This is a genomic window from Sphaerisporangium melleum (assembly GCF_014646695.1).
GTDB classification, from domain to species: domain Bacteria; phylum Actinomycetota; class Actinomycetes; order Streptosporangiales; family Streptosporangiaceae; genus Sphaerisporangium; species Sphaerisporangium melleum.
In genome coordinates, this window is record NZ_BMNT01000009.1 from 43,826 (window position 1) to 101,496 (window position 57,671).

Sequence of the window (57,671 nt, forward strand, 5' to 3'; positions counted from 1 at the left end):
AGTTACCACCAGGCTGGTTGCCCGTCCGTGACCGGAGCAAGGGCCGATCACCTTCGGTGATCGACTAGTGATTCCGGCTCCCCCCGGAGGTGATTACGACATGCCCGCACCACGCAAGAGCATCGACCGGTACAAGTCGATGGCGCACTATTTCGGGTCGTTGGTTCGCGATCTCCGCGATTCGTACGAGCGACGGGTCGGCAAACCGCTCACCGTCGCTCAACTCGCCGCCAAGACCGGCTATTCGCCCAGCATGCTCGGCGCCATCGAGCGAGGTCGATGCCTGCCGGATTCGGGCGGACGCGTCCAGGCGATCGACGACGCGCTGTGCGCCGATGGGCAGTTGAAAACCCTGTGGCCCCTGGTACAACGCCTCGGAAATACCACCCTGGACGAACTCGCCACCGCGACAAATCTGACTATTTCCGGTTACCGTGAGAACGGCAGCGGCGGCATACTCCCCCAGGGAGACGATATGGAACGACGACACCTATTCCAGTTGGCCGGCCTGGGCGTCCTCGCCCAAAGTCCCCTCTTCGGCGCGGGAGAGCCCGCCCGTCAGATGTTCGAACGCGTCATGAAGGCGGCCGACTCCCGCACCGCCGAAGACTGGCACCTGACCTGCGCCGATTACCTGCACGCCGTGCTCACCCGGCCGCCTGTCAGCGTGCGCGACGATCTCGTCCTCGACCTCACGGCGCTGAACCACGCGATCGCCCGCGAGACCACCGGGCAGGTCACCGAACTCCAGCGAGCGGCGGCCTGGATGTCCGCCCTGCACGCCAACCTGCTCACCCGCCTCGGCGAGTACGGCGCCTCCCGCCGCTGGTGGACCTTGGCCCACCACGCGGCCGACGCCTCCGGCGACATAGACCTCGGAGTCTGGACCCGAGGCACCGAGGCCGTGTTCGGCCTGTTCGGCGCCCGCGCCCCCGAGACCGCGCTCACGCTGGCCCGCAATGCCCAAGCGCTCGCCGGAGGCCGGGTCACCTCCGGTCTGATGAAGGCCGTGGCCGCCGAGGCTCAGGTGCTGTCGCTGCTCGGCAGGGGGGAGGAGGCGCAAGGTCGCCTTCGCCATCTGCAGGAGCTGGCCGGTCGCGAGGTGCTGGGCGAGAAGTACGGGTGGCGGACGGAGGAGGTCTGGTTGACCGCCTCCTGGGTGCACTCGCACGTCGGTACGGCCGAGGCCGGTCGCGAGGCCCGCGACCAGGTCCTCGCGACCTCTTTCGCCTACCAGACCAGCACCAGTGTGCGGCTGCACGAAGCGATCAGCACCGCCAAGCAGGGCGGCCACAACGAAGCCCTGCGCCTCACCACTCAGATCGTCGCCGGGCTCGCCCCCGGCTACCGCTCGCAGATGATCCTGCACACCGCCGGGCTGGTGCTCGGCGCCGTTCCGATGGAGAAGCGCGCCGCCCTTCCCGCCCTCGGCGACTACCGGGTCGTGGTCAGCAGTAATTGAAGCTCACACGCTCCGCAGAGGCGTCAGGAAGCCCGGCCGGGAAGCGACCGGGCGGCCCGGCGGCCGGTCACGGTGACGACGCGGGCGTGCGGTCTCCGTGCCGGTCGCGGGCGAAGGTCGTCACCCGCGACCACCCGTCACGGACGGAAGCGGATCGCCATGCCCGGCGGCCGTCCCGGAACGGCAGCGGGTGGACGGTCGTCGCGCGGCCGCGCCAGACCTGCCGCCACTCGCTCCGGCCGAAGTGCACGGCGAGCGCCGGCAAGGTCGACAATCCGACGAGGACATAGCTCCCTGTCAGCAAGATCAGCCACATTCCGGCGCGGGATGGGTACCAGAGGAATGTCGCCAGGGTGACATATCCCGGCAGCAGGAAGACGAGCCACAGGAACCCTACGCCCACCTTCTCCAGCGTGGCGTTCACGCGATGGGCGCGCTGGGCCCAGAGCACCAGGAGCGGTACGCACCAGACCCAGTGGTGCGGCCAGGACACGGGTGACACGAGCAGCCCCACGATGGCGCAGACGGTGATCCCGGCGAGCTCGCCCGCCTTCTCCGTGGTCCGTGCGGCGACCAGGAGGCCACCCGTGCCCACCACCGCGCACAGGGCGAGCCAGGCAGGCACGGTGGGCCAGGTGCCGGGCATGAGCGCGAGCATGCCGCGAAGCGACTGATTCCAGAAATCCGCGTCCTGCCCGACCACCCGTTGCGCGTCGAGGAATGCACCACTCCAGTACGCGCGCGAATCGGCCGGCAGCAGCAGGAATCCCAGGCCCACGGTGCCGAGGAAACCCAGGCCGGCCAGCAGTGCGGCCCGGAATCGACGCGTGAGCAGCAGATAGGGGATGAAGATCAAAGGGGTGAGTTTGATGCCGGCGACGATGCCGGTCACCACGCCGCTCCACTTACCTTTGCCGCGCGTCAGATCCACGACGACCGCCAGGAGCAGGACGATGCCGATCTGCCCGTTCCACAGCGTCAGCGTCACCGGGTACAAGGGAAGTGCCGCGACGACGACCAGCAACGCGAGAGTCGCCCGGCGGCCACGGTGCCGCACCGCGGTACGGCCGACGAGAATCCATGCCACCGCCTCAAGGGCGAGGATGGAGATCAGCACCCAGAGGCCGGCGGCGACCTCCATGCCGACCAGGGCGAGCGGCGTGAACAGTAACGCCGCGAACGGCGAGTAGGTGAACTGGAGCGATTTGTCACCTACGACCAGGTCATAGACCGGGGTGCCCCGCAGGACGGCGGCTCCGCCTTCCCGGTAGACCTCCAGATCGATCCAGCCCTTCGCGTAGATCGCGTTGAAGCCGAAGGCCGCCAGTGCGCCGCCCAGCGCGATCAGCACTCCGCACGCGATCTGGAAAGAGCCGCCTTCTCTTCTGCCCGGACGAATTCGCGGACCGGCTGCCACTGAAGAAGACATAGCAACTCCCGACTTGGCTACGGTGCACGCTAACCACGCCGGCTTGTCCGAAGCTTGTCGTGCCGCCCGCACCATGAGGGGCCGCAGCAGCCGGGTGGCACGGCAGTGCGGCCCCGAGGCTCCTCGGGTCGCCGTCGAGGCGCCGGCCGAACCGGGCGGGGCGGTCATCGGGGCGCCCGCCTCGCCGACCTGCCCGGCGCGGCCGCCGTACGGGCGCAACCGTCCCAGTCGCCGGCGGCGTTCCGCGACGCACGCGGCCGTGGACGGCGGACGATTTCGCGGCGGAAATCCGCGGGCCGAACCGCCGGGCATTCCACGGGCCATTCAAACCCGCACTCACGTCAACGTACGCCCGAATTGTTTCGGGTGCATTTATTCAGCGTTAGGAATCCGCGCGCCGAGCAATTCCTGACACCAGCAAGCATTTATTGCAAACCCGCTCCGACCTGCGAACACAGGCGCGCACGCCTCGCGTTGATCTTCCGTGGGCCAGGGTTCCCCACGCGGCGGTCCAGCCCGATCGTGCCTGCGCACCGGCCAGGAGCGGCTTTCGGCCGGACCGCCGGACGGCCTCTTTTGGGCCCCCGGCCAAGGCGGCACGTACGCACAACATCTCACTGGACAAGACGCTTCCATTAAGAAACTCCTAAGAAATCTTTGCTGGCTAGCGTTCGCGATTGCAATACTTCTCCACTCCTTCTGGGAGAGCTTGTGAAAGCAGCAACACGGGGAAGCGCTCGCGTGCTTCTCCGGGTGATCGCCTCCTTGGCGGTCCCGGTGACACTGACCGCACTGGCCACGGCAGCCCCGGCCACGGCCGCCACGACGACTCCGGCCACCACGACCACCACGACGGCGCCCTCTGCGGTGACCTCGGCCGATCTGCCCGACCCGACGGCCCGCGGACCGTTCGGACAGCAGGTCATCCAGGAGGCCAAATTCGGCCTGGCGACCATCCAGGAACCGAACTCCGACGGAGCCGCCCCGACGGCCGGGACGGCGCAGGCGCCGGAGCAGGTCGAGATTCGCGGTCAGCTCTCCATGCCGGACTGGACCCGGCGCACCAAACCCTCACCACTGATCATCCTCGTGCACGGCAACCACGGCTCCTGCGACACCGGCCAGGACGGCCCGCGCCTGACCTGCGCGCAGTTCAAGCACAACGAGAGCGGCTACGCCTACCTGGCGGAGAACCTCGCGACCTGGGGATACACGACGTTCTCCGTCTCCCAGGACCAGCTGATGATGCGGCAGGACAACGCCAAGGGCAAGGGCATGCACAACCGGCGCATGCTCATCGCCGCCACCCTCGACGCGATCAGCGCGGCGAACCGGGCCAAGGGCCTGCCCGCCGACGAGCACACGACCATCGGCACCACGCTCTCCGGCCACCTCGACCTGACCCGCATCGGCCTGATGGGGCACTCGCGGGGCGGCGACGCGGTCACGAACTTCATCGACTACAACCGCATCCGCACTGATGGCCCGCGTTACCCGCTCCGCGGTGTCATCTCGCTGGCGCCGGTGGACTACGAACGCAAGGCCCCGTACGGCATGCCGTACATGTCGATCCTGCCGATGTGCGACGGCGACGTCTCCAACCTGCAGGGCGCGCGGCTGTTCGAGCGCAGCCAGTACGTCAACCCCGGCGACCCGTTCCCGCGGATCCAGGTGGAGCACCTGGGCGCGATCCACAACTGGTACAACACCGTCTGGTACGCCGACGGCGGCGCGGACGGCCAGGGCAACAACGACGCGGCGTGCGGGAACTCCGCGCCGTTCGCGACCACCAACATCCACCCGCACAACCTGCGGCTCAGCGGCGCGGCGAGCTACACCGACCCGGACCGGAACTACGCGATCGACAACTCCGACCAGCTCAACCCGGCCGTGAACACCAAGATCTCGGGTGACGCGGCGCGCATGGGCGACCAGGAGAAGCTCGGGCTGGCCACGATGGCCGCCTTCTTCCGCCGTTACATCGGCGGCGAGGGCGCGTTCCAGCCGTACATGACCGGCGAGCTCGCGAGCACCCCGACCAGGCTGCAGGTCCCGCCGGCGGCCTGCCCCACCAGCCCGTCCGGCACGGCCATCCCGTGCGACGAGCGGGTCAACACGGCCTACTTCGCCGCGCCGCAGGAGCGGGTCGACGTGATCCGTCCCGAGGTGCAGAACCCGCTCACGCTGAACGCCCTCGGCGGCTCGCTGACCGGCAGCGGTTTCGCCGACCCGTACGCCCAGGCCGCCGGGGTCCCGGTCAAGCCGGCCGCGACCGCGGGCGGGTACGACTGGTGCAACCCCGAGCCCCAGGACTTCGCGCCGTCGCAGCTCGGCAAGACCGGGCTGCCGGCCGCCGCCAAGCCCTGCCCGCTGCCCGCGGCGACCGCGCTCGGCGGGCAGAACGCCACCCGGGAGAACAGCCCGATCAACCACTCCTACGGCCGTCAGCTCACGCTCGCCTGGGACCAGGGGTCGGCCGCCACGCTCAGCGCCCAGATCCCGGCCGCGTCGAAGAACATGCGCGGCCTCAAGGCGCTGGCCCTGAACGCCGCCGTCAACTTCTTCGACACCCGCAACCCGGGCGCCGACCGGCGCGGCGACAACACCAGGGACACCACGGTGAACGGCACCCCGGCGAGCCCGGTGTGGCCGAACGAGGGGCCGACGTCGTACGACCCGGCCTCGACGACCCAGCATTTCGTGATCGCGCTGAGCGACACGGCCGACCACGAGGGCACCGTCGATGCCGGGGACCCGCGCTGGGGCAACGCCCTGCACATGTCGACCGGGACGAACACCCCGAACACCCACATCGTGCTGGACCAGATCCGCGTCCCGCTCGGTGAGTTCGCGGCACAGGGCGTGGACGTCGGCTCGCTGGCGAAGCTGGAGTTCCGCTTCGGCGGAGGTGACCTGCCGAAGTCCGGCTCGATCCAGCTGGCCGACGTGCGCTTCCAGGAGAACGAGGCCGGGGCGAGGCTGCTGTCGGACGGCGACAAGGCGAACGGCGCGGGCTTCGGCCGGTCGGCCCTCGGCGGCCCGGATCCGGCGGCCTACCTCGCCGCCTACGACAACACTCCGGGCAACGTCCGGCTCAACGACGTGGTCGCCGACCCGCAGGGCAACACCACCTGGACCGTCGACGACGACCGGAAGCAGTGCCCGAACGCCCAGTTCACCGCGATCCAGCCGGCCGTCGACCATGCGGCGCCCTGGGACACGATCGTGGTGTGCGAGGGCGTCTACCAGGAGTCGTCGACCCCGGTGCACAGCACCGCGAGCCCCGTCCAGACCGGCGCGCGGAACGGCCTGACCATCAACAAGCCCCTGAAGATCAAGGGTGCGGGGGCGGACAAGGTGCTCATCGAGCCGGACCAGTCGCTGACGACGCTGGCGGGCGACCAGCCGTACCTGCGGGACGGCGGCGGCAACGTGATCACGGTGTCCCGGCAGTCGCTCGGCTCGACCGACACCAACGAGCTGTTCGTCGACATCTCGGGCGTGACGGTGACCTCCGGCAAGGTCTGGGCCGAAGCGGGCATCGCGTACTTCGGCGCGGCCGGACGCGTCGCGAACAGCGTCGTCGGCCCGCTGAAGGTCGCGGCCGACGCGCAGGAACTGGCCGAACACCCGCACGGCTGGGGCGTGGTCAAGACCGGCGTGATCCAGGGGGCGGGCTCCGGCACGGTGGAGAGCGAGCTCACCGTCGCCGGCAGCGTGATCAGCGGCTACCAGTCGGGGGGCATCCTGTTCGACGGGGCCCGCGGCAAGGACGGCAGCCCGGACAACACCGTCCGGACCGGCATCCGGTACCACGGCTATGTGACCGGCTCGGTCGTCACCGGCACGCCGAACGGCCTGTACCCGCAGGCCGGCGTCACGTACACCAGCGGGGTGACCGGCTTCGTGAACAGCAGCCGGATCACCGGGAACCTCTACACTCCCGAGCCGTCGCGGTCGTACGGCATCCTGCTGACCGACGCCGGCACCGAGACGGCCGGCGCGCTCACCGCCTCGGGTGACGTCCTCACCGGGAACGGGCTCGCGGTGTCCAACGCCAACGGCGGCAACACCGGCGTACGCGAAGGCGCCCCCTTCACCGTCTCAGGCACCTACTTCGGCACGGGCGGCGCCCAGGCGGCGGCCGCGGCCGTCTCCGGTCCCGACGCCACGGGCGCGCCCTCGGTCGTGGTCACCGGTCCGCACCGGTCACCGCCCCGGGAGGTGCCGGCCGGTGTGGGACGCGTCGCCGACCAGGCGCCGACGGCCGAAGTGGCCGACCCGGGGCGTGGTACGGAGCTCCAGGTCGGCTCGCCGGTGAGTCCGCTGATCCGGGCCACCGACGACTTCGCCGTCCGGTCGGCGACCCTGCTCGTCAACGGTGAGAAGGCGGGCACCACGACCACCTCGCCGTACCGGCTCACCTGGACACCGACGTCGAAGCTCGCGGGCAGGCACGTCACCTTCCAGGCGCTGGTGGCCGACTCCTCCGGTCACGTGACGCGGTCCAAGCCGGTGACCTACGCCGTCGTCCCGGTCACCCCGCCGCCGGCGGCGGAGATCGGCAAGGTGGAGACCGACGCCCACACGGGCACGGCCACGATCACCGCCACGGTGAACTCCGCCGGCACGGTCACCCTGTCAGGTGACAAGGTGACCACGGCCACCTGCCAGGTGCGCGACGGGACCGCCGTGAGGCTGACCGTGACGGTCGCGCCCGCGTACCGCCAGACACTGATCAAGCAGGGCAGGCTCCCGGTCACCGTCACGATCACGTTCACGAACGCGACCGGTCAGACCGCGAGCAGGTCGGTCAGTGTGACGCTCATCAAGAAGAGCTGAGCCGGCGGTTCCGGCACCGCCCCGGAAGGGCCCTCGGAAACGGGGGCCCTTCCGCTGTGCCTGCCGGACCAGGAGTTCGCGGGGTGCCCCTGACGAAATACCGTAGTCTCCGTAAATCCACATCTATGGCTGCCATGCGGTCCGTGCATGACCCATAGTCGTAGGCGGGATCCCGGCCTCGGGGTCCGCCCACCGCGACGGCATCGGGTCCTTCGACGCCGGACCGGCATGACCACGGCAGCGAACGGCATCGCCGGCGGCCCGCCAAGGGGGAAGTACTGGCGAGCCGGCCGACGGCACCGGTCGGCGAAGCGGAAACGGAGACGGACGTGCGGCACTACGACCTTGTGGTCCTGGGGGCGGGCAGCGGCAACATGCTGCTGAACGACGAGCTCGCGCACCTGCGCACCGCCGTCGTCGAGCCGGACCGGTTCGGCGGGACCTGCCTCAACCGCGGCTGCATCCCGACCAAGATGCTGGTCGCCGCCGCCGACGCGGCCACCGGCGCCCGCGCGGCGGCCCGGCTCGGCGTCAACGCCACGGTCGAGAACATCGACTGGAAGGCCATCCGCGACCGGGTGTTCGACCGCATCGACCCGCTGCACGACAGCGCGCTGCAGTACCGCCGCCGGCACGGCGTCGACGTGTACACCGAGGAGGCCCGCTTCGTCGCGCCGAAGGTGCTCCAGGTCGGCTCCGAGCGGATCAGCGCGGACACGATCTTGGTCGCGGTCGGGTCGCGGCCGGTCGTCCCGGACATCGCCGGGCTGGACACCGTCCCGCACCACACCTCGGACACGATCATGCGGATCGACGAGGTGCCGGCCTCGATGGTCATCATCGGCGGCGGGTTCATCGCCGCGGAGTTCAGCCACATCTTCGGCGCCCTCGGCTCGGAGATCACCATCGTGCACCGCGGTCCGCGGCTGCTGACCGCCGAAGACGAGCAGGTGTCGGCCCGGTTCACCGAACTCGCCGCGGACCGGCACCGCGTCCTGCTGAACTCCACCGCCACCTCGGTGACGCGGCACGCCGACGGGGTCGCCGTCCACCTGACCGGCCCCGGCGGCGAGCAGGTCGTATCCGCCGCCGCGCTGCTGGTGTCGGTCGGCCGCCGGCCCAACACCGACCGGCTGGACTGCGCCGCCGGCGGGCTCGACCTCGACGAGCACGGCCACATCCGGATCGACGGCGCGTGCCGCACCTCGGTGCCCGGCGTCTGGGCGGTCGGCGACGTGGCCAACCACTACCAGCTCAAGCACATGGCCAACGCCGAAGTGCGGGTCATGCGGCACAACATGCTGCACCCGGACGACGTACGGAACCTGCGCACCACGATCGCGCCGCACGCGGTCTTCACCGACCCGCAGATCGCCTCCATCGGGCTGACCGAGCAGGACGCCCGCGCCGGCGGCATCCCCTACCTGGTGAGCGTCCGCGACTACGCCGACGCCGCGTACGGGTGGGCGCTGGAGGACACCACCAGCTTCGTCAAGATCCTCGCGGACCCGGCCGAGCGCACGCTCCTCGGCGCGCACATCATCGGCCCCCAGGCCGGCACGCTCATCCAGCCGCTGATCCAGGCGATGACGCTCGGGCAGACCGTGGACCAGATCGCGCGGGACGTGCTGTACATCCACCCCGCGGCCACCGAGGTCGTCGAACAGGCCCTCCTGGCCCTGTGACCCGCCCCGGCCCGAAGCCGGGAGCGGGACCGGCGTTCATCCCGGCAGGGCTCAGCGGGCCTGGTGCTCGGCGGCCTCCACGACGTTGGTGAGGAGCATCGCTCGGGTCATCGGGCCGACGCCGCCGGGGTTGGGCGCCACGAAGCCGGCCACCTCGCGGACGTCCGCCGCGACGTCCCCGGCGAGCTTGCCGTCCACCCGGGAGACGCCGACGTCCAGCACGGCCGCGCCGGGCTTGACCATGTCACCGGTGATCAGGCCGGGCACGCCCGCGGCGGCCACGACGATGTCGGCCTCCCGCACCCGCGCCGCGAGGTTCTGGGTGCCGGTGTGGCACAGCGTCACGGTGGCGTTCTCGGTGCGGCGGGTCAGCAGCAGGCCGAGCGGACGGCCCACGGTGATGCCACGGCCGATGATCGTGACATCGGCCCCCTTGATCGGCACGCCGTACTCCTGCAGCAGCACCACGATGCCGCGCGGCGTGCAGGGCAGCGGGGCGTCCACCATGTGGACGAGCCGGCCGAGGTTGACCGGGTGCAGGCCGTCGGCGTCCTTGGCAGGGTCCATGCGCTCGATCAGCGCCTGGGCGTCCAGGTGGCGGGGCAGCGGGAGCTGCACGATGTAGCCGGTGCAGGCGGGGTCGGCGTTCAGCTCGTCGATCGCCGCCTCCACCTCGGCCTGGGTGGCCGTCTCGGGGAGGTCGCGGCGGATCGAGGCGATGCCGACCTCGGCGCAGTCGCGGTGCTTGCCCGCGACGTAGATCTGGCTGCCCGGATCGTCGCCGACCAGGATCGTGCCCAGGCCGGGGGTGACCCCCTGGGCCGCCAGCCGGGTCACCCGTTCCTTCAGGTCGGCCTTGATCTTCGCCGCCGTCGCTTTGCCGTCGAGAATCTGCGCGCTCACAACTCGCCATCCTCCCACGCCACCCCGCCGGGCAGGGCAATGAGGGTGCCGCGCGTCCCTGCCCTGCCCCGGTGAACGTCAGTGGCAGCAGGCGCCCGCGCCGGTGTCGCCGTAGCGGTCGTGGTGCGGGAACTGGCTGACGTGCCGCTGCCGGCCGAGCGGGGTGAAGTCGAGGTAGTTGTAGGTGCCGAGCAGGACCTCCGGGCCGCGGCCGTAGGTCGAGTACGTGTGGAAGACCCGGTCGCCGTCCCGCAGGAACACGCTCAGGCCGTGCCCGTCCTGCCCGTTCTGCGCGAAGAAGTGCAGGCCCTTGGCCTCCAGGGTCGCCTTGTCCATGTAGTTGTACTCGACCGGGGCGACGGCCTCGTCGTTGCTGGCGTGGAAGTCGTAGTTGAAGTCACCGCCATCGGAGGAGTACCACGGCACCTGCCAGCCCATGCGGCGCCGGAACCGCTCGATGGAGGGAAGCGGCGCCCGGGACACCAGTGCCAGGGTGGTCTCGGAGTCGTTCAGGTGGCGCAGGTCGCCGACGTGGTCCACCAGGAACGAGCAGCTCGTGCAGCCCTCGTCGGACTCGCGCACCCACATGAAGTGGTAGACGATCAGCTGGCGCCGTCCCTCGAACAGATCGGCCAGGCCGGCCTCGCCGCCCGGGCCGTGGAAGACGTACGGCTTGGTGATCTCGACCATGGGTAACGCGCGGCGCTCGGCGCTCAGCGCGTCCCGGGCCCGGGTGAGCTCCTTCTCCTTGTCCAGCAGCTCTGTGCGAGCCTTCAGCCACTCCTCGCGCGACACGATCGCGGGTGTCTCCACGGGTCCTCCCTGAGATGCGACGACTGCCCTTGCCCAGCGCCGCCGCGCTCCCGTGCCACCTCGCGGGGCGCGGTACGGGCGGGGGCCCGGCGTCGCCGGACCCGTGTCCACGGTAGACCGGGCGTGCCCGGCGGTCGCCCCGATAGGGGTGCGTCAGGGGTGGTGGTGTGGTCGCGGCCCGGCGCGCTCGCCGGGCCGCCCCACGCGATCAGTGGCGATCAGTGGAAGAAGTGCCGGGTGCCGGTGAAGTACAGCGAGATGCCGGCCTTGGCGGCGGCCTCGATGACCTCCTCGTCCCGGACGGAGCCTCCGGGCTCGACCACGGCCTTCACCCCGGCGTCGATGAGCACCTGGAGCCCGTCGGCGAACGGGAAGAACGCGTCGGAGGCCGCCACCGACCCCTCGGCGCGGTCACCGGCCCGCGACACCGCCAGGCGCGCGGAGTCGACCCGGTTGACCTGCCCCATGCCGACGCCGACGGTCGCGCCGTCCGCGGCGAGCAGGATGGCGTTGGACTTGACCGAACGGCAGGCCTTCCAGGCGAACGCCAGGTCGGCGAGCACCTCGGGCGAGGCCGCCGGGCCGGTCTTCAGCTCCCAGGTGGCGGGGTCGTCGCCGGGGGCGTCCACCCGGTCGACGGTCTGCACGAGCAGGCCGCCGTCGATGCGGCGGAACTCGGCAGGGTTCGCCGGCCCGGCCGGGCAGCGCAGCAGCCGGAGGTTCTTCTTCCTGGTCAGCACGGCCAGCGCGGCGTCGCTGAACGACGGCGCGACCACGACCTCGGTGAAGATCGGCGCGATCTGCTCGGCGAGCTCCTCGGTCACCTCGCCGTTCACCGCGATCACCCCGCCGTACGCCGACACCGGGTCGCAGGCGTGCGCCTTGCGGTGCGCCTCGGCCACGTCGGCGCCGACGGCGAGGCCGCACGGGTTGGCGTGCTTGATGATCGCCACGGCCGGCTCGGCGAAGTCCCAGGCGGCACGCCAGGCGGCGTCGGCGTCCACGTAGTTGTTGTACGACATCTCCTTGCCGTGCAACTGCTCGGCGTTCGCCAGGCCGTCGTGCCCGCCGGAGTAGAGCGCGGCCCCCTGGTGGGGGTTCTCGCCGTACCTCAGCACGGCCCGGCGCTGCCAGGCCGCGCCCATGAAGGACGGCCAGGCGGTGTCCTCCTCGGGGGCGTAGGCACTGGCGAACCACGAGGCCACCGCTGTGTCGTACGCCGCGGTGTGCGCGTAGGCCACGGCGGCGAGGCGGCGGCGCTCGGGCTCGGTGAAGCCGCCCTCCTCGATGGCGCGCAGCACGTCGCCGTAACGCCGCGGGTCGGTGACCACCGACACCGTGCCGTGGTTCTTGGCCGCCCCGCGGATCATCGCCGGGCCGCCGATGTCGATCTGCTCCACGCACTCCTCCGGCGAGGCGCCCGAGGCGACCGTCTGCTGGAAGGGGTACAGGTTGACCACGACGAGCTGGAACGGCTCGATCTCCAGCTCTTCGAGCTGCTTGACGTGGGAGGGGTTGGCGCCGTCGGCCAGCAGGCCGGCGTGCACCCGCGGGTGCAGGGTCTTGACCCGGCCGCCCAGGCACTCGGGGAAGCCGGTCAGCGACTCCACCGGAGTGACCGGCACGCCGAACGAGGCGATCTTCGAGGCGGTGCCCCCCGTGGACACGATCTCGACGCCCGCGGCGTCCAGCGCCCGGGCCAGCTCCTCCAGCCCGGACTTGTCATAAACCGTGATCAGCGCGCGCCGGATGGCGATGCGGGTCACTTCGTGCTCCTCCCTGTGTCCAGGCGGTCCGGCGTTCCGGCGCCGCCCGGAGGTTGCGACTGGCTCGAACGTTCTGCGGCGCCGAGGCGCACGTGACGGCCGGTCACCGTCCAGCCCTCCCTGGCCATGCGGCCCACGACCTCCACGAGCAGGCGGCGCTCGACGGTCTTGATGCGCTCGTGCAGCGCGCCCTCGTCGTCCGCCTCGTACACGGGCACGGCCTCCTGCGCGATCACCGGGCCGGTGTCCACTCCCGCGTCGACCAGATGGACGGTGCAGCCGGTCACCCGGACGCCGTACGCGAGGGCGTCGGGGACGGCGTGCGCGCCGGGGAACGCGGGCAGCAGGGCCGGATGGGTGTTCACCACCGTGAACGCGCCGAGCACCTCGGGGCCGAGGATCTTCATGAAACCGGCCGAGACCACGAGATCGGGCCGGTGGTCCGCGATGGCCGCGCACAGCGCGTGATCCCACCCGGACCGGGCGGGGTGGTCGCCCACTTTGGCGACGAACGTGGGAAGCCCGGCGCGCCGGGCGCGGGCCAGCCCTTCGATGCCGTCGCGATCGGCGCCCACCGCGACGATACGGGCCCCGTATGCGTCATCAGCGGCGGCGTCCATGAGGGCCTGTAGGTTGGTCCCGGAACCGGAGACGAGGACCACGAGCCGAGCCGACAGGGCTGCACTCCTTCGGGGCGACGTTGACGATACTGCGTCAGCGTATCGGCCCGCCCGCTCCACGACGCAGAGGAGGTCAGGTGCAACCACCCGCAACGACATCCGGCGGTGAGATCGGACGCCGGGCGTTGCTGCTGTCCATCGGCGCGCTGGCGCTCACCTTCCTGGTGCCGGTGCTCGGCCTGGCCCTCGGCGTCTTCGCGGTCGCCGCGTGCGTCCGGGCGTGGCGGGCACTGTCGGCGCGGCAGCGCTCGATCGCGCTGCCCGTCATCGGCCTGCTGGTCTCGCTCGCGTCGCTGTGCCTGGCCGGCATGGTGCTGTGGGTGCAGACGTACTTCAGCGGAGAGCTGGGCGGTTACGCCGAGTGCATGAAGGGTGCGGGCACCTCGACCTCACAGCAGGCGTGCGTGGGACAGCTAGAACGCGCCATCCAGCACCGCCTCCCCTTCATGCCGGCGGGCAGCGTCAAGATCCCCTTCCCGCCGTGACCCGGCGGGTGCCCGCCGATTTCGGACCTCTCATATTGTGAGATGTCACACGCACACCCGGTCCGCGGACCGGGTACGGGGACGTCGGGTCCTCTCGATCATCGAGGAGAACTGTGAGCACCTGCGACCATCTCAGCACCGTCAACGACATCGAGCCCACCCCGCAGGACGGCTGCGAGGAGTGCCTGGCCACCGGCGGACGCTGGGTCCACCTGCGCACCTGCCTGACCTGCGGCCACGTCGGCTGCTGCGACTCCTCGCCGAGCCGGCACGCCAGCGCGCACTACGGGACCACCGGCCACGCGATCGCCGAGTCGTTCGAGCCCGGCGAAGACTGGGCCTGGTGCTACTCCGACGAGGTGCTCTTCGAGCCCTCGCCCAGCGGCAAGGGCGAGCGGGCCCACCCCACGCGCTACCGCCTCTGACCGCCGGCCGCCGCGGTCAGTTGTCGCGGTCCCAGGCGTAGGGGTCCACGTAGATGACGTGACCGCCGCGGTCGTCGGACTCGTCCACGATGTCGCGGCGGGGCGGACGCGGCGCGTCGCGGCCCGGGCGGACGCGACGGGCGCCGGCGGCGGTGTCCTCCGCGTCCTTGGCGGCTTTTGCGCCTGCCGCGCCCTCCGCGCCTTCCGTGCCCCGCGGGTCCTTCGTGTTCTTGACGTTCTTCGTGTTCTTCGTGTTCTTCGGGGTTGAGACGCCCTTACCGGCCGCGCCCATGCCGCCGGCGCGTCCCCGCCTGGCGGTGATCCCGCCCTTGCCCGCCTTCGGCGGCGGGCCGAAGGTCTCGACGCCCGCCGACGCGTGCTCGTCGGCCCAGTCGGCCCTGATCACCGGGATGGGCTGGGTGTCGTCCTCGGTGGCGTCCATCCAGTGGCCGGGCAGCTCGGCGGCGACCACCGGCGCGGCCAGCTTGGCCTTGCCGGCCGCCTTGACCAGCGCCTCCCCCGCTCTGCGGACCGGCCGCACCCGCACACGCGCGTCGTGGAACACCAGCCACCAGTTGGTCAGCCCGGCCGAGATCCCGGCCGCGACGCCGACCTCCAGCGTCACCGACAGTGCGACCTGCCACGCCGAGGGGCCGACGGCCGCCAGCCGGGCGCCGCCCAGCGGACCGCCCGCGAGCGCCGCGAGCAGCCCCGCCACCAGGCCGGTGGCCAGGCCGCAGGCGAACCCCCACAGCGGCGCCGACTCGAACTGCGGGGTCGGCGAGATGCGCGCCACCAGGACCCCGGCGAGCGCGCCGGCGATGAACGGGACCGCGAGCACGCCCATGAGCCACGGCGGCGTCGTACCCGAGTCGGGCAGGGCGCCCAGCACCGGCAGGGCGGGCACCGCGCCGAGCTGCACGCCCGTCGGCGCGACCAGCGTGCCGGCGCCGAGCGCGAACCCGGGGCCGCTGATGTAGGCCATGCCCCAGATGACGAAGTTGAACAGGTAGAGCACCTCGACCAGCAGCAGGAGCGCCCCGCCGACGAAACCCGGCGCGAGCAGCTCCGACAGCTGCTGGATCTGCCCGAAGTCCGCCACGACCGCGCCGAGCACCAGCGCGAGCCCCGCCGCCAGCATGATCGACAGCGCGACGGCCGTGCCGGCGACGACCGAGCGGGGCCGCTCGGGCAGCAGGCGCAGCATCGAGCGCCACGGGCCGATCGTCCGCGCGGTGGCCAGCGAGCCGGCGGCGAAGGCCAGCACCAGGTGGCTGAGCAGCGCCTCGCCGACGAACGGCTGCGTGACCTCGTTCTGGGCCGCGAGCGCGACCGCCCCGGCCAGCAGGGCGTACGGCGCGGCCAGCGAGATGCCGGCCTGGGCGATCAGGACGAGCTGGGCGCGGCGGCGGGCCTTGGCCAGGTCCTTGGTGCTGCCCTTCGGCAGCCGGGCCGGCAGCCGCAGCCGCAGGTCGGCGTCCCGCGCCATCCACAGGGCCGCGCGGTACAGCAGGGCGGCGGGCAGCACGGTCAGGCCGAGCGGCAGCAGCCCGACGCGGCCACCGGGGATGGCGAAGCCCGCGTGGTGGGCGGCCAGCCAGACCCCGCAGGCGACCCGGAACACCCCCGGAAGCCCCTGGGTGAACGCGCCGCGCGGCGCGGCGATCCACCCGATCAGGGTGAGGGTGGTCAGGACGGCGAGGCCGACGCCGAGGGTCCAGGCGGCGGCGAGCATCCCGGAGACGGGCAGCGGACGCCGCGCCTCGTCGTCCTCACCGCCGCTCCCCGCGCCGGGGATGCGGCTGAGCACGGTGCGGGGGGCCGCCCGGAGCTGGTCGAAAAGGGCCGTCACAGTATTCGATGTTCTCAGCAGTTCCGCCCGCCACGTGCCTACCGCCCCCGCGTGTCGCCCCCTTTGTCCACGCCCCGCCCGCCGAACCGCGCCCTACTTCCCATCCGTCCCGCACTTCCACGGACTCACCAGCCAGCGAGCCCTCGACACAACGCACACTCACCACCCGGCCAGCACCCGCACAGGCCCATCCGTTCGTCCCCCCTCACGGCACCTCGCCATCCGCCGCCGACGTTCCCGGGCCGGACCTTCGCAGCCGATCGCCGTGGGCCGTACACCGAGAGGCGCGGAGATCGACCGAACCGGCACCGGCACCGAGGAGGCAGGGGTCACTCACCTGCTCCGCGCGTTTTCGACGGTCGGTGGACGGGCTGACCGAGGACGACGGGGCCCGGGGCGACGCGGGCGGACATGACGAACGCCCGGCCGGTGGGCCGGGCGTTCGCTGGTGCGTGGTGTCGCGGTCAGGCGGTGCGGGAGCGCATGACCTCGCGCATGAGGCGGGCGGTCTCGCTGGGGGTCTTGCCGACCCGCACGCCGACCTTCTCCAGCGCTTCCTTCTTGGCCTGCGCGGTGCCGGCGGAGCCGCTGACGATGGCGCCGGCGTGGCCCATGGTCTTGCCCTCGGGGGCGGTGAACCCGGCCACGTACGCCACCACCGGCTTGGTCACGTGCTGCTCGATGTAGGCCGCGGCGCGCTCCTCTGCGTCCCCGCCGATCTCGCCGATCATCACGATCGCCTCGGTCTCGGGGTCGGCCTGGAAGGCCTCCAGCGCGTCGATGTGCGTCGTGCCGATCACCGGGTCGCCGCCGATGCCCACCGCCGTGGAGAAGCCGATGTCCCGCAGCTCGTACATGAGCTGGTAGGTCAGCGTGCCCGACTTGCTCACCAGGCCGATGCGGCCCTTGGAGGTGATGTCGGCCGGGATGATGCCGGCGTTGGACGCGCCGGGCGAGGCGATGCCGGGGCAGTTCGGCCCGATGATGCGGGTCTTGGCGCCCTTGGCGATGGCGTACGCCCAGAACTCGGTGGAGTCGTGGACCGGGACGCCCTCGGTGATCACGACGGCGAGCGGGATCTCGGCGTCGATGGCCTCCTTGACGGCCGCCTTGGTGCCGGCCGGCGGCACGAAGATGACGGTCACGTCGGCGCCGGTGGCGGCCATGGCCTCGGCGACGGTCGCGAAGACCGGCAGCTCGACGCCGTCGAAGTCGACCTTGGTGCCCGCCTTGCGCGGGTTGGTGCCGCCGACGACCTTGGCACCCGCCTTGAGCATCCGGCGGGTGTGCTTCGACCCCTCGGAGCCCGTGATGCCCTGAACGATGATCTTGCTGTTCTCGGTCAGCCAGATAGCCATTACGCACCTACCGCAGCGAGCTCGGCGGCGCGCTTGGCCGCTTCGTCCATCGTGTCAACGAGTTCGACGCGGGGCAGCCCGGCGTCGGAGAGGATCTGCCGCCCGAGGGTGGCGTTGTTGCCGTCCAGGCGGACGACCAGCGGGTGGGTGACCGCCTCACCGCGGTCGGAGAGCAGCTTGAACGCCGAGACGATGCCGTTGGCCACGGCGTCGCAGGCGGTGATGCCACCGAAGACGTTGACGAACACCGACTTCACGCTCGGGTCGGACAGCACGATCTCCAGGCCGTTGGCCATCACCTCGGCCGAGGCGCCGCCGCCGATGTCCAGGAAGTTCGCCGGACGCTGCCCGCCGAACTCCTCACCGGCGTAGGCGACGACGTCCAGGGTCGACATGACCAGGCCCGCGCCGTTGCCGATGATGCCGACCGAGCCGTCGAGCTTGACGTAGTTGAGGTCCTTCTCCTTGGCCCGGGCCTCCAGCGGGTCCTCGGCGGCCTTGTCGGCGTAGGACTCGTGCTCGGGCTGGCGGAAGGTGGCGTTGTCGTCCAGCGTGACCTTGCCGTCGAGCGCCTTGACCTGGCCGTCGGCGGTCAGGATCATCGGGTTGACCTCGACCAGCGTGGCGTCCTCGTCGACGAACACGGCCCACAGCTTCTCGATGATGTCGGCGGCGCCGTCCAGCGCGGCCTCGGGCAGCCCACCGGCCTGGGCGATCTCGCGGCCCCGCGCGCGGTCGACGCCGGTCAGCGGGGAGACCGGGATCTGCGCGACCTTCTCCGGCGCGGTGTGGGCGACCTCCTCGATCTCCATGCCGCCCGCGGCGGAGCAGATGGCGAGGAAGGTGCGGTTGGCGCGGTCGAGCAGGAAGGAGAAGTAGTACTCCTCGGCGATCGCGCTGGCCTCTTCGACCAGCACCTTGTGGACCGTGTGGCCCTTGATGTCCATGCCGAGGATCTCGGTGGCCTTCTGCTGGGCGTCGGCGGCGTCGGCCGCGAGCTTCACGCCGCCCGCCTTGCCGCGGCCCCCGGTCTTGACCTGGGCCTTGACCACCACACGGCCGGTCAGCTCAGCGGCTGCCGCGCGTGCCTCCTCCACGGTGTGCGCGACGATGCCACGCGGCACCGGGATGCCATACTCCGCGAAGAGCTCCTTCGCCTGATGTTCGAACAGGTCCACGAGGGTCCGTCCTTGCTTGTCCGGCTGTCTTCTTCTTCTCTACGTTGAGGAGCCAGACCTTTCGGGGCACCCACGATCCGCCGGAAGCCTGGCCAATGAAGCCTAGCCGCCGCCGGCACCCGGAGCGCTCGCCGGGGGGCCATTCCCATCGGCCTTCCGGTCATGAGATGCCGCACTTCGCCCCAAGGTTGAGCCGAATTCCCTGCTGTCCCGTGCGGCACCGCCTACCGGCGATCTCCGATATGTCGTGACTTCACCGTGATCTTGACTCACGAGAATGCCCGAACCCCTCGACGACGGGGCGAGGGAAACAACGGGAGAAACCACCCAGATGACACGACTTCTCGCCTTAGCCGCGACCGCCGCGGTCGCGCCCGCGCTGGCACTGGCCGTCCCGGCCGCCGCGCACTCGGGCCCCCAGGCCACCATGACGGCGACCCGCACCCCGCAGAAGGCCCCCGCGAACCCGGTCGAGGCCCTGCGCGCACAACTCGCCAAGAAGACCTCCGTCCACCTGGACGAGACCACCCGGCTGACCGTCGACCGGGAGGAGTTCTCCCGGTACCGGCAGGTGGGCACCCTGCGCCTCGGCACGTCCGGCGTGGAGGCCTACGACACCAAGACCAAGGTCGCGGACATCCTGTTCGGTACGCCCACCTCCTCCATCCGGGTCGTCGCGGTCGGCGGCAAGACGTACCTGAAGAGCCCGCTGTACGACGCGATGCTGCCCGCCGGCCGCACCTGGGTGCGCACCTCCGACGCCATTCCCTACACCAACATGGTGGACATCCTGCAGCCGAAGGTGCTCAGGACCACCCTGGCCGGCACGAAGCACAAGGGCCGCGGCGGGATGGTCGGCGGCGCCAGGACGACCCTGCTGACCGGAACGGTCCCGCTGTCGGCGCTGGCCAAGGTGTCCCCGGGCCTCGCCCCGCTCGCCAAGAGCATCAAGAGCGGCAAGCCGCTCGTGCTGCCGTGGAAGCTGTGGGTCGGCGCCGACCAGCTCCCCCGCCGCTTCCAGGTGACGCTCGAGCTGCCCAGCGAGTCGAAGTACCAGGCGGCCATCGGCGTCGACAGCCGCTACACCGCGTGGGGCGGCAAGGCGGTCATCACCGCGCCCCCGGCCACCTTGGTCGTGGACGAGGAAGACCTCACCAGCGACCTCCCCGAGGTCACTCCCGACTACACCACCAAGGTCGGCTCCCTGGCCGCCCGCGAGCACTGACCGGTCCATAGGCCCGGCCACGAGCCGCATGATCGTCCGCGCGCCATGACGCACGGACGATCATGCACCTCAGGGTGGCGAAGGGGCCGGCACGGGTCAGAGCTTTTCGAGGGGGGCGTAGGCGAGGAGGAGGGTCTTCTCACCGCCGGAGCCGAAGTCGACCTTGACCTTGGTCTTCTCGGCGACGCCGTCGACCGAGACCACGGTGCCGAGCCCGAACTGGTCGTGCGTGACGCGGTCACCGGGGCCAAGACTCGGCACCGCCCGACCGCCAGCGCGGCGCGGCGCGGCGGCGGCCGGGGCACGGCCCTCGCTGCGGGTGTCGCGCCGGGTGGCCGCGCTCCACGCGGTCTTGGCCGGGTCGCCGCGCCAGTCGACCAGGTCGGCCGGCACCTCGGCCAGGAACCGCGAGGCGGGGTTGAACGCCGGGGCGCCCCACGAGCTGCGCACGGCCGCCCGTGAGACGTAGAGCCGCTGCTGGGCGCGGGTGATGCCGACGTAGGCCAGGCGGCGCTCCTCCTCCAGCTCGCGGGGCTCGCCGAGCGAGCGGGTGTGCGGGAAGACGCCGTCCTCCAGGCCGGTGAGGAAGACCACCGGGAACTCCAGCCCCTTGGCGGTGTGCAGGGTCATCAGCGTGACCACGCCCTGGTGGTCGCCGCCCTCGGGGATCTGGTCGGCGTCGGCGACCAGCGACACCTGCTCCAGGAAGTCGACCAGGGTGCCGTCCGGGTTGGCCCCCTCGAACTCCTGCGCCACGGAGATCAGCTCGTTGAGGTTCTCCAGCCGGCTCTCGTCCTGCGGGTCTCCGGAGGTCTCCAGCTCGGTGCGGTAGCCGGTGGCGGTCAGGATCTCCTCGGCCAGCTCGGAGATCGGCAGTTCCTTGCCACGCAACTCTTCCAGCAGCGCGGCGAACTCCTTGATCGCGTTGAGCGACCGGGTGGCCAGGCCGGGCGCCTCGTCCGCCCGGCCCATCGCCTCGTAGAACGGAACGCGCTCGCGCAGGGCGAACGCCTCGATCATCGCCTCGGCCCGGTCGCCGATGCCCCGCTTGGGGACGTTCAGGATGCGGCGCAGCGAGACGGTGTCGGCGGGGTTGGCCAGCACCCGGAGGTAGGCGAGCAGGTCACGGACCTCTTTGCGCTCGTAGAACCGCACACCGCCGACGACCTTGTACGGCAGGCCGGTGCGGATGAAGATCTCCTCGAACACACGCGAGGCGGCGTTGGTGCGGTAGAAGACCGCGACCTGGCCGGGGGTGACCCCCTCGTCGTCGGCGAGCCGGTCGACCTCCTGGGCGACGAACATGGCCTCGTCGTGCTCGTTGTCGGCGACATACCCCACGATCTTGGGGCCGGCGCCCTGGTCGGACCAGAGGTTCTTGGGCTTGCGGCTCTCGTTGCGGGAGATCACGGCGTTCGCGGCCGACAGGATGGTCTGGGTGGAGCGGTAGTTCTGCTCCAGCAGGATCGTGCGCGCGTTCGGATAGTCGCGCTCGAACTCCAGGATGTTGCGGATGGTCGCGCCGCGGAAGGCGTAGATCGACTGGTCGGCGTCGCCCACCACGCACAGCTCGGCCGGCGGGACCGCCGCCCCCTCGCGCACCAGATCGCCGTCGGCGGTGCGCAGCTCGGGGTGGCCGACCAGCTCTCTGATCAAAATGTACTGCGCGTGGTTGGTGTCCTGGTACTCGTCGACCATCACGTGCCGGAAGCGGCGGCGGTAGTGCTCGGCGACGTCCGGGAAGAGCTGGAACAGGGTGACCGTCAGCATGATGATGTCGTCGAAGTCCATCGCGCCGGCCTCGGTGAGCCTGCGCTGGTAGGCGCCGTACGCCTCGGCGAGCGTGCGCTCGAGGTGGGTCTGGGCCTTGCCCGCCGCCGTCTCGTAGTCGATCAGCTCGTTCTTGAGGTTGCTCACCTGGGCCGAGAACGTGCGCGGCGGGTAACGCTTGGGGTCGAGGTCGAGCTCGCGGCACACCATGGCCATGAGCCGCTGGGAGTCGGCCTGGTCGTAGATCGAGAAGCTGGAGGTGAAGCCCAGCCGCTTGGCCTCGCGGCGCAGGATGCGGACGCAGGCGCTGTGGAAGGTCATCACCCACATGGCCCTGGACCTCGGCCCGATGAGCCGGTCGACCCGCTCCTTCATCTCCTTGGCGGCCTTGTTGGTGAAGGTGATCGCCAGGATCTCCTGCGGCTGCACGTCCCGCTCGGACAGCAGGTAGGCGATGCGGTGGGTCAGCACGCGCGTCTTGCCCGACCCCGCGCCCGCCACGATGAGCAAGGGAGTGCCCTCGTGGACGACGGCGTCCCGCTGCTGCGGGTTGAGCCCGTCGAGCAGCGGATGATCAACAGTGCGGTTCACGGCTCGGGTCGACACGCCCCTAGGTTATGACCGCCCACCGACAATGGGCGCCGCTTCCCCCTCACTCATGCCCCCGCGCACCGCGCCGTACGCCACTCCGCCGGGGCCGGCCTCGCGGCCGCTCCCTGTCCGGAAGTGGACCGATTTCCGCTGCGAGCCGCTGACCAGGCACGGAACCGATCAGGCCGGTCCTGGGGGCCGTTCAGCCCGCCGTATGCGGAAATATCACCACCACACCGCTTGTTCTGCGGCCAGAGACCCTAGGAGGACGATCGTGACCGTACTTGACGACGCCGAGATCGGCACCGTGCTCGCGGTGATGGCTCACCCCGACGATGTGGATTTCAGCTCGGCAGGCACCATCGCGACGTTCACCGAGAAGGGCATCCGCGTCGTGTACTGCCTGGTGACCGACGGCGACGCCGGAGGGTTCGACCGTGAGGTCGACAACGGCGGCATGGCGGCGCTGCGGCGCACCGAGCAGATCGAGGCCGCCAAGCAGGTCGGCGTCGACGACGTGCGCTTCCTGGGCTACAAGGACGGCACCGTGGAGCAGACCCTGGCCCTGCGCCGCGACATCGCCCGGGTGATCCGCCAGGTGCGCCCCGACCGGGTGATCACCTCAACCCCCGAGCGCAACTACGTGCGCCTCGGCCCCACCCACCCCGACCACCGGGCCGTCGGCGGCGCGACCCTCGACGCGGTCTACCCCGACGCGCGCAACCCGTACGCCTTCCCCGAGCTGCTCAGCGAGGAAGGGCTGGAGGCGTGGACCGTACGCGAGGTCTGGCTCAGCGGCGGGCAGGACGCCGACCACCACGTGGACATCACCTCCACGATCGACCGCAAGCTCGCCGCGCTGCGGGCCCACCAAAGCCAGGTCGGGCACATGGACGACAAGCTGGAGGAGTTCGTCAGGGGCTGGCTCGGCGCGAACGCCAAGACCGCCGGCCTCCCCGAAGGCTCCTACGCCGAAGCCTTCCAGGTCGTCTCCACCGCCTGACCACGGCGGCGGTCGAGGTGGCGGGTGGCGCGGGCGGCGGCGAAGCCGAGGGTGTTGGTGGCCAGGTGCAGCAGTGCCGGAGCCATTAGCCCGCCGCGCCGCCGCAGCTCGCAGAACAGCACGCCGGCCGCGCCGGTGACCGCCACCGACCCGGCGACCACTCCCGCGGCGCGCCCGGCCGCCGGCCCGGCCGGCGAACCGGACGCCGCCTCGCTCGCCACCACACCGCCGCCCGCCGGGGTCTCGTTCGCCGGGGCCTCCGGGCGGGGCGGGGTGTCGAGGTGCTGGACGAGGTCGCCGAGAGCGGGGTTGGCGGCCGCCATGTCGAGGGCGGGCAGGACATGCCAGAGCCCGAACAGCGCCGAGGAGCCCGCGACCGCGGCGACCGGCCCGTACGCGCGGCGCAGCGCGGCGGGCAGCACACCCCTGAACGCGACCTCCTCCAGCAGGACGGTACCTATGGGCACCTGCAGCAGGACCTCCTCCGCGAGCCGGGCCCGTGACAGGCCGAGCGCCCGCTGATCGCGGAAGTAGCGCCGCGTGGCGGGCGGCAGCACCCCGGCGGTGTACCCGGCGGCCACGGCCGCCGCGAGCGACCCGCCGATGATCGCGCCCCTGCGCCCACCGGTGAACCCCATCTCGGCGAAGGACAGCCCGGCGCGCCGGGCCAGCAGCACCAGCGCGCCCGCCGAGACGGCCGAGGTCAGCGGCGCGAGCCGCCGGGCGACCCGGTTGTTGAGCACGTTCGCCGCCACGAGCACCCCGGCCGCCGGCAGCAGCAGCCGCGCGGCGGGCACAGGAGCCACGGGAGCCGTGCGAGCCGCCGGGCGGTGGGCGGGCGACGGGGCGGGCGTCGGGACGTGGGGCATCAGCAGGCGTCGATGCCGTCGTTGTAGCCGCGGGCGAAGGCCTGCTGGCGTGCCACCGGAGTGCCGTGGGCGTCCGGGCGCCACCAGGCGTCGGTCGGGTCACCGGCTGCCGCGAGGTTGGTCAGCAGTTCCTCCTCGTCGCCGTCCTCGGCCTGCAGTTGCCCGGCGTCGATGATGCCCTTGAGCGCGACGCCGGCGTAGCAGTCCGCCTGCAGTTCGCGATCACGGTTGAGGGTGAAGTCGCTCATGAGCTGAGCCTGCACGGCGTGGCCGATCTCGTGGGGGATGATCACGTACACCGCGCCGTCCCCCTTCTCGTCGTACAGCGACTGCAGCCACTGCCGGTCGTAGGCGACGAAGTGGCCCACCGGGCAGTAGAAGGCGTTCTCCGGCACCGCCGGCTGGCCGCCGCAGTCGGGCCCGTCCGAGCCCGAGTACGCCTCGAACCTGGTCAGCGGCCGGTAGGTGCGCCCGGACGACTGGAACACCCCCTCCCAGTAGCGCTCGGCGAGCGTGCGCGCGAGCTCGACGTCCTCCTCCAGGGTCTGCCCCAGCGGCTGGGACGGCCCGGGGTCGGGCTCGGAGGTGGCGGACTCGGCGGCGTCGGGAGTGGACGAGACGGGGGGTTGTTCCGGGGAGTCCGGCTGCGAGGGGGCACAGCTTGCCGTGAGCAGCGCGGCGAGTACGAACGAAACGACTACGCGAGGTGTCACAAAACCATCCTTGCCGACCCGTCACCGGGTCGTGCACCGTTCCCGTCCATCAGCACCATGAGTGCGACAGACCTCACCGCCCGGCTGGACGATGCCCTGACCGAGCGGAAGCCTCGTGGGGGGTGACGCGTTCGGCCCGCCGACGCGAGCGGGCGACGACCGGCGATGCCAGGGGTGAGGGGGACTCGGAGGGGACTCGGAGGGGTCAGACGAGGCGGCGGGCGGTGGCCCAGCGGGACAGCTCGTGCCGGTTGGAGAGCTGGAGCTTGCGCAGGACAGAGGAGACGTGAGTCTCGACGGTCTTCACCGAGATGAACAGCTCCTTGGCGATCTCCTTGTAGGCGTAACCCCGCGCGATGAGCCGCAGCACCTCGCGCTCCCGCGTCGTCAGCGAGTCGAGCTCGGGGTCGATCGACGGCGCCTCGGTGGAGGCGAAGGCATCCAGCACGAAGCCGGCCAGGCGCGGGGAGAACACGGCGTCCCCCTCGGCCACCCGGACGATCGCGTCGGTCAGCTCCCGGCCGCTGATGGTCTTGGTGACGTACCCCCGGGCGCCCCCGCGGATCACGCCGATCACGTCCTCGGCCGCGTCGGACACCGACAGCGCCAGGAACCGGACCGGCGAGCCGGAGCCGAGCACCCGCCGCAGCACCTCCTGGCCGCCGCCGCCCGGCATGTGCACGTCGAGCAGGACGACGTCCGGCTTGAGCGCCTCGATGGCGGAGACCGCGGACTCGACGTCCTCGGCCTCGCCGATCACCTCGATCTGCGGGCCCAGCTCGGCGCGCACCCCCGACCGGAAGAGCCGGTGGTCGTCGACGATCAGGACCTTGACCATGTTCACGGCATTCACAGCTTTCTCCCCTTCGGGGGCAGATGGCGGATCACTGCTGCTCCCGCTTCATCGTCAGCATCACCTCGGTGCCCTCGCCCGGCTCGGTCTTGACCCGGGCGGAGCCGCCGTGGCGCTCCATGCGGCCGATGATCGACTGGCGGATGCCCATGCGATCGTCCGGCACGTCATCCATATTGAAACCCTTGCCGCGGTCTCTGACGAACACGGTCACCTCGCCCGCCTCGACCTCCGCGTAGACCGAGATCACCGTCGCCTCGGAGTACTTGGCGGCGTTCACCATGGACTGCCGCACGGCCTGCAGCATCGCGCGCAGCCGGTCGTCCAGGTCACAGTCGCCCACGCAGACGATCTCGATGGGCACTCCGTGCTCGTCCTCGATCTCCGCCGCCGCCCGGCGCACGGCCGCCGCCATGGTGGCGTCGGCGTCGGCCTTGGGCTGGTACAGCCAGTTGCGCAGCTCACGCTCCTGCGAACGGGCCAGCCGGGTCACCTCGAACGGGTCCTGCGCGTTGCGCTGGATCAGCGTGAGAGTGTGCAGCACCGAGTCGTGGACGTGCGCCGCCATCTCGGCGCGCTCCTCCTGCCGGATGCGCTCGCGGCGCTCCTTCTGCAACTCCTTCCACAGCCCGGCCAGCCACGGCGCGGCGATCAGCGCCAGGCCGCCGACCACGACGGCCGTGAAGATCAGGCCGGGACGCGCCTCGGCGAGCTTGCCCTGGGCGGCCAGGAACCCGGCGCCGCCGGCCACGACGAGCAGCAGGCCGATGCCGGTACGGATCCACGACCGGCGCACCTGCCGGACCGCGTCGGTCATCCACCGCTGGCGGCGTCCGGGGTCGGCCTGCTGCCAGAGGATCAGCGTGCCGATGCCGCCGAGCGCGATCGACCAGGTGCCGATGCCGCCGGTGGACGCGCCGGTGACCCAGCCGAACGCCGTGAGCGCCGTGCCGAGCACGGCGTAGGCGGCGATCTGGCCCCAGTCGCGGGCCGGCGGCTCACCTTCGCTCTGCTCCTGCGGGGTGAACATCCACAGCGCCGCGTACGCGAGGAGGCCGAGCCCGTCCAGGATGGTGAGCAGCACGAAGGCCAGCCTCAGCACGACCGGATCGAGCTTGAGCTGTGCGGCGGCGCCCTGGGCGACGCCCGCGACGAGCCGGCCGCGCTGCGGACGGACCAGGCGGGGGTAGGCCTCGGGGATGGTGGGGGTCTCAGACATCTCCCCTGCATCGTCACATGTCGCAGGGGGTGCGCGCATCAGGGCGTCCCCTGACTCCTGCCCTGACCGGTCGGGGACGAGTCAGGGGTCTCCCGGATGGTGAGGTGGTCGCGCGCGCCGCCAGGATGGTGCCATGACCGAAGTACGCGATGCCGGCACGCCGACGGAGCCGGACGGCTCCGCTCCCCCGAACGAGGAGCGCGTGCTCATGCGGAGCGAGGAAGGGCGCCTGCTCACCGGGGTGTGCGCCGGCCTCGGCCGCTACACCGGCATGGACCCCGTCCTGTTCCGGGTGGGCTTCGCCGCCCTGGTGGTCGGGTCCGGCATCGGCATCATGCTGTACATCGCGGCGTTCCTGCTCATGCGGCACCCGAGCGGCGGGCCCGGGTTCGTCGAGCAGTGGACCCGCAGGGTCTTCGACACCGACACCGTCATGGCCCTGCTCGCGGCGATCTTCGCGGTCGGGCTGATCATCAACCTGGCGGCGGACGGCATCAGCACCGCCTCGGTCGTGGTGGCCACGCTGCTGGCGGTCGCCCTGCTCGCGGCGCACGCCCGCGGCGTCGACCTGCTGACGCTCACCCGGAGCCTGCCGGAGCGGATCAGGGGCAGGCGCGGCACCCACCCGGCCCCCGAGCACTGGCTGGGACGGCCCTTCGGCGGCGAGCGCCCGTTCGCCCAGCCGGGCCCCGCGCCCTTCCCCGGCGCTCCCTCCGCCAGCGCGCCGTACCCGGGCGCGGCTTTCTCCGGCGCAGCTGGCTCTGGCGCACCCGCTCCCGGCGCACCTTTCTCCGGAGCTCCCGCCTCCGGCGCACCGGCCTTCGGATCTCCCGCCTTCGGCGCTTCCGGACCCACCTCCGCCGCCGCGCCGCCGCCCCCAGCGCCGGCCACCTCAGCGCTCCATGACACCAGCGCACCGCAGGACACGGCGGCGCCACCGGCGGCGGCGTCCGCCACGGCCTCGGACGCGCACACTGTTCCCGGTCGCACCCCGCAGGACGCCCCGCCGGCGACCGCCGCCTTCGCCTCTCCCGGCCCGGACCAGGCGACGATCGCCGACGCGCCCCCGGCCGCGGGCACCGGCGCCGAGAGCCCCACGTACACGGCGAGCCACCCCGCAGGCCATGGGAGCGGCCCCGGTACGACGGCGGCCGGGGCCGGGTGGGCCGGAGCCGCGGCGCCCGAGCCCGAGTACCGGCGGCTGGCCGACCTGGCCGGAGCCGCCGCGCGGCGGCCGGCGGGCGCGTACGACTCCTCGGGCGAGCCGTTCGCACCGCGCGGGCCCTACCGCCCGCACTACGACTCCCAACGCCAGTACGAGCCGCCCGCCTGGGTCTACGGCGGGGCGGCGGCACGCACCGGCAGACCGCGGCGGGAACGCGAGAAGTCCTACATCGGCGGCATCACGATGTTCGCCGCCCTGATGGTCGGAGGCATCATGGTCGCCACGCAGTCGCCCACCAGTCAGTTCAACGTGTCGGTGGTCGGCGGAGCGATCCTCATCACGATCGGCGCCGGACTGCTGATCGCGACCTGGTTCGGCCGGGGCGCGGGCCTGGTGGCCACCGGCACGATCTTGTCCCTGCTCCTGGTCGCCGGGTCGACGGTGAGCGGCATCCCCCGCAAGATCGGCAGCTACACCTGGGCGCCGGTCGAGACCTCCCAGATCATGCCGTCGTACGCGGTGGGCATCGGCGACGGCACGCTGGACCTGCGGCACACCAAGCTCCCCCCAGGGTCGCGCACCCGCTTCGATGCCTCGGTGTCCGTAGGTGAGCTCAAGGTCTTCGTGCCCCCCACGGCCCGCGTGGAGGTCTTCGGGTACACACGGCTCGGCGACGTCAAGATCGAGCACACCGTGCAGAGCGGCGCGGACGTACGGCACGTCAAGACCCTCGAACCCGACGTCACGCCCAAGGGCGGCGTCCCGATCATCGAGCTGCACGTCGAGGCCGGCGTCGGGGATGTGGAGGTGAGCCGTGAGGCGGCATAGGACCGACTGGCTGTCACTGCTGGCGGGGCTGCTGTTCGTCGGCGTCGGCGTCCGGTACGTGAGCGGCCCCGGGCCCGCGCCCGAGGCCATGATCCCCATCCTGATCATCGGCCTCGGCCTGGCCGGGTTCATCGGGGTGCTCACCAAGGCGTTCCGCAAGCGCTGACCCGCGGGGGCGGGCCCTGTTCTCCCGGCTTGCGAGAGTGGCGGTGGTCACGCGGGGGAAGGGGCCCGGGATGAGACCACCGACACCGCCGTTCGACGAAGACAGCGCCCGGGCGAAGGTCCAGGCCGCCGAGGACGCGTGGAACACCTGTGATCCCGAACGCGTGGCCCAGGCGTACACGCCGGACTCGGTCTGGCGCAACCGCGCGGAGTTCGTGACCGGCCGCGACGAGATCGTCGCGTTCCTCACCCGCAAATGGGCCAGGGAGCTGGACTACGCGCTGCGCAAGGAGCTGTGGGCCTTCACCGGCGACCGCATCGCCGTGCGCTTCCAGTACGAGTGCCACGACGCCGAGGGGCGGTGGTGGCGCAGCTACGGCAACGAGCTGTGGGAGTTCGACGGCGACGGCCTGATGCGGCGGCGCGAGGCGAGCATCAACGACCTGGCGATCACCGAGGCCGACCGCTGCCTCTTCGGCCCCCGCCCGGCAGAAGAGCACGGCCTCCCCTTCCCTCTGGCCTGATTACAGGCCGGCGCCTTCCAACGGCCCGAGAGCACGGCGAGCGCCTTCCGCCCCGGCCCGCGGGCTTCGGCTCGCCAGATGGCCCGCGCGTCCGCCCGTCCGCGCCGGCCGACGCCGGGCAGGACGCCAAGGTGCTCGTCCGGCGGACCGTCGTCCCCGAAGGGCCGAGGCGAGCATCGGCGCGGGGGGTTGACCGGCGAGATCAGCGGCGTAGTTTCGCATGTGTCGGATCAGTTCACTCACCTCCCTCATCGTCTGTGCGCTCGCCGCCGTACCTCCTCGCGGCTGGGGCGCCGCCCGGCTCCCGGGCCGGGGCACGGCACCTCCGGCGGGGTTCGCGCCGGGCTGCGCACGGCAATAGTTCAACCAGCCGGCGTGCGCTTGGAGGACCCATGGCCCGTATCACCGTCACCGTCGACGGCGTCACGTACGAGGAGGAGGTGGAGCCCCGCCTGCTCCTGGTCCACCTCCTGCGCGACCGGCTGGGCAAGACCGGCACGCCGATCGGCTGTGACACGAGCAACTGCGGGGCCTGCACGGTCATGCTCGACGGCACCAGCGTGAAGAGTTGCTCGGTGCTCGCCGTCCAGGCGGACGGCTGCGACGTGCTCACCATCGAGGGCCTCGCCGAGGGCGACCGGTGGCATCCGCTGCAGCGGGCCTTCCACGAGGAGCACGCCCTGCAGTGCGGCTACTGCACCCCCGGCATGATCATGGCCGCTCTCGACCTGCTCCGGGACGACCCCGACCCCTCCGACGAGGCCATCCGGCACGGCCTGGAGGGCAACCTGTGCCGGTGCACCGGCTACAGCAACATCGTCCGCGCCGTACGCCGCGGGGCGCAGACCATGAGCGGCGACGCGGAGGCGGTGCGCGGCCGATGACCGAGGAACTCGACGCGGGCCTGGTCGGCCGGCAGATCGCCGAGAGCGGCATGCTGGGCGAGCCCGCCCCCGACCGGCACGAGGTGGGCGCGGCGCGGCGGCGCAAGGAGGACGCCCGGCTGGTCACCGGGCGCACCCACTGGACCGACAACCACCAGCTTCCGGGCATGCTGCACGTGGCGTTCCTGCGCAGCCCGATGGCGCACGCCCGCATCGTCTCGGTGGACACCTCCGCGGCCCGCGGCCTGCCCGGCGTGGTCGCCGCGTTCAGCGGGCACGACCTCGCCGCCGAGCAGGGCGGCCTGCCGTGCGCCTGGCCGGTGACCGAGGACATCGTGCTGCCCGAGCACCCGCCGATGGCCGTGGACATGGTGCGCTACCCGGGCGAGGCGGTGGCCTGCGTCGTCGCCACCGACCGGTACAGAGCGGCCGACGCGCTGGAGGCCATCGAGATCGACTACGAGCCGCTGCCCGCCGTGCTCGACATGACGGCGGCGCTGCGCGAGGACTCGGCGAAGGTCCACGAGGCCGGCAACCGCGCCTACACCTGGAAGTACGCCGAGGGCGACATCGACGCGGCGTTCCGCGACGCCCCCGTGCTGATCGAACGCACCTACGTGCAGCAGCGGCTCATCCCCTCGGCCATGGAGCCGCGGGCCGTCGTCGCGCAGAGCGAAGGCGACCACTTCACCCTGTACTCCGCCACACAGATCCCGCACATCCTGCGGATCATGCTGGCTCAGGTGACCGGCATCCCCGAGCACCGGCTGCGCGTGGTCGCCCCGGACGTCGGCGGCGGCTTCGGCTCCAAGCTCCAGGTCACCGCCGAGGAGGTGCTGGTGCTGCTGCTCGCCCGGCGCCTCGGCAAACCGGTCAAATGGACCGAGTCGCGTTCAGAGGGCAACCTGACCGTCCACCACGGCCGCGACCAGCTCCAGCGCGTCGCGCTCGCCGCCGACGCCGACGGGCGGCTGCGCGGGCTGCGGGTGGACCTGCTGGCCGACATGGGCGCGTACCTCATGCTGGTCACGCCCGGCATCCCGATCCTCGGCGCGTTCATGTACAACGGCATCTACAAGATGGACGCCTACGACTTCACCTGCACAGGCGTGTTCACCACCAAGATGCCCACCGATGCCTACCGGGGCGCCGGCCGCCCGGAGGCCACGTTCGCCATCGAGCGGCTGATGGACGAGCTGGCCGCCGAACTGTCCCTGGACCCGATCGAGGTGCGCCGGCGCAACTGGATCACCCACGAGGAGTTCCCCTACACCACGATCGCCGGCCTGACCTACGACTCCGGCAACTACGAGGCGGCCACCGAGAAGGCCCTCGCGCTGTTCGGGTACGACAAGCTGCGCGCCGAACAGTCCGACCGGCGCGACCGGCGCGACCCGGTGCAGCTCGGCATCGGCGTGTCGACGTACACCGAGATGTGCGGCCTCGCCCCGAGCCGCGTGCTCGGCTCGCTGAGCTACGGCGCCGGCGGATGGGAGCACGCCTCCGTACGCATGCTGCCCACCGGCAAGGTCGAGGTCATCACCGGCGTCAGCCCGCACGGGCAGGGACACGAGACGGCCTGGAGCCAGATCGTCGCCGACGCGCTCGGCGTGCCGTTCGAGGACATCTCGGTGCTGCACGGCGACACCGCGATCTCGCACAAAGGCATGGACACCTACGGCTCGCGCTCGCTGGCCGTCGGCGGCATCGCCGTGGTGCGGGCGTGCGACAAGGTCAAGGAGAAGGCCCGGCACATCGCCGCCCACCTGCTGGAGGCGTCCGCCGACGACATCGAGTTCGACGGCGGCACATTCCGGGTGCGCGGCACCGACTCCGGCCGGACCATCCAGGAGGTCGCGCTGGCGGCGTTCGCCGCGCACGACCTGCCCGAAGGGGTCGAGGCGAGCCTGGACTCCGACGCGACCTTCGACCCGGAGAACTTCTCCTACCCGCACGGAACGCACCTGTGCGCCGTCGAGGTGGACACCGAGACCGGCGCCACGAAGATCAGGTCGTACGTGGCGGTGGACGACATCGGCAAGGTCGTCAACCCGCTGATCGTGGCAGGTCAGGTGCACGGCGGGCTGGCCCAGGGCATCGCGCAGGCGCTGTACGAGGAGGCCGTGTACGACGCCGAGGGCAACCTGCTCACCACCACCATGGCCGACTACCTGCTGCCGTCGGCGGCCGACCTGCCGGAGTTCGTCACCGACCGGACCGAGACACCGGCCACCTCCAACCCGCTGGGCGTCAAGGGCGTCGGCGAGGCGGGCACCATCGCCTCCACCCCGGCCGTCGTCAACGCCATCGTGGACGCCCTGCGCCCGTACGGAGTGCACGACGTCCCCATGCCCTGCACCCCCGAACGCATCTGGCGCGCCGTCCAAGGAGCGACCTCATGACCCCGCCGGCCCCCGGCCATAGGACGCCGCCGGTCGCTCCGTCCGCCGGTCCGACGGCCCGGGGCACCACCGTCCGTTGGGCATCCGGTTCGGCATCCGGTTCGGCATCTGGTTCGGCATCTGCAGGAGGCGTCCGATGATCCCCGCGCCGTTCGACTACGTCCGCCCGTCCTCGCTGGAGGAGGCGGTGTCCGCGCTGGCCGACGCCGGGGAGGACGCCAAGGTGCTGTCCGGTGGGCAGTCGCTGCTGCCGCTGCTGCGCCTGCGGCTCGCCTACCCGAGCGTGCTCGTCGACATCGGACGCCTTCCGGAGCTGCGCGGCATCCGGGACGAGGACGGCCACGTGCTGATCGGCGCGGCGACCACCCACGACGAGGTGCTCCGCTCACCGATCGTGCACGCCGAGTGCCCGCTGGTCGCGCTGGCCACGGCCACCGTGGCCGACCCTGCCGTACGGCACCGCGGCACCTTCGGCGGCTCGCTGGCCCACGGGGACCCGGCCGGTGACCTGCCCGCCGTGGCGGTCGCACTGGACATGGAGTTCGTGGTCCACTCGCCCTCCGGCGAGCGGGTGGTGGCGGCACGCGACTTCTTCCTCGACTACCTGGAGACCGCGCTCGGGCCGGGCGAGGTGCTGGCCGCGGTCCGGGTGCCCAAGCTGGGCGAGGGGTGGGGCTTCCACTACGAGAAGTTCCACCGCACCGCCCAGGCATGGGCCACCGTCGGCGTCGCGGCGGCCGTCCGCGTCTCCGGCGGCGCGGGCGGCGGGCCGCGTCGCGTCGAGGAGGCCCGGGTCGCGCTGACCAACATGGGCCCCACTCCCGTGCGCGCCACACAGGTCGAGGCCGCCTGTGCCGGGGTCGAGCTGAACGGCTCCGCCACCGGGTACGCCGCGGCGACCCCGAACGGCGCCGGGCCCGGGGCCGGGCTCGACACCCGCAACGGCTGCGGCCCAGGTGGCGGACACAGCGCGCTGCGCGAGGCGTCCGCCGCGGCGGCCGAGGGCACCTCTCCCCCGGCCGACCTGCACGGCAGCCCCGAGTACCGCAGGCACCTCGCCCGCGTCCTCACCCACCGCGCCCTACTGTCCGCCACCACCCCCGCCTGACCCCACCCGCCCACCCACTACCGCGACCCGACGCTCCGCCCCCGGCACCGCCAGGATCCTGCCGGGAGCCGGCGCGGTCCGGATCATCTCCTTCCACGGCCGGCTCGCCTACCTGGGGCACCTCATGCGGTGACCGCATACGTTCACCGGGCGCGGCTCCCCACTCCGGCCATGTGCTGGACGTGATCGGCAGCGGGTCGTGGTACGGCGATGCCGGCGCCGGCTACGGCGTCCGACCCGGGCAGCGTTCCTGGACAGCGCACTACCCAGGTGTCGGCGCGTGCTCTGCCGGACGGCGGCCCCAGGCCGAGATCAGCGGGGCGAGAGTGAGGTCGAGTTCGCCGGCGTGGATGGCGGCCAGGTGCGCGTCGATCTCGGCGTCGTCGGTCAGCCCTGCGGCGAGCAGCTCGCCGCGCACGTGCCGTATGGTCGCCGCCTCCAACCGGTCACAGGCCGGCCCGCCGACCGGGAACGAGCCCGCCGCCGCGACGTCCACCAAGCCCGCCTCGCGCAATGCCCGCGGCAGCGTCCGGCCGTAGCGCAGGTCCGCGCCGCGGCGCGCCAGCAACTCCCGGACCGCGTCGCGCAGCCGGTTGGCCCGCCGCTGCGCGGGGCCGCTGTCGTCCAGGCACGCCAGTGGCTGCAGAGCGGTATCGGCGTCCTCGACCAGCAGCCAGCCGCCGGGCCGTAGCGCCGCCACCATCGTGGCCAGGGCTCGCTCCCGGTCGGGTACATGGACCAGCACGAGCCTAGCGTGCACCAGATCGAACGTCCCCGGCTCCGGGGGCGGATCAGCGGCGACGTCGTGCCGACGCACCTCGTACCCCTCGCCTGCCTCCAGCCACGACGGGTCGATGTCCGTGGCCAGTACGTGCCCGGTCGGACCGACAGTCGCCGCGAGCGCCTCCGGGATGCTGCGGCCACCGGCCCCCACCTCCCAGCAGCGCGAGCCGGCCCGCACTCCGAGCCGATCGAAGTGCGCGCGTGTCACGCCGTCGAACAGCTCGGCCAGCCAGACGAACCGCTCACCCGCCTCGGCGCGCGCGTTGTCCAGCAGGTATCCGCGGGCGGGTGCGGACTCCCCACCGGGCTCGGCGGTCGGATCCGGTCGGCCACCGACGTCCGGCGGGTGAGGCGAGGAGGTCATCACCACATGGTCATCCTCCCCGGGCCACCACGCCATAACACCGGAAGAGGGATATGTCACACCGTCGGCGAACCCGCATGCCGTAACGCACCGTTCTGCACCGTGACCAGCCGGAAAGGTACGCCTCTCGCGCCGTCCCGCCTGATGGCATTGATCTCATATTCGAGGCGCGGGCGGATTGCTTTCATTCATCTCCGCACGACTCATTTGTATTTTCGGCACAGAATCGTGGTACCGGCTCCCAATATTTCCGGTGCACACCTCCATCCGATGGCCGGCTCCAGTGATAGCGTCGGTCACTGACAATCGGATTTACAAGGGGTGTAATGTCCAGCAAGCGACCATTCATCCGCTGTGCGATCACGGGAGTCGCCGTCGTCTCGGTGGCGTCGTTCACGGCGGCCGGCGCTCTCACCGCCTCCGCCGCCACCATCGCCTCCCGATCCCCGCACTCCGGCCGCGCCACCGCGGCGGACGTGACCCGGGAGAGCGTCATCGCCCGCGCGAAGACCTGGAATCCGGGCACTCCGCAGCGCGTGCCGTACAACCAGCACGCCTACCACAACGGCTACCGCACCGACTGCTCCGGCTACGCCTCCATGGCGCTCGGGCTGAAGCCTCCCGGCGTGAACACCGTGACGCTCGCCTCTCCGTCGGTGAGCAGCCCGATCGCCATGTCCGCCCTGCTGCCCGGTGACCTGGTCATCGACGCCATCGGCGACAGCAACACCCGGCACGCCGTCATCTTCGAGCAGTGGGCCAACCCTGGACACACGTCCTACTGGGCGTACGAGCAGCGCGGCGGGTACGGCACCGACCACCGCGTCCTCACCTACGGGTTGAAGGCCGGCAGCCAGTTCCACGCCTACCGGCCGCGGGTGCTCGGCGGCGGCGGCAACCCCAGCCCTGGCAAGTTCTGGGTGGACACCTTCTCCAACGCGACCGGTTACCGGGAGCCCAACACCAACGACCCCCAGGGCACCCTCAACAAGGGCACCAATTACGTTTACTGCCGCATGTGGGGCGCCGAGGTCCGGCACGGCGGCGACTTCAACCACTGGTGGTTGCGCACCGATCTGGACCGCACGAACCCCGGCAAGAACGGCAACGGCGCCTACGTTTCCGCGTACTATCTCGCGAAATGGGGCAACGACGAAGCCAAGGACAATTCTGGCCAAGATATCCCCAACTGCTGAACAATGAGAGGCGCCGTGTCCCTGCGCGGGGACACGGCGCCTCTCATCACGCTTAAAGCCCACTCGCTCGTACGGGGCTTATCAGGCCGGCACACATCTCCATGTTCACTCCCTTCGGCTCCCTGGTCAGCCGAAGCAGCCCACGGGCTGCCGTCGATCCGCCGCAAAGTCACAGGCAGGCGTAGGCCGCCTCGACGATCGGCGGCCAGCGGGGGTCGGGGCCGGCCGGGCTGATGATCGTGCGACTCGGGGTGTACGCCAGGCTGAGCCCGGACCCGGGGTCGGCGAAGGCGAGCGCGCCCCCGGCACCGGGGTGGCCGAACGCTCCGGCGGCCGGCGCGTACGGCCGCACCTCGTTCGGCAGCATGAACCCGAGGCCGAACCGCGTGCGCCCATGGAGCACCTCGTCCGGGCCGTCGCTGCGCACGGCCGTCGCCTCGGCGAGCGCCGCCGCTCCGATGAGCTCACCGCTGACAAGCCGCGCGTACAGGGTGTCCAGCGCCCGGGCGTGGGCGTGCCCGTTGGACGCGGGCACCTGCGCGGCCCGCCACCGGGCGGTGTTCACCAACCCTGGCGTCAGTTGGTCGGCCGGGTTGAAGAACGCCTTCGCGGTGATCGACTCGGGGTCCGCCATGGCGGCCAGCAGCGGCGAGCCATCGGGCAGTGGACCGGCCTGCGGCGCGGGGACGTACGCCGCCTTCACCGCGCGCCGAGCGGGCAACCCGATCGACAGGTCAGGGACGCGTAGTTCGTTCTCGACCAGGTCGCGGACGGTCCGGCCGGTCACCCGGCGCAGCACCTCTCCGGCCAGCCAGCCGAAGGTGACGGCGTGGTACCCGTGGCTGCTGCCCGGCACCCACCAGGGCTTCTCCCGGGCGAGTGCTCCCGTCATGACCTCCCAGTCGTACAGACTGCCCGGCGGCAGCGGTTCGCGTACCGCCGGCAGCCCAGCGCGGTGCGACAGCACGTCGGCCACGGTCGCGTCCGCCGCGAACTCCGGCCAGTACCGCCGGACCGGGGCGTGCAGGTCGAACAGACCGCGGCGCGCGACGAGATGCGCCAGCGCGGCGACGACGCCCTTGGTCGCCGAGAAGACGTTCACCACCGTGTCCGGCTCCCAGGGCCGCATGCCGGCCTCGTCGGCCGTGCCGCCCCAGACATCGACCACCCGGCGGCCGTGCACACTGACGGCCAGCGCACCCCCCGGCCCCGTGCCCACGGTTTCCCTGAACGCCCGCACCACGTCCTCGAAAGCCGGATCCCAGAACACGATGGCCCCTCTTCCCGCCCGCCGCCGGTTCGACGACCGGAGTTACTCAACCAGAGTTGTTCAACCCTAGTTGAGTATTGGACACTGGTACGTGTGCCGTCAACGCCTGAGGTCGCCGGAGACCTGACCCTGCTGTTCAGCGCACTCGCCGCCGCGAGCCAGGCCGAGGTGCGCGAGCGGATGGCCACCGCTGGTCACCCCGAAGTGCGCGAGGTTCACGGGTACGTGTTCCAGCACCTGCTCACCGGCCCGGTACGGATCACCGACCTGGCCGAACTGCTCGGCATGACCGCCCAGGGCGCGTCCAAGATCGTGGTGGAGATGGAGCGCATCGGCTACGTCACCCGCCGCGCCGACCCCGAGGACCGTCGCACCCGCTACGTCGAGCTGACCCCGCACGGCCGCGAGGCCATCGAGGCAGGCCGCGCGGCCCGCGCCGCCACCACCACCCGCCTCCTCGCCGCCCTCCCTCCGGCCGAGGCCGAACGCCTGCTCGCCGCCCTCAACCACCTCTCCGACGAGACCGGCGCCCTGAAACTCCTCCTCACCCGCCGCCTCCGCCCCCACTGACCAGGCGATTTCCCCGACGTCACTCCCCGGCTAGCTCCCGACCTTTTCGGCCCCGATCCGCCCCATGCGTTCGGTGCCCCATCTTCCGAGGGGAGCCAGTGCGGCGTTGAGCGAGACGCCGTGCTCCGTCAGGGAGTACTCCACCTTCGGCGGCACCTGGCGGTACACCTCGCGATGCACGAGCCCGTCTTCTTCCATCTCCCGCAGGTGTTGGATCAGCATCTTCTCGCTGACACCCGGCAGACCGCGTCGCAGCTCGGCGAACCGGCGGGTTCCATGGTGGTGCAGTTCCCACAGGATCAGCGACTTCCATTTGCCGGCGACGACGTCCATCGCCGCGTCGATGCCGCAGAAGTAGGGACCTCGCCGTGCCGACGTCGCCATCCGCCCCTCCAAGACGTACTTACCTATAGGTGAGTACCTGACCAAATAGTCGGTACTGGTCAAATTTACCGGCAGCGGAAAGGATCCAGCCGAACGGAGAACTTTGCGGGGAGCCACCAGAAATGACAAGCGACAACAACGTGCAGGTGAGCGTTCTCGGGCTGGGGGCGATGGGTGCTGCTCTGGCACACGCCCTGGTGACGGCCGGATACGCCACGACGGTCTGGAACCGCTCACCAGGCAAGGCGGACGGCCTCGTCGCACAGGGCGCGGAGGCCGCAGCCACGACCGTTGACGCGGTCCGGGCCGGCCGACTGGTGATCGTATGCCTGCTGGACCACGCATCGGTCCATGAGGTGCTCGACCCGATCGCCCATGAACTGTCCGGCCGAACCCTGATCAACGTGACCACGTCGTCACCGGCTCAGTCACGGGAGCTGGCCGCCTGGGCCGCCCAAGCCGGGGTCGCGTACCTGGACGGCGGCATCATGGCCGTACCTCAGATGATCGGCCGACCTGGGGCATCCGTCCTCTACAGCGGATCGGCCGATGTCTTCCACCAGTACCGGCCGCTGCTCGACCTGTGGGGAACCAGCACCTATTTCGGCGAGGACGCCGGGCTGGCGTCCCTGTACGATCTCGCCCTCCTCGCAGGCATGTACGTCATGTTCGCCGGGTTCATGCACGGCACCGCCATGGTCGCGCCGGCCGGCATGACGGCGCGCCAGTTCGCCGACATGGCCACACCGTGGCTGACCGCCATGACCGGCGCCTTCCAAGGGTTCGCCGCGGTCATCGACGGCGGAGACTACACCGTCAAAGGGCAGCAGAGCCTGGAGTTCTCCACCCTCGACACCCTTCTGGCCGCCAGTTCCGACCAGGGCATCAGCACCGAGGCGGTCGCCATGGTCCAGCGGCTCATCCAACGCCAGATCGACGCCGGCCACGGCAAGGAAGGCTTCGCCCGCATCATCGAAAGCATCAAGCACCCGCAGAACCCGCAGGACCTCGTCGAACACGATCCGATCACCGCATGACCGGCCATGCGAACGCCTGCTGCTCTTCCTCGGCGTCCACGGCCCGCTTCTCCCGTACGGCGAGGATCCACGTGAGGCTTTCCTGCACCACGTGGAGTCATACTGAGGACTCCCCGATGACGACTTCGTAGCCCTCGATCTCGGGGTTTCGAGCTCGGTGAATCACCCGTAATCGCCGCCATGGCCTCGGCGTCCGGACGTGCGGCCACCCTGGAAAACCGCTTGAGGTGCCCGGTGTGCGCTGGCACGGTGGGTCCTCGTGCCGACGGACGCGCCTGAAGATCAAGACCCTGTACCGTCTGGAAGCGACGCGTTACCCCGTACCGGCCTCGCGTCCGGACATCCGCTCCGCTCCGCTGCCTTCCGGTGGTTCCTGGTCGGCCAGTCGATCTCCATGGCCGGTGGTTTCATGTCGCCTGTCGCCCTGGCCTTCGGCGTCCTTGAGGTCACCGACAGCGCGGCCTGGCTGTCCGCGGTCACCACTGCGGCCCTGGTACCGATGCTCGCGATGCTCCTCGTCGGCGGCGGTATCGCCGACCGCTACCGGCGCGACACCGTACTGTTCCTCACCAGCCTGGGCGCCGGCCTCACTCAGATGGGTGTCGCGTTCGTCCTCCTGGCCCACCAGCACCCGGCGTTCCTGCTGCCGCTGTCCGCCCTCAACGGCGTGTTTCAGGGACTCACCAAACCGGCGCTGCGCGGCATCGTCGCGAATCTGGCGGCGGGACGCGGCATTCAGCGGGCCAGCTCCCTGCTGGCCTCCGTCCGGAACGCCACACGCATCATCGGACCTACGACAGCCGGGCTGCTGACCGTTTCCGTGGGCGGTGGCTGGGCGATCGGCGCGGACGCGGTGTCCTTTCTCCTGGCCGCCGCGTGCTTCGCCCGGATGTCGTTGCCGGCGCTGCCGCCGCGCGCTGAGGGTGGCCCGACGATGCTCGGCGCGCTGCGAGAGGGCTGGGGATATTTCAGCTCCCAACCGTGGATCTGGGCGGTGACGCTGGCCTTCGCCGTGTTCAACGCGTTCAATCGAGCCGTCTGGCAGATCCTCGGTCCGGTGATCGCCAAGGACACGATCGGCGCTGAGGGCTGGGGGTGGTGCTGAGCGTCCAGGGTGTCGGAGCGCTCCTGGCCAGTGTGGTGCTGGTGAGGTTGACGGTGCGGCGGCCGATGGGACCGGCACTGGCGTCGATGTCGCTGGCCGCGGTCCCGCTGATCCTGCTCGGCGCCGGCGCGAACACCCTCTGGCTGGCCGCGGCGGCGTTCGTGGCAGGCGTGGCCGTCGAGTTCTTCACCGTCGCGTGGGAGACCGTCAACAACACCCACATCCCGGAGCGCCTGCTCTCCCGAGTCGGCGCCCACGACGAGTTCTGGTCCTCCGTGTCCATCCCCATCGGCCAGTTGTCCGCTGCTTTCCTCTCCGTGGCGTTGGGAACGGCGGCCGTCGCGGTCACCGGCGGCGGAGTGGCCGCGGTGGCGATGCTGGCGCCATTACTGCTGCCGGCACTCCGGCGAATCGAGATCAACAGGGACGAAGGTTGAACCAGGCGGGTACGTATCCCTACACAGGGGGATGCCGGATGACGAACGGGATCCGGCCGGCCAGATCCCAACGCTTGTTCTCTCCGGCTCACCGCGCCGAAATCCGACGCTACGTCCAACTCTGAACGACCGCGTCGATATCCGCGATCATCCGCTTCCAACTGGAAAGCTGACAGACGGGCCCCATGTGATCAAGGCGTTCCAGAAGCTGCCGCCGATGATGGGTGAAGCGCTTCGCCGTTCTGTCATGCCGACGCCCAGACGAATCGGCCGCTACGAGCAGGCACTCCTGAAGCATCTTCTTCGGATCTGCGACACGCTCGACCTCGTGACTCTTGGGAAGTCTGAGGTCCTGCCGCCCACGCGGATTTCCGGCGACCTCCCGAATGGCCTACTCATCCAGAAGCAGCCACGCCTCGGTCATACGTACCGGGATGGCGGGGACCAGAGACGAGAAGACGCCGAGCGACCTGGTCGCTTTCTCAACCTCGGTTCGGCGGGTGTCGTAACCAGCGTTGTCGGAATCCCGATGCACCACCAGAAGATCGACCGGAGCATGCAACAATCTCATCCCCGCCTCCAGTCGTGACCTCACGTCCTTGGCCACGCCTCCCAAAGGCGCGAAGTCCGGCTTGCTCAAGCGCACCACAACACCTCTGTCGATGAACAGAGATTCGACGAGGTCCGCGAGTGGAAGGTCAGAGGTCCCTTCCGAGACGAAAAGACCGGTAAAAGCTCGCAACACTCACCCGACCATGTCCAGGGGAAGACGCAACTGGGCGCCAGGAGGCGCGACGAGATACGCGACTATATCGGCTTCCGAGAACGTCGGTTTCCCGGAAACCTTGCGCCATGATCCGGCATAGGGAACGAGAGAAAGCGCAGATCGGATCGATCCGTCAGGGGCCCGCCAAGGTCTCGCCTCGGCCAGCAGCAGGTCGTCAGGATCGCACAGTTGCACGACGCCGGGAGCATGGGTATTGATGATGACCTGCCGGAACGGATTAAGCGCGTCCGGCTTCTCCGTCGCATCGACCGCCAGGTCCCGGACCAACTCGACCATCGCCGGGAGGTTGACTGGATTTATTCCGTTCTCCGGCTCTTCCATGCAGATGAGTCCGGTCACCGTAGGGTCTTCCAGCAGCACACAAAGCGCCAAGAACCGCAGCGTTCCTTCCGAAAGCGCCCGGGCGGGCAACCGTAGCCCGCCACGTTCCTGCAGGAAGAGAGTGAACACTTCCCGCACCGGATCAGGCTCCACCCGAAGGCTCTTCACCCCTACCCCGGAAAGATCCGAAAGACGGTCAGACACATGCGCGTAAACCGAATCCTCATCCGGACTCCCGGCATCCCTTCCGCTTTCCGTTGCTATGCGATACAACGTTGCCGCCAGATGGCGACCATCAGTCTCAAGGGAACGTGCGGACGCGAAGCCGTCCGGGGCGCGCAGAGCCGAAGGCTCAAGCGCCAGTCGACGCCAGCTCTGCATCTCTCTGCGTGCGGCCAGAATGGTCGGATAGTCGTTGGTGGTGACCGTGCTGAGTACCGTCCTGCCGGCCCGAGTCGCGGCACGTGGAAGCGGTCTGCCGAAGCTTCCACCATCACCGTGTACATTGATGACCGTCCCGCTGCCCCTCTCCTCGGTGGACAGGAAGGCACCACCACGACGCTCGTTCATGACCACGGCGTTCCTGAAATTCTTCACACTGTGCGGGAAACGAAGGTGCTTCGCCGCGGCGCCTCGATTGATGTGCCGCAGTTCCTCCCGCACCAGGACCAAGCGGCCGACACTGCTCTCACCGTCAGGAGAGGCGTATTCCAGGTCGACCTCATAGCGCAGAAAGGTCGCGGTAGGACGAGCGACGGCTCCTAGATCATCTTCGACCTCCGTCGGCACGATCATCTCGACGGCCAGCGATATGTACCGCCGGTGATCGCGATAGCCGTCCCAGAAGAGGTCTCGCGGGTCCCCTCCGCGTACACCGGAGACTCCGCGGACGCGCTGCGATGCTTCCACCAGGGTGTCGGTCGCCAGGTACGACAAGAACTCGATGACGTCGAAGACGTTCGACTTGCCAACGCCGTTGGCACCCGCGATGCAGGTGAACGGACCGAAGTCCGCCACGACGTTCAACAGGTTCTTGAACCCTCGCACCTCTAGCCGGGTCAACATCAGATATCACCACAGATCAGTGCTGCGCGGTCATGAGCGGTCCGCCGGATCCTCCTCTGCTCTCCTCCCTTCGCACGTCTCCGCCTTGACGGTGAGCGCCTCGACCGCCACCCGAAGATGCTCGACGACTGCACGCGCGACGACCTGAGAGGCAGCGGACTGCCAGCGTCCTAAGACTACGGTCTTGGCACCAGGTGGGAATTTTCCAACACCATGAAGTCGCAGCAACAGCGTCACGCTGGACCTCCTGTTGGCACTCCGAGTGGGCGGAGTTTCTCGTCCAGGTCGCGGACGAAGGCGTTCCCCGCCCAGGGGGTCAGACGTTGTCTGGTCTTCTGGATGGCGTCGACGAGTCGGAGGGAGGTGTGCCGGGCCGTCAGCTCGGCAGCGTTGGCGATCTTCTCTGCCGCCGCGGCTATCTCGCGTTTCTGTACCAAGGCGGATGCGAGTTCCAGCGTGACGAAAGCCCGGGTCCTGGTGTACGCACTTCCCACCTCCGCGAGTGTTCTCGTGGAAATACTGAGCGCCTGGTCCGCACGCTTGAGGGCGACCAGGCAGTATCCGGCGTTCCGCTGCACGTGGGCGGGGGTGCACCAGTACAGATGCGGGGGATCCGCTTCGGTGCGAGAGGCGGCCGCGTCGTCGTAGGCGCGGTCGAGGGCACGCAGTCCGTCCTCGCCTCTGCCGGCGTCGGCCAGTGCCCGTGAGAGTGCCAACGAGGTCGCGGCCCGCTGGAGCCTGCTCGGTGACTCCTTCACCCAAGCCAGAGCGGCGTACGAGTGGTCGAGAGCGACGGTCGCCTTTCCCTGGTAGCCATAGGTGAGCGACAGGCAGTCGTGGGCATGGGCGAGCAGCGTCGGATCGCCCAGCTCGTACGCCGCCTCCAACCCTTGCCGGTACCAACTAATGGCTCCCGCGTAGTCGAGCAGGTCATATCGCAGCCAGCCGCCGAGATGGCTCACCGCCCAGCATGCGGCGAGAATCCGGTCCCTGAGTGCGGACGGCGGAGAACCGTGCCGTAGCAGCCGGACCAGTAGGTCACGCTGAGCATCGACCACGGGAAGCAGCCTGGTCGGCCCGTACATCTCGTCCAGTTGCCAGCAGTGGGCGATGAGTTTTTCGATGCTGGTCACGGTCTGGGAATCGACGCGGCTGACGCCTCTGATGACGTTCGCCAGGCGGGTCTCCTCGTCCGGGGTGAGGTGGCGGAGCAGGCGGAGGGCGGGGATGCCGCCCAGGACCACGGCCAGTTCGAAGAGCAGTTCGCGTCGCTGCACATCGGCCTCCTCGGCGGTGAGGGCACGGAACAGGGCGACGCAGTCCGATGGACCGGCCATGACCGAGGTCTCGGTCACGGCCGGAGTCTTCACCTCCACCGGGCCGCCTGCGCCGGTCGTTTCCATGCTGACACGCGAGGTTTCCGGCATGACGGACTTGAGGTGGATGAGCTGGCAGGGGTCGAGGTGACGGTAATCGATGGCGTCGAGCAGCTCGCGGTCGTACGGGCTGTAGGTGGCGTATGCCTGCTCGGTCACCAGGCGTCGAGCGGTGGTCTTGTAGATGCGGGCGAGCAGATCGAGGACACGTGGTGAGGGGCGGCGCCTGCTCTGCGGCCAGGCCTCCAGGTCGTACAGCCGGGCGGTGCGCATCGAGGCCGTTCCCGCCGGGTCGAGGTCGTTGAATGCGGCCACGACCTGGGCGGCGGTGAGCCCATGGGCGTACCGGTGAAGAAGCAGCGGACTGTCGTGCAGGTCGAGGGCCAGGACGTCGGCGATCTGCTCGTACGTGAAACCCTTGGCGCGCAGCTCGCGCCCGCGCTCGCCGCAGGAGAGCAGGACACGGTGCCCTTCGGTCACGATCGGCCTCCTCACATCGCCACCGGCCCGAGCGGCCGCATGGCGGTAGCCCCGCACGGACCCCCGAACAGGCGTTCGCCACACCCCATACTTTACTCACTCTTCGCACTCAGATGGTCACTGTGGATGACGTCTGTGGGGTCATGGCCATCCGGGTCTGATGGTCCTTCCGCGCGTCGCGGAACGCGGACGAGCAGGTGGCGGATGTCGCCGGAGGAGTCGTCAGGCGTGACGGCGTGGGGGGCGGCGGCCGAGGTCGGCAGGACGACAGTACTTCTCGGCGCGGGAGGAGCCCGCGATCGAACGGAAGGAGCCGACCGCCATGACCGATCCCTTCGCCGGCGTCACGACCGCTTCCCCCGCCGTGAAGGCGGTCGTGGAGCCGACGGATCGCGCACAGTCGACCAGGCCGGACGACCGGCTCGTACCGAGTCGCACGATGGCATGGCGCCGCGCGTTCACCGGGGTGACCGAGGACGCGCCCAAGGCGCGTGCGTTCGTCCGCTGCCTGCTGGCCGGTACGCGGTGGGTGGAGGAGGTCGAGTTCGCCACGGCCGAGCTGGTGAACAACGCCTTGTTGCACAGTCGCTCCGGCCGTCCCGGCGGCTATTTCGTCGTCGAGGTCACCCGGCGTCCGCGACGGGTGCGCGTCGGCGTGTACGACCTGGGCGGAAGCGGTGCGCCGCGCCTCCCGGTGGCGTCCGGTGGCGCGGAGTACGGAGACCGGCTCGCGTTCGGGGACGACGATGCGGCGGAGCCGGGGGCCGGGTGCGATCTGCTGGAAAACGGACGCGGCCTGCTCGCCCTGTCCCGCATGGCCACGAGGATCGGCTACCGGGGCGACCCGGTCACCGGGCACCACGTATGGGCGCTGTTCACCGACTCCCGGACATGACCTGGTGCCGCGACCGGAGAGGTTCGCCGGATCCGCGCCGTAAGGGGGCGCCGGCAATCGCCGTACACCGTCCCGCCGACGCGGCGCCGACGGGAGAGCCAACCAGACGGACGAGAAAAGGACCGCGCACAGGTAAGCCCCACAACACCAGGAGAACCCGGTGCGTGCCGGAGCCGGGTCCGCACCGTAAGGCGGCGCCGGGATTCGCCGTACCCCGTCCCGCCGACGCGGCGCCGACGGGAGAGCCAACCAGACGGACGAGGAAAGGACCAGGCGCAGGTAGGCACCACAACGCCAGGAGAACCCGCAGCGCCAGGAGAACCCGGCGCCTGCCGGAGCCAAGCCCGCGCCGTAAGAAGGGCGCCGGGATTCGCCGTACACCCTCCCCGCCGACGCGGCGGAGGTGGGAGGGGCGACCGGACGGATGAGCGCTAGCGGCGGGTGAGGGTGCGGCGGATGAGCCAGATGGTGACGATGACGGCGGCCAGGGCGGCGACCGCGGGGGCGACGCGCTTGAGCACCGGGACGCCGGCGATCTCCAGCAGGTCGAGGGCCTCCTCCTCGGCCGTGCGGGACGTACGGAAGGTCCCGGCCGGGTGCATCTCGCGGCCTTCGGCCTTCTCGGCGTACTCGCGATCGTAAGCGTCCGGCACCGCTGTCAGGTGCCGCGTACCCGACCGCCGCTCCGAATCCTGCGACTCCTCCGCGACTTCCGGCTTCCCAGTGACCCCGGGCTCCCCCGCAACATCGGGCTTCCCCGCGACTTCGGGCTTCCCCGCGACTTCGGGCTTCCCCGCGACCCCGGGCTCCTCGGCGACCGCCGGCTCCTGAGGGACGGCGCGCTGCTCCGGGACGGGCACCTGAGCGGGGACGGTTGTCCGCTCGGACGCGGCCGGCTGCCCTGCGGTTTCCGGTTCCCCGCCTTCCACGGGGACGATCAGTTCGGCCGGCTCTTCCGCATCCGACCCGGCCAGGGATGGCTCGGGCTGGTTGAACGGGGTCGGGGCGGGCTCCTCCGCCAGCTCCGCCGAAGCTTCGACCGAGGCCACCGGTTCGACGGCAGGGGTGTCCGCTGGTTCCGCTGAAAGGGTGCCCACCGGCTCGGTAGCGGGGGTTCCCGCGGGTCCGGGCGGAAGGGGGCTTGCGGGCTGAGGGGTGGGGGTGGTTTTGGAAGCTGTGGTGGCATCGGTCGCCGGTTCGGCGGGGGTGGCGGGGGGTTCATGGAGGAGGGTGGCGAGGTTGGCGGCGAAGCGGTCGAGGAGTTTGGCGCCGACCTCGGCCATCACCCCGCGCCCGAACTGCGCGGGCCGGCCGGTCACGTTGAAGGAGGTCTCGACCTTGACCCGCGTCTGGGCGCCTTCCCCGGTCAAGGTGGCGGCCACGGTGGCGCTCGCCGTGCCGGTACCACGCGCCTCCTTGCCGGACGCCTTGAGGGTGAGCGTGTGCGCGTCCTTGTCGACCGATTCGAAGCTCGCCCGGCCTCGGTAGGTCACCGTGATCGGTCCGACCTTCACCTTCATCCGGCCGGTGAAGGCGTCGCCCTCGGCGCTGTCGAGCGCGGCGCCGGGCAGGCAGGGCGCCACCCGCTCGACGTCGAGGAGCACCGTCCAGGCCTGTTCGAGGGGGACGGGAACCGTGAACTCGTGCTCGAACCGCATCGCCATCGACCCGCTCCTCTTCCAGATGCCGTCTAGCCTCCGGTGCCGGCGAGACGGCACTTTGTCGCTCTCGCGCCATTATGACCGCGCACACCCCCATGACTACCCCGGTGATTAACCATGCATCGCCCGGTCCCACCCCTGCCCGAATCTCGACATCCACTACATCCGGCCCGTCTCGGGCGGGATGTAGTGGCGCACCGGTCACCCGGTGTTCGAGGGACGGCGGTCCGGGCAGGCCGGACGCGGCTCAGGGGCGTGTCCCGGGAGTCGACCGCTCTGTTCCCTTGCGTACGGAGGGGGTGACGGTCGTGGTCGGCGTCGGGAACGCGGGGGCGTCCAGGTCGGCTCGGTCGTAGATTCCGATGGCCCACCGTCCTGGCCGTGGCCCCAGTTCGGCGGCCAGCTTCTCCAGATACCCCGGCTTCAGCAGCACCGCGGGGAGGTACTCGCCGTCGCAGCGGCCGGTGGATTCGTCCGCCACCACGCAGCCGTCGTAAGAGCTGCCTGCCCTGCCCCTCCGGCCTTCGGCGATCGGTGTGTCGGCGGGGAACACCCAGACGTGCATCCGCTGTGGCCGGGTCAGCCAGTCGTCGACGATGGACAGCCTGTCGAACATCGTGGTGAACCCGCCAGGGCTGCACCTGGTCAGGCCGGCTCCGCCGTTCGGCGAGGTGACCGCGACCCAGGCCCGCGGGTCCGCGCAGACGACCGTGAGCGAGGTGAACGGGCTGACCGGCCGGAACGTGATCGTGGCTCCGGTCACCATGGTGTCGAACACCGCCGTCTTGATCAACGGAGCGTCCACCTCGTTCCTCGGCGGAAGCCCGCCCGGCGGCGCGATGGTCGCGTGCGTCGCCTGCGTCACCGGCCCTTGATCCAGCGTGGCCAGGTTCGCACCGGGTCCGGCGAGCAGCACGGCAGCGACCGCCACGGCGGTCACGGCGAGGGCGACCCCGGCGGTCCTGCGGCGCCGGATCCGCCGGCCGCGCCGGACGATGCCGGGCACGTCCGGGTGATCGGCTCGTACTCCCTCGGAGAGCGCCGCGCGGAGGTCCTCTTCGGTGAAGGTCATCGTCCTACTCCCTTCAGATGCGTTCCCGACTGCACACGAAGCCGCTTCAGAGCCCGGCTGAGCTGGGCCTTCACCGTGCCGACCGTGCAGCCGAGCACGTCGGCGCACTGGACGAGGGTGAGGTCCTCGAAGTAGTGCAGGACGATGACGGCCCGCTGCTGCCGGGTCAGGTCCTTCATCGCCGCGAGGAGCGCGTGCCTGCTGCCGACCTCGTCGGCGTGGTCGGCGGTGCCGGGGCGTTCGGGCAGATCGTCCGCCGGGACCTCCTGGTGGCGCCATTTCCTCCGCCACCAGGAGGCGTGGGTGTTGACGATGATCCGGCGCACGTACGGGTCGGGGTCGCCCTCGATGCGGCGCCAGGCCACCCATGCCTTGGCGAGCGCCGTCTGGACGAGGTCCTCGGCGCTCGCCCGGTCGCCGGTGAGGAGGTAGGCCGCGTGTCGCAGCCGCCCATAGCGCGCCGACACGTAGTCGTCGAATCCGCCCTGCATCCATGGTCTCCGTCCGGAAGGTCTCACTGTCCCTTACTCGGTGGGCCACCGATTCGGATGACGGGACCGATGGAGCCATTCCACGGCGAGGCGTTCGCGGTACTTCGTGGCGCAGCGCCGACCAGGTGGGGAGCACGGTCACGGCGAGGATGAGCACGGCGCCAACGCCGGCGGCCGTGGCCCCGAACTCGAGATCACGGCAGCCCTCAAGCGCCACCTCGACTCCTCGCGATGACCCCGGAGCGCGTGGCCGCCGTCGTCACCCGAGGATGCGACGTGGCTCGGTGACCGGGAAGGTTCGCCGGGGCCGCGCCGTAGGACGGCGCCGGTGTTCGCCGTACCCATCCCACCGACGCGGCGCCCACGGGAGGAGCCATCGGACGGGCGGAAGAAGCAACCCGGCCGCGCCGGAAGTTCGCCGCCTGAGTCGATGGCGGGATGGGCGAGGTCGGTCGCTGGTCCTTTCGCATTCGACCTGGTGCGATCGGACAAGACTTGGCCGGCGAATTTCCGGCGCAGGACACCAGCGGGACGGGGTAACGGGGCGGGCGATCCCTACCGTGTCACGGGGGACGGCGAGCGCCGGAACCGTCGGGGGTTCCGGCGAGCGCCGGGCGGGGGGTGGGTCAGGGGCGGTCGGTCTCCCAGGCGGTGGTGTCCTCCACGGTCATCTGGCGGGTGCGCATCAGGGCCGGGTCGAGGGGGCGCAGGTAGGTCTGCTGGACGCCGGGCACCCGGTCCTCGATGACGAAGGTGGCGCGGGTGTAGGCCTCGGAGCCGGGGACCTGGACCCGGGGGACCACCTTGAAGTCGGCGGTCATCCGATCGTGCTCGATCTTCGTCAGGACGTAGCCGCGCTGGTTGTTGTAGAACCTCAGGTGCGGGTTGATCGCGAGGAAGGGGTGGGTGGCCGGATCGGAGTCGGCGCCGTCGCCGCCGGTGCTGATCGAGGTGGCCACCAGCTCGGACCCGACCGTCGGGCCGGTCGGGTCGTCGTAGTCGAGCTTGAGGTCCGAGGCCCAGTGCGCGTGCACGTCGCCGGTCAGTACGACGGGGTTGCGCACCTCGGCGTCCACCCAGCCCTGGGTGATCCGCTGCCGGGAGGCGACGTAGCCGTCCCAGGCGTCCATGCTGGTGACCTTGGCCGGCCCGGCGTCGTTGTCACGCTGGGCGAAGAAGACCTGCTGGCCGAGGATGTCCCACTGGGCCCGGGAGTCGCGGAAGCCCTTCAGCAGCCACCGCTCCTGCTCGGCCCCGGTGATGGAGCGCGCCGGGTCCACGGCGGCCGGGCAGTCGCGGTAGCCGTCCCCGCATCCCTGGTCGTCGCGGTACTGCCGGGTGTCGAGCATGTGGAAGGTGGCCATGCGGCCCCAGCGAACGCGCCGGTAGAGCTGCATGTCGACGCCGCGCGGGATGGAGGTGCGGCGCAGCGGCATGTTCTCGTAGTAGGCGCGGAACGCGGCCTCGCGGCGGGCCGGGAAGTCCGGCTGCGGGATCTCCGGCTTCTCGGGCACCTCGCCGGCCCAGTTGTTGTCGAGCTCGTGGTCGTCCCAGACGACCAGCCAGGGCGCGGCGGCGTGCGCGGCCTGCAGATCGAGGTCGGCCTTGTACTGGGCGTGCCGCTGCCGGTAGCCGGCCAGCGTCTCGGTCTCGGGTCCCTCGTGGTCACGGACGTTGCCGCCGGGGATGGTGTAGGTGTTCTTGGTGTATTCGTACTGGTAGTCGCCGAGGTGCAGGATCAGGTCGGGCCGCTCCTCGGCGAGCCGGCCGTACGAGGTGAAGTAGCCGTGCTCGTACTGCGCGCAGGAGACGAACGCCATGGACAGCGCCCCGCCGTAGGACAGCAGGTGCGGCGCGGTCAGCGCCCGGCCGATCGGCGACACGTACGGGCCGACGCGGAAGCGGTACCAGTATTCGCGGGCCGAGGGCAGGCCGTCCACCTCGACGTGGACGCTGTGCCCCCACTCGGGGGCGGCCGTGGCGACGCCGGCGCGGACGACGCGGTGGCAGCGGTCGTCGGCGTAGACCTGCCACTGGACGGGGAACGGGCGGGCGGGCATGCCGCCCATGCCGTCCTCGGCGAGGGGCTGGACGGCCAGGCGGGTCCAGATCACGAAGCCGCTGTGGTCGGGGTCGCCGGAGGCCACGCCGAGGGTGAACGGGTCGGCGCGCAGCCCTCTGCTCGCGAGGCTCTGCGCGGTCTCGGCGGTGGGGTCGGGATCGGCGAGGGCGGCGGACGCCGGGATGGTGGCGACCGCGCCGGCGGCCAGGCCGGTCACGAGGAACGATCGTCGGTCGAGGTGCGGCATGGATGGCTCCCGAGGGGGATCATTGCGTGACCCCCGCAGCCTTGCTGAGGATCATGACTGCGCCGTTAACGGAAATCGACCCGAAGAGGGCCACATGCACCGTTAAATCTCGACATAGCTGACATGAGGGCCCGGCGTTGCCCGTCGTCTCCGGACGGGGCCGCGTCAAAGGTCGCGGCAAGGCCGGGTCAGCACTCCACCGCGTACGGCGGCTCGGACACCGGGTCGGGAATACCGGGTTCAGGGTCAACGCCGACTCGGGAGACCAAGCATGCAACCGGACGTCAGCGTCGTGCTCGTCACCGCCAGCGACTCCCGCCGACTCCCGCGCGCCATCGCGTCCGTGCTGGACCAGTCGCTGCGCAACCTCGAACTGATCGTCGTGGACGCGGGCGGCGCCGGAGACACCCCCGAGGTGGTCGCCCGCGCCCGGATGGACGACGCCCGGGTCAGGTACGTCCGCGCGGACGCCCCCAGAGCGGGCGGCGCGGAACACGGGAACGGCCGGCCCGGCGGGGACGGCAACGGTGGCGCGGGTCCTGGAGAGCGCGACGACGGCCCGGGGTACGGGGGTGGCCAGGAACGGGGCGAGGGGGTGACGCGCGGGAGGGCGCGCAACATCGGGCTGGACGCCGTCCGCGCCTCGCACGTGATGTTCCTCAACGACGGGGACGAGCTGACCAGGCACGCCTGCCGGAGCCTGCTGCTGGAGGTGGCCGAGACCGGCGCCGACTTCGCGGCCGGGCAGCTCGCGCGGCGCCGTGACGACACCGGCCGCACCCAGCGATACCGTTCCGAGCTGTTCCGGCTCCGCCGGGTGGTCGAGGGCATCCGCGCCGAGCCCCGGCTGTTCCTCGACGGGTTCGCCACCGGCAAGCTGTACCGGACGGCGTTCCTGCGCGAACAGGGCCTGCGCTTCGCCGAGAACCTGCGCTACGAGGACGTGGTCTTCACCACCGCCCTGTACTGCGCGGCCCGGCGCTTCGCGGTCGTCCCCTGGGTCGTCCACCTCGCGCACCAGGCCGCCACCGGTCCGTGTGGCGACGACATGGACGACCTGCGCGACCGGGTGCGGGCGGCGCAGGTCGGCGACGCGATCCTGCGGGACGGCGGCTACTCGGACCTGGTGGCCGACCGGCAGGGCCGCTTCCTGGCCCAGGACCTGCGCGTCCACCTGGCCAGGCTGCCGCGCCGCGACAAGGCGCGGGTCAAGGAGTTCACCGCGGCGGTGCGGCCGTACCTGGAGGAGTTGCGTCCCGGCGCGCTGAACCGGGCCGATCCGATGATCCGGGTGTGCTGCCACCTGATCAAGGCAGGCCGCTCCGAGGACCTGCTGGTGGCGGCGCGGTCGCTGACCGGCCGCAAGGCCCCGCCCCGGCACGCGCTGCGGGTGGACGGCCGGACATACTGGGGGACGCGCGCCGACCCCGGCCTGGACATCACCGCGCTCCGGCTGGCCGAGCTGCCGTTCGCCGCGAGCCGCATCCGGCACGAGGTGACCGAGATCTCCTGCGAGGGGACGGTCCTGTCGCTGACCCTGCGCACCTATGACCCGTTCGCCGTGCTGCGCCGCTGGCAGTGCGCGGCCGAACTGGTGGTGAAGGGGCTGCGCGTGCCGCTCACGCCGCTGCGGCAACCGGACGGCGGCTACCTGACCCGGGTGGAGGCGGACCTGGCGGAGGCCGGGCTCGACCGGTCCGGGTCCGGCGGACGGCGGGAGGTGCGCGTGGAGTACGTCCGCCCGGACGGGCACCGCACCCGCGACGCGCTGCTGGTCGATCCGCGGACGCCGCCGCTGGTCGTCACCGTGGGCGGGCACCGGGTCACCGTGGCCCCGCACGGCGACAGCGCCGTGCTCGGCGTCTCCTGGCGGCCGGCCCGGACGGTACGCCGGGGAGCGTGGCCGCTGCGCGCGCCGGCCGGGCACGCCGCGCTCAAACGGCTGGTGTACCGGGGCCTGGTGCGCGTGGTGCCCCGCCGCCGTGACCTGGCGCTGTTCCAGTCCGGCGGCGGCGCCGGGTACACCGGCGACCCGCGGTACATCTACGAGGAGATCCGCCGCCGCGGCCTGCCGCTGGAGGTGCGCTGGTCGGCGCGCCCCGGAGCGACCGGCTTCCCCGCGGACGTGCCGCTCGTCCACCCGATGAGCTGGCGGTACCTGTGGACCCTGGCCAGGGCGGGCTACTGGGTGGACGACCACGGGCTGCCACCCGAGCTGCCCAAGCCCAAGGGGACGCGTTACCTGCAGACCTGGCACGGGCAGCCGCTCAAGACGGTCGGGCTGGACTCCCCCGCCCTGCGCGGCGACGCGCCGCGGGCACGCGAACGGTGGCGGGCCACCGTGGCCCGCTGGGACGCGCTCGTCTCCTCCGGCCCGGAGTTCGAACGGGTCTTCGTACCCGCCGCCGAGTACACCGGCAGCGTCCTCGGCTTCGGCTCGCCCCGCTGTGACGTGCTGGTCAACGGCGACCCGTCGGCCGGCCCGAGGGTGCGCGCGGCGCTGGAGATCCCCGACGACCGCCGGGTGCTGCTGTACGCGCCCACCTACCGCGACCTGTCCGCGGGCACCGGCGCGTCGGTGCGCGCCGACCTGGCCGCGCTGGCCGAGGCGGTCGCCGACCGGTGGGTGGTGGTGCTGCGCACCCATCCCGCCGAGAGCTTCACCGTGCCCGAGCCGGTGCGGCACCTGGTGCGGGACGCCGGCGCGTACCCCGAGGTCAACGATCTCATCCTGGCCTCCGACGCCCTGCTCAGCGACTACTCCTCGATCATCTGCGACTACGCCTGCACCGGCCGGCCCATCCTGCTGTACGCCGACGACCTCGACGAGTACGCGCGGGTGGAGCGCGGGCTGTACCACGACCTGCGGGAGATCGCCCCGGGACCGCTCCTGACGACCACCGCCGAACTCGCCGCCGCGCTGCGCGACCTGGACGCGGTCGCCGCCGAGCACGCCGAGCGGTACGCCGACTTCGCGCGGCGCTTCTGCGGGGAGGAGACCGGCAAGGCGGCGGCACGGGTGGTCGAGGCGTTCTTCCCGCACGCGTCCTGCGGCGTGCTGCTCGACGCGCCAGAGGACGCCGCGAGCGGCGCGGGCACGTGAGCAGGGTCGTGTTCGCCTGCGTGGACGCCGACACGCTCGGCGGCGTCCAGCAGGTGACCCACACGCTCGCCCAGGGCCTCGCCCTGCGCGGGCACGAGGTCCACCTGGTCGGCCTGAACCAGACGGCCGAGCCGTTCAGATACGTCCAGCGGCCGCTGTACGAGCGCCACGTCCTGCGGCGACGCCCGCTCGGGGACGGGCCGGGGACGACGCGCCGGCGGGCCGGCCGGCTGCTGTCCGCCATCGGCCCCGAGTACGCGGTGCTGACCTGCCCGGCGACGGTGTCCCTGCTGGCCGGGCTGCTGCCGCCCGGATCGCGGTCCATCGGCCAGTACCACGGCTCGTACGAGCACGCCCGCGGGCACGGTGGCCTCGCCGCCGTGGCCCGCGACTACGCCGCCCTGGACCAGGCCGTGTTCCCCAGCCCGCAGGACGCCCGCCGGTTCGCCGAGGAGGCGCTGCTGCCCAACACCGCCCACCTGCCCAGCCCGCTGCGCGCCTGGCCGGACACGCCGTCCTTCCTGGACGTGCCCCGGGTGCTCGGCGTGGGCCGGCTGGTGCCGGTCAAGCGGTTCGACCGGCTCATCACCGCCTTCGCGCGCGCCGGGCGGACCCGCGGCCGCTGGGAGCTGCACCTGATCGGGGAGGGTCCCGAGCGGGACCGGCTGCGCGCCCACGCCGCCTCGCTCGGCGTGGCCGGCCGCGTGGTGTTCCGCGGCCGGGTGACCGTCGCCGAGATGGGCCGGGAGTACCTCAACGGGGCGATCCTCGGCCTGACCGGCGAACACGAGGGCTTTCCGCTGCCGGTGGCCGAGGCCGCCTCGTACGGCATGCCGTCGGTCGCCTTCGACGTCTCCGCCGGGGTGCGGGCGCTGGTGCTCGACGGCCTCACCGGGGCGCTGGTGCCGCCCGCCGACGTCGACGCGTTCACCGCGGCGCTCAGTGGGCTGATGGCCGACCACGCCCGGCGCCGCCGCCTGGGCGCCGCGGCGCGGGCGCACGCCGCGGCGTACCGGGCCGAGAACGTCCTGGACCGCTGGGAGACGCTGTTCGCGCAGGTGTGCCGCTGACCACCGCGGCGGCCCGCCCGTCAACGGTCCACGAGAGCTGCGGACGGGGCGCGCGGTGGCGGGACGGTGACCGACGCGAGCTGCCCGGAGGTCAGCATGGCCTCCAGCGGGCCCGGCTCGCGCAGGCGGCTGATCCGGTCGCGGGCGACGCGCTTGCGCCAGGCCAGCCACCGCCGGGTCGCCACCCGGTGGTAGGCGAGCAGGTGCTCCGCCGACGGCCGCTCGCACTCCTCGACCTGGTAGCCCCAGGACCGCAGCCGATCGCCCAGCACCCACTCGCACAGCGCGATCTCCCAGGGGGCCAGCCGGGTGGCCCAGCTCCCCACCCGCGCCTGGGTGATCTCCCGGTGGGTGTTGCTGTGCCACACCTTGTGCGCGGGCACCGCCACCGTCGCCACCTGCCGGGGCTCGCACATCGCCGGGTCGAAGTCCTCCCGGAGAAAGCCGCACAGCCGCGCGAGCTCTGCTTCCGGGTCGGCGGTCAGGTCCTCGTACCGCAGCTCGTAGTAGGTGCCCGCGGGCAGCCGGGCGGCGAACCAGCGGCCGAGGTCGATCGTCTCGCGCCAGGTGGAGATCGCGTGGAAGACGTCGTGGGGGTACCAGGGCATCTCCTTGAGCGAGGCGACGCAGTCCCGCCCGTCCCGCACCAGATGGACGAACTGCGCGTCGGGGAACAACCGCAGCATCACCTCCAGGTGCTTGATGTAGCTGGGCCGCTTGTCGCCCCAGCGCGGCTTGCCGAACCGCTGGGCGTACTCGCGGAACGCCTCGCCGATCACCGACCCCAGCGAACCGGGACCCTCGACGGCCTTGCGGACATAGGCGGCGCGGTCCAGGTGAAGCTCGCGGAACTTCGTGGTCTTGTCGGTGGCGATCCACTCGGCCAGCCTGCGGCGGTTCTCCACCACGCGCATGTCGCCGTGCAGCCGCCGGTGGTAGTACGCCGACAGCAGGAACCGCGTCTCCGGCGGCACCGCGATCCGCTCGTGCGCGTGCAGCATGAGCTGCAGCATCGTGGTACCGGAACGCGGGCAGCCGATGACGAAGATGGGCCGGTCAGGACGCATGCTCTCCACTCTGTTCACCATCGTCTACACCCCTGTGAAGAACGGATCGGTCCGCACGTGCCGCTCGCCGTCCGGGCCCGAGGCGGCGTGCGCCGGGTCCGGCGCGACCGCCCGGGTGGACTGCCACATGCGGTAGACCAGGAAGATCTCGTTGAGGACGAGCAGCAGGCCGGCGCCGACGGTCACCGGCAGCAGCGCGGCGGGCCCGAGCAGCGGGCCCGCGACGAACACGGCCGCGTGGAACTCGATGCCGCTCATCAGGTGCGTGCGCACCCGATGGCGGGTGAGGCACAGGACCAGACGCCGCCGCAGGCCGATCGGCGGCGCCTCCGCCTCCGGGGGCTGCGGCACCAGGTGCAGGCGCGGCACGTGGCGGCGGTACGCCGGGCCGAAGGGGCCGTCCCCGTCATGGGGCGCGGCCTTGTCGAAGGAACCGGCCGGAGGCTGCGCGGCGGCCCGGCCGTACGGGGCGGGGCGGCCGAGCGGTGTCGCCTGGTCGAACAGCGCCACCTGGTCGAAGGGGGCCGTGCGGTCGAAGGAGTCCGGCTCGTCGAAGGCGGCCGGCCGGTCGAACGGAGCCGTCTGGTTCTGGTCGAAAGGAGCCCCGGAGTCGTAGAGGTAGGCCCGGTCG

General features: G+C 71.2%; 47 protein-coding genes (1 of these 47 cut by a window edge). 22 read left to right on the plus strand and 25 right to left on the minus strand.

The window, feature by feature from the left end:
• The first annotated feature begins 100 nt into the window (after window positions 1-100).
• A complete protein-coding gene (locus IEY93_RS09705; RefSeq protein ID WP_189162664.1) occupies window positions 101-1,462 on the plus strand; it encodes a helix-turn-helix domain-containing protein in 1,362 nt (453 codons plus the stop codon).
• 67 nt (window positions 1,463-1,529) lie between these two features.
• Here the strand turns inward: IEY93_RS09705 and IEY93_RS09710 are convergent, their stop codons facing one another.
• On the minus strand, window positions 1,530-2,813 hold the full coding sequence (locus tag IEY93_RS09710; protein WP_189162665.1) for a glycosyltransferase 87 family protein: 1,284 nt from the start codon (window positions 2,811-2,813) through the stop codon (window positions 1,530-1,532).
• A gap of 819 nt (window positions 2,814-3,632) precedes the next feature.
• On the opposite strand from IEY93_RS09710, the gene IEY93_RS09715 reads away from it, so the two are divergent.
• Window positions 3,633-7,733 carry an Ig-like domain-containing protein gene (locus IEY93_RS09715; protein ID WP_203968545.1) on the plus strand — a complete coding sequence of 1,367 codons (4,101 nt, stop codon included), beginning with the start codon at window positions 3,633-3,635 and terminating at the stop codon, window positions 7,731-7,733.
• 329 nt (window positions 7,734-8,062) lie between these two features.
• Entirely contained in the window at window positions 8,063-9,418 is a 1,356-nt protein-coding gene (locus tag IEY93_RS09720; protein ID WP_189162667.1) for a mycothione reductase, read from the plus strand.
• A 51-nt stretch (window positions 9,419-9,469) separates the two neighbouring features.
• Here the strand turns inward: IEY93_RS09720 and IEY93_RS09725 are convergent, their stop codons facing one another.
• The 4 genes from IEY93_RS09725 to purN all read right to left on the minus strand — a co-directional run bounded on the left by IEY93_RS09725 (window position 9,470) and on the right by purN (window position 13,577).
• Window positions 9,470-10,321 carry a bifunctional methylenetetrahydrofolate dehydrogenase/methenyltetrahydrofolate cyclohydrolase gene (locus IEY93_RS09725; RefSeq protein WP_189162668.1) on the minus strand — a complete coding sequence of 284 codons (852 nt, stop codon included), beginning with the start codon at window positions 10,319-10,321 and terminating at the stop codon, window positions 9,470-9,472.
• Window positions 10,322-10,399: 78 nt separating this feature from the next.
• Window positions 10,400-11,134 (minus strand): DUF899 domain-containing protein, encoded by a 735-nt coding sequence (locus tag IEY93_RS09730; RefSeq protein ID WP_189162669.1) that lies wholly within the window; start codon window positions 11,132-11,134, stop codon window positions 10,400-10,402.
• Between the two features lie 218 nt (window positions 11,135-11,352).
• A complete protein-coding gene (gene purH / locus IEY93_RS09735) occupies window positions 11,353-12,900 on the minus strand; it encodes a bifunctional phosphoribosylaminoimidazolecarboxamide formyltransferase/IMP cyclohydrolase (protein ID WP_189162670.1) in 1,548 nt (515 codons plus the stop codon).
• Window positions 12,897-13,577 carry a phosphoribosylglycinamide formyltransferase gene (purN, locus tag IEY93_RS09740; RefSeq protein WP_229691020.1) on the minus strand — a complete coding sequence of 227 codons (681 nt, stop codon included), beginning with the start codon at window positions 13,575-13,577 and terminating at the stop codon, window positions 12,897-12,899. Before purN ends, purH begins: the two co-directional genes overlap by 4 nt.
• 80 nt (window positions 13,578-13,657) lie before the next feature.
• Between purN and IEY93_RS09745 the strand changes: the two genes are divergently transcribed.
• Together IEY93_RS09745 and IEY93_RS09750 are read left to right on the plus strand one after the other, a co-directional pair.
• Window positions 13,658-14,065 (plus strand): hypothetical protein, encoded by a 408-nt coding sequence (locus tag IEY93_RS09745; RefSeq protein ID WP_189162672.1) that lies wholly within the window; start codon window positions 13,658-13,660, stop codon window positions 14,063-14,065.
• A gap of 113 nt (window positions 14,066-14,178) precedes the next feature.
• A complete protein-coding gene (locus tag IEY93_RS09750; protein ID WP_189162673.1) occupies window positions 14,179-14,490 on the plus strand; it encodes a UBP-type zinc finger domain-containing protein in 312 nt (103 codons plus the stop codon).
• 16 nt (window positions 14,491-14,506) lie between these two features.
• On the opposite strand, the gene IEY93_RS09755 is transcribed toward IEY93_RS09750, so the two are convergent.
• From IEY93_RS09755 to sucC, 3 genes are all read right to left on the minus strand, one after another.
• The gene (locus tag IEY93_RS09755) at window positions 14,507-16,342 is read right to left on the minus strand and encodes a cell division protein PerM (RefSeq protein ID WP_229691011.1); all 1,836 of its coding nucleotides are present in this window, start codon (window positions 16,340-16,342) and stop codon (window positions 14,507-14,509) included.
• A gap of 464 nt (window positions 16,343-16,806) precedes the next feature.
• Window positions 16,807-17,700 carry a succinate--CoA ligase subunit alpha gene (gene sucD / locus IEY93_RS09760; protein WP_189162674.1) on the minus strand — a complete coding sequence of 298 codons (894 nt, stop codon included), beginning with the start codon at window positions 17,698-17,700 and terminating at the stop codon, window positions 16,807-16,809.
• Window positions 17,700-18,878, minus strand: a complete 1,179-nt coding sequence (gene sucC, locus IEY93_RS09765; protein ID WP_189162675.1) for an ADP-forming succinate--CoA ligase subunit beta — start codon at window positions 18,876-18,878, stop codon at window positions 17,700-17,702. The genes sucD and sucC overlap by 1 nt, the downstream gene beginning before the upstream one ends.
• A gap of 331 nt (window positions 18,879-19,209) precedes the next feature.
• Here sucC and IEY93_RS09770 point away from each other — a divergent pair, with 331 nt between their 5' ends.
• Entirely contained in the window at window positions 19,210-20,103 is an 894-nt protein-coding gene (locus tag IEY93_RS09770; RefSeq protein WP_189162676.1) for a hypothetical protein, read from the plus strand.
• A 96-nt stretch (window positions 20,104-20,199) separates the two neighbouring features.
• On the opposite strand, the gene pcrA is transcribed toward IEY93_RS09770, so the two are convergent.
• The gene (pcrA, locus tag IEY93_RS09775; protein ID WP_189162784.1) at window positions 20,200-22,440 is read right to left on the minus strand and encodes a DNA helicase PcrA; all 2,241 of its coding nucleotides are present in this window, start codon (window positions 22,438-22,440) and stop codon (window positions 20,200-20,202) included.
• 298 nt (window positions 22,441-22,738) lie between these two features.
• Here pcrA and IEY93_RS09780 point away from each other — a divergent pair, with 298 nt between their 5' ends.
• Window positions 22,739-23,467, plus strand: coding sequence for a PIG-L deacetylase family protein (locus IEY93_RS09780; RefSeq protein WP_372444494.1), 729 nt, complete (start codon window positions 22,739-22,741; stop codon window positions 23,465-23,467).
• On the opposite strand, the gene IEY93_RS09785 is transcribed toward IEY93_RS09780, so the two are convergent.
• The 4 genes from IEY93_RS09785 to IEY93_RS09800 all read right to left on the minus strand — a co-directional run bounded on the left by IEY93_RS09785 (window position 23,431) and on the right by IEY93_RS09800 (window position 27,121).
• Window positions 23,431-24,273 (minus strand): CPBP family intramembrane glutamic endopeptidase, encoded by an 843-nt coding sequence (locus IEY93_RS09785; protein ID WP_229691012.1) that lies wholly within the window; start codon window positions 24,271-24,273, stop codon window positions 23,431-23,433. The genes IEY93_RS09780 and IEY93_RS09785 overlap by 37 nt on opposite strands.
• Before the next feature lie 62 nt (window positions 24,274-24,335).
• Window positions 24,336-25,049 (minus strand): neutral zinc metallopeptidase, encoded by a 714-nt coding sequence (locus tag IEY93_RS09790; RefSeq protein WP_229691013.1) that lies wholly within the window; start codon window positions 25,047-25,049, stop codon window positions 24,336-24,338.
• 205 nt (window positions 25,050-25,254) lie between these two features.
• Window positions 25,255-25,887 carry a response regulator gene (locus tag IEY93_RS09795; protein WP_189162786.1) on the minus strand — a complete coding sequence of 211 codons (633 nt, stop codon included), beginning with the start codon at window positions 25,885-25,887 and terminating at the stop codon, window positions 25,255-25,257.
• Window positions 25,888-25,933: 46 nt separating this feature from the next.
• The gene (locus tag IEY93_RS09800) at window positions 25,934-27,121 is read right to left on the minus strand and encodes an ATP-binding protein (RefSeq protein ID WP_189162679.1); all 1,188 of its coding nucleotides are present in this window, start codon (window positions 27,119-27,121) and stop codon (window positions 25,934-25,936) included.
• Between the two features lie 133 nt (window positions 27,122-27,254).
• Here IEY93_RS09800 and IEY93_RS09805 point away from each other — a divergent pair, with 133 nt between their 5' ends.
• The 6 genes from IEY93_RS09805 to IEY93_RS09830 all read left to right on the plus strand — a co-directional run bounded on the left by IEY93_RS09805 (window position 27,255) and on the right by IEY93_RS09830 (window position 34,197).
• Window positions 27,255-29,114 carry a PspC domain-containing protein gene (locus IEY93_RS09805; protein ID WP_189162680.1) on the plus strand — a complete coding sequence of 620 codons (1,860 nt, stop codon included), beginning with the start codon at window positions 27,255-27,257 and terminating at the stop codon, window positions 29,112-29,114.
• Window positions 29,101-29,280, plus strand: a complete 180-nt coding sequence (locus tag IEY93_RS09810; RefSeq protein WP_189162681.1) for a hypothetical protein — start codon at window positions 29,101-29,103, stop codon at window positions 29,278-29,280. Before IEY93_RS09805 ends, IEY93_RS09810 begins: the two co-directional genes overlap by 14 nt.
• A 70-nt stretch (window positions 29,281-29,350) precedes the next feature.
• A complete protein-coding gene (locus IEY93_RS09815) occupies window positions 29,351-29,803 on the plus strand; it encodes a nuclear transport factor 2 family protein (protein WP_189162682.1) in 453 nt (150 codons plus the stop codon).
• Window positions 29,804-30,195: 392 nt separating this feature from the next.
• On the plus strand, window positions 30,196-30,687 hold the full coding sequence (locus IEY93_RS09820; protein WP_189162683.1) for a (2Fe-2S)-binding protein: 492 nt from the start codon (window positions 30,196-30,198) through the stop codon (window positions 30,685-30,687).
• Window positions 30,684-33,089, plus strand: a complete 2,406-nt coding sequence (locus tag IEY93_RS09825; protein WP_189162684.1) for a xanthine dehydrogenase family protein molybdopterin-binding subunit — start codon at window positions 30,684-30,686, stop codon at window positions 33,087-33,089. The genes IEY93_RS09820 and IEY93_RS09825 overlap by 4 nt, the downstream gene beginning before the upstream one ends.
• A gap of 136 nt (window positions 33,090-33,225) precedes the next feature.
• Window positions 33,226-34,197: an FAD binding domain-containing protein gene (locus IEY93_RS09830; protein WP_189162685.1), complete on the plus strand. Its 972-nt coding sequence runs from the start codon at window positions 33,226-33,228 to the stop codon at window positions 34,195-34,197.
• A 262-nt stretch (window positions 34,198-34,459) separates the two neighbouring features.
• Here IEY93_RS09830 and IEY93_RS09835 read toward each other — a convergent pair whose 3' ends face one another.
• Window positions 34,460-35,344 (minus strand): methyltransferase domain-containing protein, encoded by an 885-nt coding sequence (locus tag IEY93_RS09835; RefSeq protein WP_189162686.1) that lies wholly within the window; start codon window positions 35,342-35,344, stop codon window positions 34,460-34,462.
• A 326-nt stretch (window positions 35,345-35,670) separates the two neighbouring features.
• Between IEY93_RS09835 and IEY93_RS37970 the strand changes: the two genes are divergently transcribed.
• Entirely contained in the window at window positions 35,671-36,540 is an 870-nt protein-coding gene (locus IEY93_RS37970; RefSeq protein ID WP_203968546.1) for a hypothetical protein, read from the plus strand.
• Between the two features lie 169 nt (window positions 36,541-36,709).
• On the opposite strand, the gene IEY93_RS09845 is transcribed toward IEY93_RS37970, so the two are convergent.
• Window positions 36,710-37,810 (minus strand): serine hydrolase domain-containing protein, encoded by a 1,101-nt coding sequence (locus IEY93_RS09845; RefSeq protein ID WP_189162687.1) that lies wholly within the window; start codon window positions 37,808-37,810, stop codon window positions 36,710-36,712.
• A 93-nt stretch (window positions 37,811-37,903) separates the two neighbouring features.
• Between IEY93_RS09845 and IEY93_RS09850 the strand changes: the two genes are divergently transcribed.
• Window positions 37,904-38,380, plus strand: coding sequence for a MarR family winged helix-turn-helix transcriptional regulator (locus IEY93_RS09850; RefSeq protein ID WP_203968547.1), 477 nt, complete (start codon window positions 37,904-37,906; stop codon window positions 38,378-38,380).
• A 30-nt stretch (window positions 38,381-38,410) separates the two neighbouring features.
• On the opposite strand, the gene IEY93_RS09855 is transcribed toward IEY93_RS09850, so the two are convergent.
• Window positions 38,411-38,764: a winged helix-turn-helix transcriptional regulator gene (locus IEY93_RS09855; RefSeq protein ID WP_189162688.1), complete on the minus strand. Its 354-nt coding sequence runs from the start codon at window positions 38,762-38,764 to the stop codon at window positions 38,411-38,413.
• Between the two features lie 122 nt (window positions 38,765-38,886).
• On the opposite strand from IEY93_RS09855, the gene IEY93_RS09860 reads away from it, so the two are divergent.
• From IEY93_RS09860 to IEY93_RS09875, 4 genes are all read left to right on the plus strand, one after another.
• Window positions 38,887-39,801 carry an NAD(P)-dependent oxidoreductase gene (locus IEY93_RS09860; RefSeq protein WP_189162689.1) on the plus strand — a complete coding sequence of 305 codons (915 nt, stop codon included), beginning with the start codon at window positions 38,887-38,889 and terminating at the stop codon, window positions 39,799-39,801.
• Window positions 39,802-40,060: 259 nt separating this feature from the next.
• Entirely contained in the window at window positions 40,061-40,906 is an 846-nt protein-coding gene (locus IEY93_RS09865; protein ID WP_189162690.1) for an MFS transporter, read from the plus strand.
• Window positions 40,897-41,343, plus strand: a complete 447-nt coding sequence (locus IEY93_RS09870; protein WP_189162691.1) for an MFS transporter — start codon at window positions 40,897-40,899, stop codon at window positions 41,341-41,343. Before IEY93_RS09865 ends, IEY93_RS09870 begins: the two co-directional genes overlap by 10 nt.
• 31 nt (window positions 41,344-41,374) lie before the next feature.
• The gene (locus tag IEY93_RS09875) at window positions 41,375-41,932 is read left to right on the plus strand and encodes a hypothetical protein (RefSeq protein WP_189162692.1); all 558 of its coding nucleotides are present in this window, start codon (window positions 41,375-41,377) and stop codon (window positions 41,930-41,932) included.
• A 156-nt stretch (window positions 41,933-42,088) separates the two neighbouring features.
• Here the strand turns inward: IEY93_RS09875 and IEY93_RS09880 are convergent, their stop codons facing one another.
• Genes IEY93_RS09880 through IEY93_RS09890 form a run of 3 tightly spaced genes read right to left on the minus strand, consistent with a single transcriptional unit; the run spans window position 42,089 to window position 45,372 of the window.
• Complete coding sequence (locus IEY93_RS09880; RefSeq protein WP_189162693.1) at window positions 42,089-43,516, minus strand: AAA family ATPase; 1,428 nt, start codon at window positions 43,514-43,516, stop codon at window positions 42,089-42,091.
• A gap of 30 nt (window positions 43,517-43,546) precedes the next feature.
• Window positions 43,547-43,753: a hypothetical protein gene (locus IEY93_RS09885; protein ID WP_189162694.1), complete on the minus strand. Its 207-nt coding sequence runs from the start codon at window positions 43,751-43,753 to the stop codon at window positions 43,547-43,549.
• Window positions 43,750-45,372, minus strand: a complete 1,623-nt coding sequence (locus IEY93_RS09890; protein WP_189162695.1) for an NsdA family TPR-like regulatory protein — start codon at window positions 45,370-45,372, stop codon at window positions 43,750-43,752. The genes IEY93_RS09885 and IEY93_RS09890 overlap by 4 nt, the downstream gene beginning before the upstream one ends.
• Before the next feature lie 322 nt (window positions 45,373-45,694).
• On the opposite strand from IEY93_RS09890, the gene IEY93_RS09895 reads away from it, so the two are divergent.
• Window positions 45,695-46,267 (plus strand): ATP-binding protein, encoded by a 573-nt coding sequence (locus tag IEY93_RS09895; protein WP_189162696.1) that lies wholly within the window; start codon window positions 45,695-45,697, stop codon window positions 46,265-46,267.
• A gap of 431 nt (window positions 46,268-46,698) precedes the next feature.
• Here the strand turns inward: IEY93_RS09895 and IEY93_RS39550 are convergent, their stop codons facing one another.
• From IEY93_RS39550 to IEY93_RS09915, 4 genes are all read right to left on the minus strand, one after another.
• Entirely contained in the window at window positions 46,699-47,931 is a 1,233-nt protein-coding gene (locus IEY93_RS39550; protein ID WP_307837589.1) for an SRPBCC family protein, read from the minus strand.
• Between the two features lie 244 nt (window positions 47,932-48,175).
• Window positions 48,176-49,000 carry a hypothetical protein gene (locus tag IEY93_RS09905; RefSeq protein ID WP_189162697.1) on the minus strand — a complete coding sequence of 275 codons (825 nt, stop codon included), beginning with the start codon at window positions 48,998-49,000 and terminating at the stop codon, window positions 48,176-48,178.
• The gene (locus IEY93_RS09910; RefSeq protein WP_189162698.1) at window positions 48,997-49,491 is read right to left on the minus strand and encodes a SigE family RNA polymerase sigma factor; all 495 of its coding nucleotides are present in this window, start codon (window positions 49,489-49,491) and stop codon (window positions 48,997-48,999) included. Before IEY93_RS09910 ends, IEY93_RS09905 begins: the two co-directional genes overlap by 4 nt.
• A gap of 626 nt (window positions 49,492-50,117) precedes the next feature.
• Window positions 50,118-51,800 carry an alkaline phosphatase D family protein gene (locus IEY93_RS09915; RefSeq protein ID WP_189162699.1) on the minus strand — a complete coding sequence of 561 codons (1,683 nt, stop codon included), beginning with the start codon at window positions 51,798-51,800 and terminating at the stop codon, window positions 50,118-50,120.
• A gap of 271 nt (window positions 51,801-52,071) precedes the next feature.
• On the opposite strand from IEY93_RS09915, the gene IEY93_RS09920 reads away from it, so the two are divergent.
• Together IEY93_RS09920 and IEY93_RS09925 are read left to right on the plus strand one after the other, a co-directional pair.
• Complete coding sequence (locus IEY93_RS09920; protein WP_189162700.1) at window positions 52,072-54,903, plus strand: bifunctional glycosyltransferase/CDP-glycerol:glycerophosphate glycerophosphotransferase; 2,832 nt, start codon at window positions 52,072-52,074, stop codon at window positions 54,901-54,903.
• Window positions 54,900-55,973 carry a glycosyltransferase gene (locus IEY93_RS09925; RefSeq protein WP_189162701.1) on the plus strand — a complete coding sequence of 358 codons (1,074 nt, stop codon included), beginning with the start codon at window positions 54,900-54,902 and terminating at the stop codon, window positions 55,971-55,973. The genes IEY93_RS09920 and IEY93_RS09925 overlap by 4 nt, the downstream gene beginning before the upstream one ends.
• Window positions 55,974-55,993: 20 nt before the next feature.
• On the opposite strand, the gene IEY93_RS09930 is transcribed toward IEY93_RS09925, so the two are convergent.
• Window positions 55,994-57,040 (minus strand): sulfotransferase family protein, encoded by a 1,047-nt coding sequence (locus IEY93_RS09930; RefSeq protein WP_189162702.1) that lies wholly within the window; start codon window positions 57,038-57,040, stop codon window positions 55,994-55,996.
• 24 nt (window positions 57,041-57,064) lie between these two features.
• Window positions 57,065-57,671: the 3' end of a CDP-alcohol phosphatidyltransferase family protein gene (locus IEY93_RS37975; protein WP_229691014.1), read on the minus strand. The gene runs 998 nt beyond the window's last position; only the last 607 of its 1,605 coding nucleotides appear in the window; its start codon lies off the right edge, out of view; its stop codon occupies window positions 57,065-57,067.

Excerpts from the sequence above, each read along its gene's own strand:
- IEY93_RS09705 (WP_189162664.1), top strand. The coding sequence starts at position 101 with ATGCCCGCACCACGCAAGAGCATCGACCGGTACAAGTCGATGGCGCAC.
- IEY93_RS09795 (WP_189162786.1), bottom strand. The coding sequence starts at position 25,887 with ATGGTCAAGGTCCTGATCGTCGACGACCACCGGCTCTTCCGGTCGGGG.
- IEY93_RS09770 (WP_189162676.1), top strand. The coding sequence starts at position 19,210 with ATGACACGACTTCTCGCCTTAGCCGCGACCGCCGCGGTCGCGCCCGCG.
- IEY93_RS09915 (WP_189162699.1), bottom strand. The coding sequence starts at position 51,800 with ATGCCGCACCTCGACCGACGATCGTTCCTCGTGACCGGCCTGGCCGCC.
- IEY93_RS09805 (WP_189162680.1), top strand. The coding sequence starts at position 27,255 with ATGACCGAAGTACGCGATGCCGGCACGCCGACGGAGCCGGACGGCTCC.
- IEY93_RS09860 (WP_189162689.1), top strand. The coding sequence starts at position 38,887 with ATGACAAGCGACAACAACGTGCAGGTGAGCGTTCTCGGGCTGGGGGCG.
- IEY93_RS09815 (WP_189162682.1), top strand. The coding sequence starts at position 29,351 with ATGAGACCACCGACACCGCCGTTCGACGAAGACAGCGCCCGGGCGAAG.
- IEY93_RS09820 (WP_189162683.1), top strand. The coding sequence starts at position 30,196 with ATGGCCCGTATCACCGTCACCGTCGACGGCGTCACGTACGAGGAGGAG.
- IEY93_RS09905 (WP_189162697.1), bottom strand. The coding sequence starts at position 49,000 with ATGACCTTCACCGAAGAGGACCTCCGCGCGGCGCTCTCCGAGGGAGTA.
- IEY93_RS09875 (WP_189162692.1), top strand. The coding sequence starts at position 41,375 with ATGCCGGATGACGAACGGGATCCGGCCGGCCAGATCCCAACGCTTGTT.
- IEY93_RS09895 (WP_189162696.1), top strand. The coding sequence starts at position 45,695 with ATGACCGATCCCTTCGCCGGCGTCACGACCGCTTCCCCCGCCGTGAAG.
- IEY93_RS09825 (WP_189162684.1), top strand. The coding sequence starts at position 30,684 with ATGACCGAGGAACTCGACGCGGGCCTGGTCGGCCGGCAGATCGCCGAG.
- IEY93_RS09880 (WP_189162693.1), bottom strand. The coding sequence starts at position 43,516 with ATGTTGACCCGGCTAGAGGTGCGAGGGTTCAAGAACCTGTTGAACGTC.
- IEY93_RS09830 (WP_189162685.1), top strand. The coding sequence starts at position 33,226 with ATGATCCCCGCGCCGTTCGACTACGTCCGCCCGTCCTCGCTGGAGGAG.
- IEY93_RS09835 (WP_189162686.1), bottom strand. The coding sequence starts at position 35,344 with ATGACCTCCTCGCCTCACCCGCCGGACGTCGGTGGCCGACCGGATCCG.
- sucD (WP_189162674.1), bottom strand. The coding sequence starts at position 17,700 with ATGGCTATCTGGCTGACCGAGAACAGCAAGATCATCGTTCAGGGCATC.
- IEY93_RS09800 (WP_189162679.1), bottom strand. The coding sequence starts at position 27,121 with ATGTCTGAGACCCCCACCATCCCCGAGGCCTACCCCCGCCTGGTCCGT.
- IEY93_RS09920 (WP_189162700.1), top strand. The coding sequence starts at position 52,072 with ATGCAACCGGACGTCAGCGTCGTGCTCGTCACCGCCAGCGACTCCCGC.
- IEY93_RS09855 (WP_189162688.1), bottom strand. The coding sequence starts at position 38,764 with ATGGCGACGTCGGCACGGCGAGGTCCCTACTTCTGCGGCATCGACGCG.
- IEY93_RS09930 (WP_189162702.1), bottom strand. The coding sequence starts at position 57,040 with ATGCGTCCTGACCGGCCCATCTTCGTCATCGGCTGCCCGCGTTCCGGT.
- IEY93_RS37970 (WP_203968546.1), top strand. The coding sequence starts at position 35,671 with ATGTCCAGCAAGCGACCATTCATCCGCTGTGCGATCACGGGAGTCGCC.
- IEY93_RS39550 (WP_307837589.1), bottom strand. The coding sequence starts at position 47,931 with ATGGCGATGCGGTTCGAGCACGAGTTCACGGTTCCCGTCCCCCTCGAA.
- IEY93_RS09910 (WP_189162698.1), bottom strand. The coding sequence starts at position 49,491 with ATGCAGGGCGGATTCGACGACTACGTGTCGGCGCGCTATGGGCGGCTG.